Below are 56,651 nucleotides of genomic sequence, written 5' to 3'. Positions count from 1 at the left end.
AGACACCTGAAATTCGATCTTGAGATCCTTTTTTTCGGAAGACACGACGGGCAGGTCCGTGCTCGAAAATCCGAGCGCGGTCAGTTCTCCGTGAAGAAACGTTTTTGTTTTTGTAAAATCCACTTCGGAAAAAATCGGATCTCCGGAAGAAGCGTCGGGTGTAAAAGAGGAACTCAATCGAATAATACCTCGTAAGAATCTGAAAATACTCTTGTAGGAATCTTGGATTCTGTCGATTTCTTTACTATCGGATTCGGTTAGGAGAAGGAAAAATGGGAGAAGGGTCACTCTCGCAGGAAGACATAGACGCGCTTTTAACGGGCGGCGGGGGAGATGCACCGGCCGGAGGCGGCGGCAGCGGGTCCGATTTTAATCTAAGCGGAGAATTGGATTCTCTCTTAGGCGGCGGAGGAAGCGGTGGCGGCGACGCTTTTGGCGGCGGTGGCGGATCGGATTCTCCTTCGTTTGCGGATATTTCGGCGGCTCTTGGACCTTCGGCGGCTCCGACCTCGGCTCCAAGACCATCCAGTCGTCAAACTTCACCCTCTCAATCCACAAATTTAAACTTGCTCATGGACGTAAATCTCGCTCTGACCGTGGAGCTGGGAAGAACCAACATGTATATCAAGGACGTAAACGGACTGAACGAAGGAACCGTCGTGGAACTCGACAAGAACGTCGGAGAGGACTTGGATATTCTTGCAAACGGTCGTTTGGTGGGCCGCGGAAAACTGGTAGCGATGGACGATTTTTACGGGATTCAGATCACCGAGATCGTGGATCAAAGTAGAAGATTATAATTTTAGAATATTCGTAGATTCGAATTTTCTGTTGGAATCAAAAACCCGGCTCGCGTTCGCCGGGTTTTTTTGTTTCCGATTTGTCTTTTTTGGAAACTTCGGAGTTTTGATTGTTTCTACAAAACAAGTCCTATTTAGACTTGTAAGACGCTGAAATCCGAATCCGAGTAGGATTTCGGATTTCAATCCTGCTCTTTTGCGGACGATTTCAAAAATTCTTATCCCTTGGTCGAATCCATCGTTCCTAAGACCGATTTCAGGATGGAACGGAAATTTGTGAGATTCATCGGAAGAACGATTTCGGTTTTTTTACCGGAGATCTTTTCAAATTCTTTGATGAACTTCTGACCGATTCTGAGTTTGACCGCGTCCTTTCCACCTTTGGAGTTGATCGACTGAGCGAGGAGTTCGATTCCTTTTGCGGTCGCGATGGCAATGGCTTCCACTTCTTTTGCAACCCCTTCGGCCTCGTTGATCCGTTTTTGTTTTTCCCCTTCGGACTTGTTGATCGCTTCTTCTTTGAAACCAAGAGATCGATTGATTCTCGCGTCTCTGTCCCCTTCGGAAAGGGAGATCTGGGCTTTTTTTGTGATCTGAGCTTTTTTCTCTTTTTCCATCGCTTCCAAAATCGACTTTGGCGGAGTGATATTTACGATTTCGTAACGGTTGACTTTGATTCCCCAGGATTCGGTCGCTAAGTCCAAAACCTCGAGAATCTTGCTGTTGATCGCGTCCCTTGTTTCAAAGGTTACGTCCAGATCCATCGTTCCGATGATCGCGCGCATCGTAGTCTGCGCAAGTTGAGAAGAAGCAAACTGATAGTCGTTGATTCCGTAACTCGCCTTGTGAGGATCCAAAACCTTCAGATAAAGAATTCCATCCATCTCGACTTTTACGTTGTCCTTTGTGATACAAGTTTGCGGAGGAACGTCGGTCGCCTGTTCTTTGAGAGTGTGGTAGTAGGCGTCTCTTTCGATAAAAGGCCAGAGAAGATGAAGACCCGCGTGTAAGGTTCTGCTGTATTTTCCGAATTTTTCCACGACGATACAATCCTGAGCGGAGACGATCCGGATCGAACGATAGAGTTTATAAGCAAAATAGATTCCGAATAGAGTCCAGAATATGGTTACGAAAGTGGTTTGTGCGGTTTGAAAAAACATCTTACTTCTCCTCCTTTCCCGCTTTGATCTCGGGAAGTTTGCCGGTCACTTTGGAAAGTCCTTCAAAAACGCCCGCAATGTTTGCGAGTTCCGCGGGAAGGATCGTAGTTTTGGATTCGCTCAAAATTGTTCCAAGTCCCGTGAGATAATCTTCGGTGATTTGAAGGTTTACCGCTTCGGAACCGCCTTCTCTCGAAATGGATTCCGCGATCATCTGAATTCCCTTTGCTTTGGCGGCGGCGATGACTTCGATTTCCAAAGCCTTTCCGTCGGCCTCGTTGATCTTTTTCATCTTTTCCCCTTCGGAAACGTTGATCGCTTCCTCTCTTTCTCCGACCGAACGATTGATCCTAGAAAGTTTTTCTCCCTCCGAGATCGTGATCTCGGCCCGTTTTACACGTTCGGCCTTTACCTGTTCTTCCATTTCATGAAGAATTTCCTTTGGAGGAGAAATGTTCTTGATTTCGTAACGAGTGACCTTGATTCCCCAGGGATCGGTGGCTTCGTCCAAAGCGCGCACAACGTGCGAATTGATGTCGTCCCTTTCCGCAAAGGTCTGATCGAGGATGAGTTTTCCGATTTCGGAGCGCAGAGTAGTTTGTGCGAGTTGTTGTGTCGCGAGCATAAAGTTTTCGATCGCATAGGAAGCCTTATACGGATCCACAACTTTTAGGTAGAGAATTCCGTCCACGGCAATGGACACGTTGTCCTTTGTGATACACATTTGGGGAGGAATATCGATCGCTATCTCTTTTAGATTTTGTCTGTATTTTACGATTTCGATGATCGGCCAAAGAAAGTGAAATCCGGCTTCCAAAGCTCCTTTGAAAACTCCGACTCTTTCCACGACGAAACAGTACTGTTGCGGGACGATGATAAACGTCTTCCGAATCAGATAGATCAACGCAATGAAGAGTAACGTGAAAATAAATCCTGCGGACATAAATTCTCCTTTTAATCTTTTGATTTTAAATTTATTCTTCGGGGAGTTCCAAGGGTTCCACGAGAAATGTAAGATTGTCTCTGCTCAAAATCCTGGCTTGGCTTCCTTTCGGAATCCGGGTCTTCTTGGAGACGGCATCCCATTCTACACCTTGGAACATGACCCTTCCTCCTTTTCTTTCCACGAGGACGTCTTTGACAACCGGAACCAGTCTTCCGATCTGATCGTTTGCGGGAACCGCGTGTTCGGACTGAGCCGGAAAGATCTTTCGGATGGTCTGGCTTCCGACATAGATAAGGCCGGTAGAAAGGGAAGCCCAGATTCCCAGTTGCCAACCGAGGCCGAAGTCAAAGAAATACACGAGGATTCCCGTAAGAATTCCCGCAGTACCTAAAAAGGCAACGAAGGTTCCCGGGATAAAAAATTCGGCAAGAATCAAAAAGATTCCGCCGCCGACCCAGAGGGTCACGGGTAGATTGGAAAGAAAATCAGGCATGAAAGACGCATTCTCCCGAGTGGAACAGATTCGTAAATTTTTTTCAGAGTTCAATCCGTTTTTTCTATTTTAAAAAAAAGGGAAGAGATCGAAATGATCCAAGGTAAACCCGTATGAAAAAGAGAATTTTGCTCGTTTTGATAACCGCAGTCGTATTGCTTCAATTTCTCCCTCTGAGCGTTCCAAGTGGAAAGAATGAGAATGAAATTCAAACCGTCGACGAAGTCAAAAAAATATTGAAGAAATCTTGTTACGATTGTCATTCCGATCTTACGGTTTGGCCCTGGTATACAAAAGTATTTCCGATCAACGTCTATCTCTATCACCACGTGGAAGAAGGAAAAGCCGAGTTGAATTTTTCGGAATGGGAAACCCTGAGCAAAAAAGAAAAGGCCAAAAAAGGGGACGAAATCCTGGAAGCGCTCGAAGAAGGAGAAATGCCTCTCGGAGATTACGTTCTTCTTCATCCAAACTCAAAAATATCCAAGGAAGAATTGGAAATCCTCAAAAACTGGATTCAGGGTTTGGAAGAAGACTTCCAGAAAGAACCGTAAAAAATAAACTGACTAAGTTCTTATGACTCAAAAAGAAAAAAAACTCTGGGGCGGAAGGTTCCAAGAAAAAGCCTCTTCTATTTTGGAAAGAATCGGAGAATCCGTTTCCTTCGATCACAAACTCTACAAAGAAGACATCCAGGGAAGTATCGCTCACGCGAGAATGCTCCAAAAGATCGGAATTTTAAATAAAGAAGAATTAACACAAATCGAAACTTCTCTCGCGCAGATCCGTAACGAACTCGAAGAAGGAAAACTTGAATTCAAACCGGAACTCGAAGACATCCACATGCACATCGAGTCCCGTCTTACCGAACTGATCGGTGAAACCGGAAAAAAATTGCACACGGCCCGTTCCAGAAACGATCAGGTCACACAGGACGTAAGACTTTTTATTCTCAATCAAGGGACGGGAATTCTAAAATCGATCGTAAACCTGAGAACTTCCTTGTATGAAAAAGCGAAACTCAGTTTGGACGTGATCATTCCCGGATACACACATCTTCAAGTAGCGCAACCGATTCGTGCGTCTCAGTATTTGCTTTCTTGGTTCTGGGCTTTGGAAAGGGATCAGGAATTCATCCGTTATGCGTTACAGGCTTCGAGTGAATTGGCTCTCGGATCGGGAGCGATGGCCGGGGTCAACTATCCGACCGATCGCGAATTTTTAAAAAACGAATTGGGACTTTCCAAAATTTCCCATAACTCGATGGACGGGGTCGCAAGCCGGGATCATATTCTACAATTCTTATTTGCCGCGACCCAGTTGATGATCCACGCGTCTCGGATCTGCGAGGACATTATTCTTTATTCTTCTCAAGAATTTGGAATTCTAAAATTGCCGGATTCTTTGACGACGGGTTCTTCGATCATGCCTCAGAAAAAAAATCCGGATATCGCCGAACTCATCCGTGGAAAGTCGGGAAGGGTGATCGGAAATCTAAATCATCTTTTGGTGATGTTGAAAGGTCTTCCTTCCACATACAATCGGGATTTGCAGGAGGACAAACTCGCGCTTTTTGATTCGATCGAAACCGTTCAGATCAGTTTGGAGGGAATCCAAGCTATGATCGAAGGTTGGGTCTGGGTTCCGGAACGAGCCGAGGCTTCTTTGAAAAACGGATTCGCGACCGCGACCGATCTCGCGGATTTTTTAGTAAACGAAAAGAAGATTCCGTTTCGCACCGCTCACGAACTCGTAGGAGCTTTGGTGGGAGTTTGTGTGGAACAAAAGAAAACTCTTTTTGATCTTTCCGAATCGGATCGAATTTCCGTTTCGCAACATTTCGCGGGAAAAGAATACGAAGACGCGGTTTCTCTTTCGCTTTCCGCCGATAAAAAGATTTCCTATGGAGGAACTTCCCGGAAAAGACAGGAAGAACAATTAAAAATTGCGCTGGAATCTTTGAAGGAAGCTGAAAAATGGCTGTTATGAGAAAATTTTCCGGGATCTTACTCCTACTTTGTTTTTTTTCCTGCAATCGAAATCCGTTTGCGGAATCGAGATACCAACCGGTTGCTTATTCGCCTTCTTCCGTTGTGGTTCCTAGGCCGGCTAACGCGGTCGTTCCTCTTCCGGAAAAACCCGCGATCTACGCGATCTTTCTAACAAATCAAGGAAATCTTGTGGTGGAACTTTTTGATCAGGACGCGCCAAAGACGGTTCAGAATTTTATCGATCTCGCGCAAGGCGAAAAAGAATTCACGACTCGATTCGGACAAAAGGTGAAAAAACCTTTTTACGACGGACTTACGTTTCACCGAGTGATCAAAGACTTTATGATCCAAGGAGGATGTCCGAGAGGAGACGGAACCGGCGGACCGGGGTATGAGTTCGACGACGAGATCAACGGGAAATCCCTCGGTTTGGACAAACTAAAAGCGGGAGAAGCGCCTTACTATCAATACCAATTGCAAAGAGCCGTTGCTAACGAACTCCAAATCAAAAGCAGAGAAGAAGCCGAATCCAAAAGGGAACAGATCGAAAAAGCCTTTGAGGACGCAAAAAAATTATCGGTCCTAGAAATTCTTTTTAGAACCGGATATAAATACAATGAAACTCTAAATTCTCATAGAGCCGTAAAGGGCGCGCTCGCTATGGCAAACGCAGGACCGAATACAAACGGTTCTCAATTTTTTATCAACCAAGTCGACACTCCGCATTTGGACGGTCTTCATACGGTATTCGGACAATTGATTTCCGGAAGCGAAGTCGTTGACAAGATTGTAAACGCGGGAAATTCAAAAACTACGATCCAAAAAGTTTTGATCGTGGATAAAAGAACGGCAGCGACCCCGACACCATGACGACCGAATCGGATAAGACCGGAATTTTTTTCGAGGTCGTGAAGGAGTTGGGGGCTTATACCTCCGGCTCCAGCACGAATCGTATTCTCGAAAAACTTTCCACCTTCTCGGTTCAAGAGTCCGAATGTAGGGTCGCAATCATGGAAACCAACGAAGGGAAAAATCTTCCGGATCGTTTGGTCGGAATCCTACGACTTTTTCGAATCGTTCATTTCAAAAGACAGGAAGTAAATTCGTATTACGAAACCGCGATGTCGAAATACGGAGTTATCAACTCTCTAACCGCAAAAAGAAGACCGACCGACGACGAGGCGAGGATCAAACAGGTTCTTACCGATTATATTCTAAAAATTGAATCTTATTTTGAAAAAAACGATATTTCCGACGAGGCTCTTATCAAGGAAATCAGCCGATTCTTAACCGAACTCGAATCCTTCCATTTGTTAAACGAAGACAACCTCGGTTCTCTCGTCCTCTCTGCAAAGGCGATTTCGCTCCTACAACCTCCGATGGAAAAGTTGATAGCCTGTTACAAGGACTATGATCAGGTGGAATCGATTCTAAAACGTCTGATTCGCATTGGAGAGATGATCATAGAGGACGCAAAAGCTCCGGGTTGATCTAAAAAGAGGGATTTTTTCGATACTTTTGGGAGAAACTGCCGAAAATAAACCAGAATGATCCGGATTCTCCTCGCCATCCTTTTAACTCCTTGGATCCTCCTGGCTTTTCCCAAAAGGGACGCCCGAGGTTCCGTTTCCGAAAATTATCTCAGACAACAGGGAATCATTTCCTTGGATCTAAAAAAGATTCATTTTCGGGAAACCGACCGGATTCCGGTCAAGATGTCCATCACAAACACAGGAAACGAGGTGGTTCGAATTTTTCCTTCGGGAAGAGATTTGGAATCGTATCGAATCCTGGTTCGCGACGAGGACGGAAATCAAATTCCGGAAAGAGACGAGGAAAGAAGAATCGATCCCGTATTAAAACGCAGAAACACGATCGAATCCCTGGAAGGAAAAGAAATCAAAGAAATTATCCTTCACAAAGACGAGGTTTTTTCCAAAGAAATCGATCTCAATTCCCGTTTTGATCTCGTTCCGGGAAAAAAATACTTTGTAACGGCGTATTTTCATCCGAATATCTCCGAGATGCCCGCTCTTTTTATCCGTTCTCGAAATCAGCCCTATTTCTTTTACGAGGAAAAACACAAGGAACCGGTCCTTTCCGCGATTCCCGAAAAAGATCCTACGGTGGACGGCCTGGAGCCGGAAGAGGTGATTCATCTTTTCCTAGGATCCGAGAAGAAAAAAAATTGGACCCATCATTTCAAGTGGATTTATTTTCCGGAATACATACAAGCTTATGATCAGTATTCGGAAGAATACAATCGATCGGAAGAATCCGAAAGAGACTTTCTTCTTGAGAATTTTAAAAAATATCTCACCGAGTCCAGAGCCGGACTTCTGAATTCTTATAGAATTCAGAGCGTAGAAAACGTTACTCCCAGTTTGGCGAAGGTTACGGTTTTTGTGGAAAGAAGACTGAATCGACTCCGTTCTAAATACGAATACACATACACTCTGAGAAGAGTTCCCGACGAACAGGGAGGCTTTTGGAAAGTGTCTAACTTAGTGGCGAAGGTAAAGAAATGACAGAGATTTTATCGCAGGATGAAATTGACGCGCTGCTCAGCGCCATCAGTTCGGGAGAAGTAAACGAGTCGGACTACGCCTCCGTTTCCGAACAAAAAAAAGTAAAGATCTACGACTTCAAACGTCCGGATAAGTTTTCAAAGGACCAGATTCGTACTCTACAGATGATGCACGAAACCTTTGCCCGTCTTGCGACGACCGGTCTTTCCGCTCAGCTTAGAGCCCTTGTTTCGGTGCACGTTGCATCGGTGGATCAGTTGACTTACGAAGAATTTATCCGTTCGATTCCAAACCCGACCACTCTTGCGGTCATCAACATGGACCCTCTTCGCGGTTCCGCGATCTTAGAGATCGATCCTTCGATTTCGTTTACGATCATCGATCGTCTGTTTGGCGGTAAGGGAGAACAGGCAAAGATTTCCAGAGAACTTTCGGAGATCGAGATGAGCGTTATGGAAGGGATCATCGTAAGAATTCTCGGAAACATGAGAGAATCTTGGTCTACGGTGATCGACTTAAGACCTCGTCTGGGAAACATCGAAACCAATCCTCAGTTTGCTCAGGTGGTTCCTCCCAACGACATGGTGGTTTTGATCACACTCGAAACCAAAATCGGGGAAGTGGAAGGGATGACCAACCTTTGTATCCCCTATATCACGATCGAACCGATCATCAATAAATTATCCGCGCAATACTGGTATTCTTCGATTCGAAAAGGGGAATTGGACGAGAACCGCGCGGTGATCCAGGAACGATTGGATCAAGTGGCGATTCCATTGATTGCGGAAGTCGGATCCGTGGACGTCTCGATCAACGATTTTATGAATCTTTCCGTGGGAGACGTGGTCAAACTCGAGAACACTTCCACAAGATCCGAGATGACGGTAAAGGTCGGGGAAAGAAAAAAATTCAAATGTCTTCCGGGCAGAGTGGGAAGCAGACTTGCGATTCAGATCGGAGATCGGGTCGAAGACATTCCGGACGAACTCTTAGGCTCGACAAGATCGGAACAAGAATACTGATTCCGAGTTTTTCTTTTTTTGAGAAGTCGAATGCCTCAAACGCGGTAGCTTTTCGAGAAGAAAATCCTTCGCGCAGTTCACAAGAGAAGTGAGCGTAGGCCGGAATGCCAAGCCGGTTTCCGATCGAGTTTGGGTGAGGAGAAGAATTTTTTCCAGAAGACGTTTTGTTGAAGAATGGGAAAATTTCAAAAAAATCTGTCCTTTCGCTTCTCAACAAAGGCTTTGGAAACAAAAAAGGCGGCCTTTAAGCCGCCTTTTGCATTTCTTCAAAAAAGAAAGTGTAGAATTACTTCTTCCACTGAATACATTCACCGGGGCATTCGTCCATTTCTTTTTGAACGGTCTTCCAGTCTTCTTCGGGAATCGCAGCGTTGTTGATGGACTCTCCGCCGATATGAGTTTCCGAAGTATCATTGTCATCCATCTGAAAGTATTTCGGAAGATTGTCCGCACATTGATTACAGGAAGTGCAGTTGTCCTTGTCTACATACGCAATTTTAGTCGCCATAGGCTTCGATTCTCCTGAGTTGGTTCTCCCGGTCGCTTAAAAAACAGGTTCCAAGATCAATTTTCTAATCACTACTTAGACGGCAACCCCTTTTCTTTGGTTCTTTTCGCTTTGAAAACGATTAGACTGAGAATTCTTGACAAATCGTATTCCACAAAGAGTTCGAAAAGAGGGAAAACTCTGGACTAGAAATAAATTTCGTGCTACCTTGCCGGGAAAGAATTTATAAATGGGAGAACCAGAATGATTCAAAAGGGTTTATGCCTGGCTTTGATCGTCTTATTCGCAATCGACTGTAGCAAATCCAAAAAAGAGGACCTTCAGGGCGGTGTTTTTACTTTTATCAAAGGAACCGTTAAACTTACGGATAAGGCCGGAAAGGAAAAGAAAGTAGGGGTTTCCGAATTCATTCTTCCGGAGGATAAAATCGAAACCGGAAAGGCTTCTTATGCGGACGTTCAGCTGATGGACGGCGTGATCATCCGTGTAAAGGAAAACACGATTCTTACTCTCAATAAGATTTTTGTGGATTCAAAGAATTCGGAAATTTATGCAGATTTGAGTTTAAACAAAGGAAAGATTTTTTCCAAGGTCGGTACGAAACTGGGTAAATCTTCCGGTTTCAAAGTCAGCACTCCGACCGTGACCGCCGCCGTTCGTGGAACCGATTTCCAAGTAGAAGCCGAAGGGAATCAATCCGAAACACTCGTTTCGGACGGATCCGTAGAAGTCGTGGATAACGATAACCCTGACCAAACCAACGTCGCGGATGCAGGGGAAAAAGTGACCTCGGATGGTAAAAATCAGAAAGAAGAAAAGTTGTCCGAAGATGAACTCAAGGAACTTCAGGAAGACGCCGCTACAGTTCAGTCCGTAACGGAAGAACAAAGAAAACAGATCGAAGAAATTCTCAAAGATTTTAAGGAAAACAAGGAAAGAATTCTCCAAGGTCTGGAAGAACAGAAACAGAGAAACCAGGAACTGATCAATTCTACAAAAGAAGAAAATAAAAGAATGATCGATGAAGTTAAGGAATCCGGAAAGGCCGAAAAAGAAGCCATTAAAAATGCCGCAGACGAAGAAAGAAAAAACATCAAGTCGGGCATCGATAAGGACAAAGAAGCCTTGGAAAATTCCAGAAAATCTCTCAAAGACCAAGTCAAACCTCAATAAGACTTTTTGCCAAACCTCGATTTCGTTTGTTAAGCGAAGTCGAGGTTTCTCATTTTTAGAAAATAACAATTCCCTATTTATAGATAGTTCGTTGTTTATGCGAACTATAAGAAACGATATCTTCTGATACGCTGTGAAACCAAAAACTTCACCGGATTCTATTGATTATTTTCCTCCGAATTTATCATTTCGGGGGAATTTTTTTCTCAGTAGAATTATAATGAGATAGATTTTACGATGAATGGGAAATTATGGACAATCGTTTCTTAACTATATCAGCTCTGCTTTATATACTGATAGGCCTGTTACGTTTCAAAAAGGAATCTTATGAATTGGGATCGTATCGAGCTCTTCTTTTTCTTTCCCTTGGATGTATTCTCTGGTCTTATTCTGCTACCAGTTTTTCGACGGAAGGTGGTTTTTTCTATTCGGTCTTAGAATTCTTTTTTGTTTTCTTTTCTATCTTGGCGGCTCTCGTATTTTACCACTTTCAAAAAAAGTTGAGATCGGAAGTTAGTAAAGAACGGAGCTATGATTCCAAATGGAGGCTCATGGATCCGGTCATAATCGGAATTCAATCGATTTTGACTTCGAGTTTTATTGTTGCAGTTTGGAAATTTTTTCCGAAAAATTCGCTTCCTGATTTGATTTCATCGATTTCCTTTTTTATCTGCATCTATTACATTCTGATTTTTGCAGATATTCTCATTCGTTTTCGGAGAACCGGTGAAGAAACGTTGAACATACTTCCTTTTCTCACGGTGATTTTGGTCGTAAAGGCGATGGAGGCGATCAAACAAACTTATGGATTCTCTTCTCATCCTACGTTGGTTCTACTCGATGAATACTTTATCCTCCTTTCTCCGATCGTTCTTCACGAAATCATTCCAAAGGAGAGATTGAATTTCCTTTCTCAAAACGAAGTTGGAAACGGCAGAGGCTCCGATTCCGAGGAATCGGAAATGGAACGGAATTCTTACCCGGATCGGAAATCCCAGACGAAATACAATCTTCTTGCCAATCTCAATCTTCAAGCCGTCGATAAAAAATTGAAAATTCTTTTTGAGGAGGAAAAGGTCTATTTAGACGAAGACTTGAGACTTCCTTCCTTGGCGGAGGACATAGGAATTTCCGTTCATCACCTTTCAGCGTTCATCAACGAATATTTAGGATTGAGTTTTAATCGTTTCATAAATTCGTATCGAGTGGAAGCTGCGAAACGGATTCTTCTCGATGACCCGGATCGAACCGTTTTGTCAATCGGAGTCGCAGTAGGATTCAATTCCACTTCCGCATTTCATCGTGCTTTTTACATAGAAACTGGATTGACGCCGAAACAATTTAGAGAGAATCACGCGGAAGTTTTTTCTTCCTCGTCCACAAATTTTACTGTGAATTGAGGAGTTTTTTTTTAAGTTATTTTTGAAAGTTTCGATCTGCGAAAGATTTTTTTGTTTCTCTTTAGAGATGGGAAACATTGGAGGATATTATAAGGTTTCTCCCAAACGGGGACAGAACCTTGCAGCTTGATCATTCTGATAAGTAAAATTGAGTTTTGAGGCGCTGTAAGTTCTTTACGATGCACTATCGTCCATTGGAAATGAACTCAGGAGAATTAATTTTTATCTTTCAGAGATCGTAAGATGCTAAATACTATTTATTTATTCGGTTCTCTTCTTTCATTTATGCTCGCGGTCGTGCAGATTTTGAAGGGATTTTCTATCAGAAACTGGATTCTTTTTGGGATTTTTACCTCGATGGGAATCTTTCAGCTCAAAGGGTTTTTTATTCTCAGCCGATTCTGGATGGAATATTCCCATTTTTATGCGGTGGAAATTTTTTTCATTCTTCTCATCGGGCCTTCTCTTTTTATTTATTTTAATATGATAGTCGGAGCCCGGCAATTTTCGGATGGAAAAATGTTTGTCCATCTTCTGCCTGCTCTGATTTTTTTGATTTATTATTTCTGCGATACGATTTTGGTTTTTATCAGAAATCCTTCGTTCCAGGATCTGAGCTCCGATTTTAAAAGTCGATACAACGTCCTTTACTATGTAGTTTCCTTTGTCCCTTGCGGATATTTGGCAGTTCTTGCCAGAAATTTTTTTAGAATTTTTAAAGGAAATTTTTTAAGAATCCGCTGGCCCCTCCATATCGTCGTCATATTTCTGATCGCTTTCATTTCTACTTCGGTTAGTATATTGATCGGAACCAGGTTTTTACTTGAGTTTCAAGATCACTTTTTAGAGCTGTATCAGCTTCTTCTTTTTCTTTTTTTCTGCATTATCATTTATACGTTTTTTGTAAGTCAGATTTACCCCATTACTTTCAATCTTCTTTCCGAGACGATGAGTCGTCTTCAATATGAAAAGAGCACCCTGAGTCGGTTGGATCCGGAAGAAATGAAAAAGAGAGTAGTTTCTTTGATGAAAATGGAAAGAATACATTTGGATTCCGGTCTGAGTTTAAAATCTATGGCGGAGAGGTTGGAGATTTCCCCACATCAGCTCTCGGAACTTTTAAATCAATATTTGAACACGAATTTTAATTCTTTCGTAAACTTCCATCGAATCCAAGAGGCTAAACATTCTCTTCTCAACAAAGACGAAAAAACCATTCTAACAATTGCGTTTGAAAGCGGATTCAATTCGCTTTCCGTTTTCAACGCGACTTTCAAAAAAGAAGTGGGTGTGACGCCGCGATCCTTTCGGAAGCAAAAAGGAAAGATTTAGATATTCTTTCTATAAAACGCCTTTTTGTTCGGATCTAAGGCACCAGAACCGAGTTTTCCTTTTATAAAGAACGAAGAATTTCAACCTCTTTCTGTAAAATAGGAATCTTATAAAGTAGGGATTTGCTCTTTATAAGAGTAATTTATAGATTTTCCGATTTCGAGTATCCTATCCTTTGTTTTCCAATACTAGAATGAATCCAGTTTACTAACGCGGATGACGGAGGCTTGGGGAGCAGCGATTTGGGAGAAATGAATGCAATTCTTTAGATTGTCCAATGTAGCAACGGTCTTATTTTTTATTTTTTTCCAAGGTTGTTTGGGAGATAGAGGCGAGCAGAGCCTTTCATTCAAAGGTATTTTTGGATTTCCAATTACTTCAGTTGTGGGTCCCGGTCCTTTTTCGGTTTCGGGTTCGATTTCAGGTCTGACCGGAACAGGTCTTAGATTACAATTGAACGGGGGAGAAACGTTAGACGTTCTTTTAAGCGGGGATTTTAAATTTCAGACTCTCCTAGAAAACCAGAAAACTTATCTCGTGACGGTCCTTGCAAATCCCACGGGTCCAAACCAGACTTGTTCCGTCGTCAATGGATCCGGTTTGATTGCGGCGAGGGACGTTTCCGATGTCCGTGTGGTTTGTTCTTCCTCCTCTTATACTGTAAGCGGAAGTGTGACCGGTTTATCCGGTTCCGGTTTGACTTTGTTCAATAACGGGACGGATTTGATCGGCGTTTCCGGCGCCTCCTTTATTTTTCCGACTTCGATCGCGAGTGGAGGAGCTTACTCCGTTTCCGTTTCCACACAACCGTCTTCTCCCACTCAGGTTTGTTCGGTTTCCAACGGAACCGGAACTATCGTCTCGGCGAATATTACGAACGTACTCGTGACCTGTTCTACGAGTTCTTTTTCCGTTGGAGGTGGTATTTCCGGGCTTTTAGGAACCGGTTTGAAATTGAGAAATAACGGAGGTGATGAAATTGCCCCTTCCGGGACCTCGTTTGTTTTTCCTACTTCGGTAGCGAGCGGGGCGGCTTATACAGTTTCTGTTTCCGCACAACCTACGGCGCCGGCTCAGACATGTTCGATTTCTAACGGAAGCGGATCGATTTCCTCATCCAATGTCACCAATGTGGCGATCAATTGTTCGACGAATTCTTATACCGTCGGCGGGAGTGTTACGGGTTTGACCGGAAGCGGATTAAAACTTACGAACAATGGAGGAGACGAGATCACGGTGTCCGGTTCTACGTTTGTATTTCCAACCTCCCTTGCGGACGGATCCACCTACGCCGTAGCCGTTTCCAGTCAACCAACCTCGCCGTTACAACTTTGTAGTGTAAGCTCGGGATCGGGAACCATAGGCGGGACTCATGTTTCCTCTCCATCGATCGTTTGTATCAACCAATACAGCGTGGGAGGAAGCGTCACCGGTTTATCCGGAACTTTGACCTTGAGGAATTCGGTAAATTCCGATACGCTGAATATCAATTCGAACGGAACTTTTACGATGCCTCTGGGTCTGGCCGCTTCGGAAACTTTTCATTTGGAGGTCACTTCCAGTCCGGCCGGACAATTTTGTAAGATCGCTATGATGTACGGAACGATCGTAAGTTCCCATATAACGGATGTTAGAATTCATTGCCAGACGGGAACAAGCGGAGTGATCTCAGGAGGAAATTCCGTTTTCAAAGATCTTTCTTTTCTAACGGGAAACATGGAAGTTTTGACCGGAGGAATTATTTTCGCAGGGCAGTTGGCCACAAACGGTCACGCCAATGGAATCGGAAATGCCTCAATTTTTGACGATCCGAGTCATATAACCACGGACGGAAAGAATATCTTTGTTGCGGATTATATGAACGGAAAAGTGAGAGCAATAGAGATCTCCACAAGAAACGTTTCCGATCTTTTTACATTCTCCAAAGTGAGAGGAGTTGCCACCGATGGAGTGTATGTTTACGCATGTGGGGAGAATTCTTCTACGATTGTAAAATACGATTTGGGAACGGGAATACAGACGGCGATCGTTCCCGCCAACGTTTCCGGGTTCCTGGATGGGCCGATCGCGGGTGCAAGGTTTAATAAGCCGAATCATCTTTCGGTGGACGGGGTCAAAGTTTATGTTTCCGATACTACGAATCATCGAATTCGAAGGATCGACCAGAGAACGGGAAGTGTGTCTACGATTGCAGGAACGGGTCTTGCGGGGATCGGAAACGGTTCCGCTACTGCGACCCGATTGAACGCTCCGAAAGGATTGTATCTACAAGGGAATACACTTTTTATTGCGAGCACAAACGCGGACGCGATCGTAAAATTGGATCTTTCACTTTCTACTCTTTCTGTGATCGCTGGAGGTACTACTGGTTCTTATGACGCGCCTACTGGAATCGGAGCCGCGTTTTCGGCGCCGACGGGACTTATCTCGGACGGTCAGAGGCTTTATGTGACGGAAGGAGGAAGCGGATTGATTCGAACGATCGATCTTACGTCTCCGCATCCTACGGAAACGATTTCAGGGTGTATTGGAAAGATAGGAACAACATCGGGGGTGCGCTATTCCGCACCTCCCTGTCCAGGCTCCGCGACGACTGCGGCTTCCTTTGTGACTCCTTATGGAATCACGTCCGATGGAATTAATATTTTTATCTCGGATGATACGGATCATATCATTCGAAAGATGGAATGAGTTAGCTATAAAATTTTAAAAATCTCGTAGCAGGTTTCACGTGCATTCCAAGCTTTTTAGTATAATCTGCAATGTAAAAATTTGGGACGGGAACTTTATGAAAAAGTAATTCAAATCAGGCAATTTAGTTTTTAGAATGGTTAAAGATTTTTATTTGAAAGAAAAGTGCCGCACTAAAAATGTGATAAAAAATTCAAAATATTCTTAAGGAAAACATGAAAAGATTTATTGTGTTCTTAACTTTGATGACGATGGTTGGTTGTGTCTCTTTACCGGAAACTCTCAAGAAAAAAGGTTCTGCTGACCTTTCTATCATAGCTATTTCTTTCGTTTTACAAGCTCCGGTTGCCTTTTTTTCAAAGGATGCATCCGAAGTTCTCTTTGTAAAGTTAGCGGATCCAAAAGAAAAGAAAGCCACTCCAAAAATTTTCCAAAGTAATTTTGCTGCAAACGGTTACGTTTACTTAATAAATGCGGAACCTGGAACCTACACAGTTCTTTTAGCAGGTGCGGCGAAGCAAAATCAAAACGACACGCCTGTGATTCATTATCTAGATAAGGATTCGATTGCGAAAATTACTATCAAAGTGAATAAAAATGAATTCGTTTATGCGGGAAAATTTACGACAAATTCAAGCCAGGATGACCTTGCTTGGTCTCGAGTGGATTCTGGAAATCGTGCTCACACTTTGACTTCCACGGCTGAAAGCACTTATGCTCAAAGTCTGCTATATGCAGGTTCCTTGCAAAAATCAGAATCTTCAGATGCTGACAAGCAAAACTTGCTCGCGAAAGCTAAAGAAATTTTTAATGAATCTGATTGGATTTCAATCATTAAGTAAGTTATACCTCAGTATGCGAATCCTAAATATTGGGTCGCATACTGATTCAAATGTTGGTTTTGATATAATATAAATATAAAATATCCTAAACTAAGGAAGATGAAAAACCAAAAAAGTCGCCCCCGGCTTTCTTAAATTGTCGAAGTGCAACTCCGTGATCCGCTCTAAATTTGCAGAGCCTCACTCATAATTTGTTTGAATTTTAGCAAATATTTATCTTAACAACGACAATCCTCCGTTAAACGAAACTCCGGGAGACTTTGCTCTATCATAAAATTCTACTTTTTGCAAGTAACAAGTTCCAAAAGTAGGAACTCTTACAAAAACAATACAGAAAAAAAAGTTTGAAATTTTCTCATTCTCCCTTCGCGTCGTTTCTCAATTTGAAAAAGAGAATGATCGAAGTGAAAATAAACGTGAATATGTTCGCGAGTATGATCGGAAAGTCCTGTTTGAGACAACCGTAGACAAACCAAAACACGACGCCTATCACAAAGACGAGATACATGTTTCTTGAAATGTCCTTTGTGCTTCCCCCCATAACGATTCGAATGAGTTGAGGAAGAAAGGAAACCGTTGTCAAAAGAGAAGCGATATAACCTAAGAAAGTAACTGAATCCATTTTGAGAAAAGCTCCGTTACGCTTTTTTGTATTCTCTGGTTACGATCGTTTTGATCCCGCCGCGCGGATTGTAATCGCCGATAACTTTGAGATATTTCGGATCGATCGCTTTGACAAGATCGTCAAGGATCTTATTTACAACGAACTCATGAAAGATTCCAACGTTTCTATAGCTCAGAATATATTCTTTGAAAGACTTGAGTTCGATACAACGGTCGGTGGGAACATAGGAAATTTCAATGATTCCAAAATCGGGAAGACCGGTCTTAGGACAAACCGCGGTGAACTCTGGAACCGTAAAATCGATTGTATAATCCTTTCCCTCGTAAACATTGGTGAAAGATTCGATTTCGGGAGTTTTTAGGGCCGGGATATGATCTTGTCTTCCGTCGTAGGTCTCTGGATTGATGGTTTCCATGAATTCTTCCTTTCATGACCAGACTTTTCAATCTTTCACCCAGGAAAATTCTTTTTCCGGAATCTGAGTCTGCATCAAAGTTCTCCGAGGGTGGAATGGAAATCCAAAAAAAAATTGCCGTTGTTGATTTCGGAGGGCAGTATGCTCACCTGATTGCATCCAGGATTCGAAGACTCGGTGCTTATACGGAAATTCTTTCCAACGAGGAACCTCTTTCCAATTATCAAAAATACGCCGGCATCATTCTTTCCGGAGGCCCCGAAAGCGTCTACGAACCGGATTCTCCGACCATCACGACAAAACTTTTTGAACTCGGAATTCCCGTTTTAGGAATCTGTTACGGCCACCAACTCATCATGAAACTTTTGGGCGGAGTTGTAGAACGTTCCGGCACGGGAGAATACGGACCTGCATCGTTAGAGCTCCATTCTTCCAATGGAAATTCTTTATTGAAGAATTTTGTGGGTGGAGAACAGGTTTGGATGAATCACGCGGACGAGGTTGTAAAACTTCCCGACGGTTTTTCAAGAATCGCGTCTTCCAAAGACTGCGGTTATGCGGTCGTAGAAAATTCTTCGAAGAAAATTTTCGGAATTCAATTTCACGCGGAAGTGAGTCATAGCGAAAAAGGTTCAGTTCTTCTGGAGAATTTTATTCAGATCTGCGGAGCTTCCCGCACCTGGGGAATCGATCAATTCCTCAAAGAAAAAATCAAAGAAATCCAAGAGACCGTAAAACCGGCACAAAAGGTTTTTATGCTCGTCTCGGGCGGAGTCGATTCCACCGTTTCCTATCTCCTTCTTTGTAAAGCCCTTGGAACCGAAAGAGTTCTCGGTTTTTTGATCGATACCGGGTTTATGAGAAAGGGAGAAGTTCTTCCTCTTCAGGAAAAACTCAAGTCCCAAAATATTCACCTAACGGTGAGAGACGAATCGAATCTATTTTACGAAAGTCTAAAGGGGAAATCCGATCCGGAAGAAAAAAGAAAGATCGTCGGAAATCTTTTTTTAGAAGCGAGGGATCGCGCCGTCAAAGAACTGGATCTGGAACACGGGGATTGGCTTCTCGGTCAAGGAACGATCTATCCGGACACGATCGAATCCGGAGGAACCAAACATTCTCATACGATCAAAACTCATCACAACAGAGTCGAAGCGATTCAAAAACTCATCGAAGAAGGAAAAGTCATCGAACCGATTCGGGATCTTTATAAGGACGAGGTTCGCGACCTCGGAGTTCTTCTCGGTTTGGAACCGGAGTGGGTGGGGCGCCATCCTTTTCCCGGTCCCGGTCTTGTGGTTCGTATGCTCGCGGTGGAAAAGACGAGTAAGGAGGAAGATCAAAAAGAGATCGATTCCTATCTTTCGACCCAAAGCGGGCTGTCCGGAAAAATTCTTCCGGTGGCGAGTGTGGGTGTAAAAGGCGATCGTAGATCCTATTCCAACTGCGCGGTGTTAAACGATATCGATACGGATTGGAAAACTCTGGATCGAGTCGCGACTCATCTTTCCAATCAGTTTTCCTTTATCAATCGTGTTGTTCTTCTTCCTTTTGAGAAGGACGTGAAAAATCTTACCTTTCGTTTTACCGGAATGCAACTGGATAAGAAGTGTTCCGATCTCCTCCGAGAAGCCGATTTTATCGTAGAGTCTTTGATCTTCAAAGCGGGGCTTTACAATCAGATCTGGCAGATGCCGGTCGTGCTTCTTCCTATCGGAGAAAAAGAAAACGAAAAAAGTATTGTACTTCGTCCCGTGGAATCGCAGGAAGCGATGACGGCGAACTTCTTTCCGATGAAGCGGGAACTCTTAAAGGAAATCAAAACGGAAGTTCTCAAAATTCCCGGGATTCGTTACGTCTTTTTTGATCTTACGAACAAACCGCCGGGAACGATTGAGTGGGAATGATCAATTCTCACTTTCAATTTTGTAAATTTTGACCGCCTGAGATTTTCCCTTTACCGTAACTTCGTCCAGAAATTCATAAGGAAATTGATTCGCGTCTTTTAAAGACGCGATGGTAACTTCGCTCGCAACAATCGGACATCCGAATTGTTTAGTCAGACCTTCGATTCGGGAGGCAAGATTGACACTGTCTCCGATGACCGTACATTCCATCCGATTTTCGTGTCCGATGATTCCCAGCATCAGATGACCGGTATGAATTCCGATTCCGATATCGACGGCCTCTTGGTCCTGGTTTTTTCTGATCTCATTGAATTTCCGTAACGTTTTCCTCATCGCTAAGGCGGCTTCAATCGCGTCTTCGGCACGAGTCGGAAAAATCGCCATGATCGCGTCTCCGATAAACTTATCGATAAAACCGTGGTGTTCTCGGATCACGGGTGCGATCATTCCGAGATAGTCGTTGATAAAACGGAAGTTTTCGCTCGGAGTCATTTTTTCGGAAAGAGTCGTAAACCCTCGAATGTCGGAAAACATCACCGTCATCAGACCTTCCGTTTGGTCGGCGAGTTGGGTTTCTAAGATCGATCGTTTGCTTAAAAGCGCGAGCGTTTCCTTGGGAACAAAACGGCTGTAGGCCTCCGAGAGTTGTTGTTGTGTGTGATAAGCGGCTGCGTTTTCGATCGCGACCGCAATTTGGTTTCCTACGATGCTCAAAATCATTTCGTCTAACAACTTGAAGGCGTTCATCTCGGAACTTTCCACCGCGAATACTCCGAGCAGTCTTTCCTTGACAAGAAGCGGAATTGCGATCTGACTTTTGGCGTCTTTCAAACCGGGGAGTTCGATTTTTTTTTCTTCCATACCCATGGATTGACCGACCTGTCCCGCATAACGCATTTGCGTGGAAATTCCGACCATACGCATGATTTTTTTTCTTTTTGCTACGACGCCGATCACTCCCTGTCCGAATTCCACCTTGGCTCCGATCCCTACTTCTTCGTAACCCCGGCTTGCGACTACTTTCAGAATCTCTAATCCTTCTTGGACCATCAGGATCAGGGCGTGCTTAAAACCGAAAACCTCATCCATCACTTTCATAATTCTTTCGAAAATTTGATCCAGATCGAGCGTGTTCAAAATTTCAGCTGAAATGGATTGGATGATCTCGACCTCTCTCGTTTTACGATGAAGTTTCTGGTTTAATTCTTCGATACCCTTTTGGTTTTCTACGAATTGTTTTTTAAAATTTTCGATCTCCTGATCGTTCGGCACGATTAGATCTCCTTCGCTTCGGCGAGATTGCTTACGGAACGAACTTCGAAGATATCAGCCGCTTTGAGTTTGAATACGTCGCTCATTCCGGACATGGATGCGATGGCTTCCAGTTGCATTTCCATTGCGTCGAATAGATCGCCTTCGGTTTCAGTTCTTTGATAATAAATTTCTAAGATCCACGGCTCTAGATTTTCAGGGTTCAAAACTTGAAGAACTGCGTGTCGATTTTCCACGGCGTTTTTATGAGTTTTCCCGAAGAATTGGTTGGAGATTGCGACGTGAGTCTCGTCCACTTGATAAACCTGACTTACGATCGTTGCGTTCGGAATTCCGTCTTTGGACGAGGTTACCATGATACTCGGAACCACTCCTTGCAAACAAGGTTGAATCTCTTCTAAGGTCATTTTAGTTTTTCTCCTGCCTTGGCTCCGGGCGATTGTTCAAAAAGTTCGGAAAGTTCAAACGTGATTGCCACTGCGGGTTTTAGAATGTATTTTCCCCAACCTTCTCCGGCATTCGGACCAAAGAACATCTTGCTCGTCTCGGATCCGGCCTCTCGGATTTTTTGCATCAACTCGTAATCCGCATCCGAACATTCGTTGATTTGTTGTACCGTTCCTTTGAACTGTCTGGTTTTAAAAGAGGACATGTGAGCTACGGTTGTTGCGATCAGTCCGTTGTCTTGGATATCTTCTAAACAAGTTTGAGCTACAACTTTCGGGACTAATACCGTTATCAGTCTCTGTTCCTCATTCCATCGAATTCCAAAAGCCCTTGCGAAATGCGGTTTGAGATTTGAGTTTCTTGTCGCGATACTGATCGATAAGGGCCCGTTCATTTCGCCTAAATCTTCCTGCGATAACATTCTACCTCCGTTTTTTAGAAAAAAGTGCCTTATCCTTTCTTGTCGGTAGATCTGGGGCAAGAAGAATTCAGAGACGATGGAGCTGAGTTTGATAAATAAATTCTATTAGTTGAATATTCAAATAATTTGAACTTTAGTTTGTTTGAGGAAGAATATAATATTTATTCTTGTAGATTGATAATTAGAAGGGATGGATTTCTACTTTTTGTCTGAGCGGTTTTTTTGATTTGATTTCTCTATTCAATTTTTCCTTTCGATTGAATCGGAAGAGAGCGAGAAAAATTTGCTCTGAGGATGTTATAAGATTACCGGAATCCGAAATTCTCCCGAATTTGTTTGAAAATAGAACTCGTTTTCTCTTTCTATCATTCGATTGGAAATTTCGAGCAAAAGGTCGCTGGAAAAAAAGCCCCATTCTCCAAAAGGATCCGGATGAACCAAAGAATTTCGAAAAATTCTCAACCGATCGGGTTCGAAGCGAAGAGAGTGATTTGGCGAATAGAAAAGTTTTTCCTCTTCCAATTTTTGAAATACGAACACGGACGTCGTGGGTTGGATAAAATTCCATTCTCCGGCGCAAATAGAAAGATAGGGAAATTCCGGATGGATCCCCGTTTCATTTTTCCGGATTCTGGAAATAAAAAAATCCAAGAAATGCGGGTCGTTCAATTCGGTCTCTTCGTGAAAAAGACGGCCTCTCGAGTCCATCCGATAAAAATAGCTTCTTCTTTGCCTCATAAAAAGCCTTTCGGAACGGTACTGAACCTTGTAGCTGATCTCATGGAAAAAGTAAAACTAAGCCCCAGGAAACGCTGAAAAGACTTTTCTATTGACATCATACCTTCCCTTAAAATCATACCTTGTAACGGCGTCGTGGCCAAGTGGTAAGGCATGGCTCTGCAAAAGCTTGATCCCCGGTTCGAATCCGGGCGACGCCTGTCACTTTGTATCTGCCTGGATGGTGGAATGGTAGACACCCAGGACTTAAAATCCTGTGAGAGCAATCTCGTGCGAGTTCGAGTCTCGCTCCAGGTACCATGGTTTTCTTCCCGTAGACATTCTACCTCGTCTGCGGAATTACCGTATCACAAATCTTTCCAAAATACAGTTTTGGAAAATCTGCCCTTCCTTCTTTTTCGAAATCGGAATAGGAAATTCGAAAATCTCTAAAAAAAACTTCGTCCGGAAATTCTTTTGGGAAAGTATTTACTAAAAAATTCGGAATCAGAATTTCATTTTTTCCCGGTTTTAAAAAAACTTCGATCTCGCCCAGATCGGTTTCTCCTTGCGCCCAATAGAGTTGGTCCTGATCGAAAGAATCCCTGGAGACGATCGCGATTTTTGCTTTTCTTGGAACGTTAGTCGCGTTCTCGGCGATGTAGATCGTAAAACTAAAAGGAATCGTTCGCGGAATCGGCGGATTCGGGAATCGATGTGTTAGACAACCCTCGACTTGAAACGGTTTTGAGGCCTCGGAGACGGTCAGATTTGAATCCGAGCTTTCGGATATTACCCGAGAAGATTCCAATTTTATAATATTCTTCTGAACCGTTTTTACAAGATTCAAATCGGAAGCCCTGACTCTTCGATTGTAGACTTCGAGCGGTTTTAGATTCAAACGTGGAATCCAGAAAAGCCAATAGCAAAGGAGTGGAATTCCGATCGCGCCTAAAATTTTGAAAAAAAGTTTCCAATGAAAGTCAAAAGAGTCGATCCATTTTCCCATTTTAGTCGCACTAAAAGAGAATCCAAATTCTGTCTTTCCGTTTGTCTTATCCTTTTCGGGACTAGAAGCATCGCCGACTTTTGGCGAATCGGAATTTTTGAATCCGGCCAGAAAGATTCCGCAAAAGGCAAAAAATGGAAGGAGAACCTCGTCGTCCAAAAGATAACACTGAAAAAAACCCGCCGGAAAAATGCTGAAGATTCCGATCGTCCCGATCGAAAGACTTCCCATTTCTTTGGGATCGATTTTAAAAAATTTCTCAAACAACTTCCACCAAAACCAGAGAAACAGAATTCCGGCAAAAATTCCTCCCACCGCAACAAAGTGGAGAAGATCGTTGTGAGCGTGCCCTCTCGGGGTGATATAGAGTTCGTACCAGAGCTGCTCCTGAGCCTCGATCATTTTGGAAGATTCTTTCCAATGAGAATCCTTGTAGTTTCCTCCTCCGACTCCGAATAGAGGATGATCTTTCAAAAGTGGAATCGTATTCTTATAAATATAGTATCTCTGATTTTCAGTATTATGAACTTCGAATATTTGGGAAACCGATCTCCGGATCAGCCAGTTGTTTCGAAAAAGAAAAGCAGTTGAAAACAAAACGCAGAGAAATAAAATTCCAAAAATCCACTTGGTTTTGACCGAGAATTCGGGAAAATTTTGTTTGAGAGAGAAGGTTCCGTGTAACACGGCTATGGCGAGCAGAACAGATACCCCCAGCCAGATCGAACGACTTTGGTTGAAAAAAAGAACGATCCAGCCAACGGCGAGTAACGCAGTTTTTAGATAGAATACAAAATTCTTCTTTTCCTTCCAGTTTTGAAACCAATCCAAAAGTAGTCCGGGGAGGACGAGTCCCAAAAGTCCTCCAAACGTTAGGTGAGTATTCATCATTCCGATAGGAAGATAGAGTTTGATCGGTCCGAGATTCCCCGAAAAATGCTGGAGTCGATCTCCGGGGGCGTATCGAAATCCGTTGGCGATGAACTTCCCGATTCTTACCTCCGAAAAAAGACTTACGAAACCTAAAAGGACGGCGATTGCAGCCGACGCGTAGAGAAAGTTTCGAAGTGGTCTTCGATTTTTTTCTTGAGAGGCGATTAGGAAAGAGGCCGGGAGAATCAAAAGCATCCAGAAATCTCCAAACTCGGACTGTTTGAGAAACTTTTTAAAAAAGGGAGAATAGGAATCGGCTTGGATCAGCGAGGAGAAAAACGAAAGAAGATAGATTCCAAAAAAGATGAAAAAGAAACTCCGAATTTTTTTCCAATTCTCCCGATATTCGACTTTGAAATAAAGAAGGGGGTAGGTCGTCGCGATCATAAGTCCCGCGAAGATCTGGGAGACGCTCACTGACTGCGGGAAACTCAGCAAAAACAAACAAAGAGAATAGAGGGAAAACCTTTCCGTATTCTTTACAAATCCTTCTTTCAATGTTTGCTCCTCGGAAGTTCTTAAAAAATTCCCTTAAAAAACCAATGACAGAGAAAGAATTCATTCTACCATTAGAAAAAAGAACTGATTCCAGGAATCAATCGAACAGATGGGTAAAACAATTCCAGCCAAGAAAAAGAAAACTGAAAAAAAAACCGATCCTTCCTCGAAAGGAAAAAAAATATCAGTCGCCATCATCACTTATAACGAAGAAAGAAATATCGGAGAATGTATCGAATCCTGTCTTGAGATCGCCGACGAAATCGTGATTCTCGATTCGATCAGCTCCGATCAAACCGAAAAAATCGCTAAGTCGTATCCGAACGTCCGATTCTTCAAACAAAAATTCAAAGGACATATCGAACAAAAAAACGACGCGATTGCGCTTTGTAAGTTCGACTGGATTCTTTCTTTGGACGCGGATGAAAGAGTTTCTCCCGAATTACAAAGTTCGCTTCGCGAATTCAAAGAAAAATCGGAAGACGATCGAAACGGGTTTCAGGTTTCCCGTCTTACCTTTCATATGGGAAGATTTATTCGTTATTCCGGTTGGTATCCTCAGTTTCGTTACCGCGTCTTCAAAAAAGGAAACGCGGTTTGGGTCGGAGAAAATCCCCACGATTATATCAGCATACAAGGAAAAGGCGGAAAACTTTCCGGAGATATCATTCACTATAGTTTTCGCGACCTCACTCACCAGGTGAACACGATCAATCAATTTTCCTCGATTGTAGCGATGACGAGACAAAAAAAAGGAAAACGATTTTCACTTCTTCGAACGATCTACAAACCTTTTTCTAAGTTTATCGAAACCTATTTTTTTAAATTCGGATTTTTGGACGGGTTTCCAGGCTGGGTCATCGCGGTTTCCTCCGCGTATTCCACATTTTTAAAAGACGCAAAACAATACGAGCTTGAGAAAAAGATCATTGAAAGGCCGTCTAACGTAAAAGAGGGTTATGGGAATTAAGTCTTTCTTAAAAAGATTTTTTTCTTTTTTTCGAAGAAGAAAAAAGAAAAAGGGACACGTTGAAGAAGCGCCTCCCGTTAGAGAAAGCTACGGATACAAACGCGAACTTTCCGAACTTAGAGAAAAGGCGGATCGTTTTTTTGTAACCCGGAAAAAGGCGAGCGGCGTCGTTCATGAAACAAAATATTATAAAATTCTAAAGAATGGTCCAAAACTGTTTCGTCTCGAAGGAAAGGAAAAAAACGGAAGAGAATATTCTCTCGTAGTTTCCACCGGTAATTTCCTGAGTTTGCAAGGGGAAAAAATTTCCGGCGTGGTGTTTGTTCCGGAAGCGGAGCTCAATCGAATTCTTTCCTACGAACATAACGATCTAAAAAGCGTATTCTCCCGATTTCAACCCGAGGGAATCGCCGAGGATCTAAAGGTTTTATACGGAGAATCCGGTTCTTCCCCGGAATCCTGGAAGGATTTTTACAACTGGGAACCGATCTGGAAACAACAGGTTCTCATTCGTTTGAAACCGAGCCTTCTTGCAATTCTTCTCGTTTATATGGGACCGGAGTTCGAACAATTCTTCCAGTCTAATTCCACAAAAAGAATGAAGTCGATCGTTTCGGACGAATTGTATTTTTTGAACGTGAGCGGAAATCAAAAAGAGAACTCTCCTTATTCGGAAAATCTTTCGCTCCAGGATTTTGAAAAAGCAAAATTGGAATTCTTCCGAGTATTGGAACAGATACGGATAAAAAGAGGTACTACTTAAGATGGATATCAAAGAAATCGCTCTCGGTCAGATCCGAGATTCTATTTCCACCAAACAGAAATTAATCGATTCGATTTTAGAGGATATCACAAAAGCGGGCGAACTGGTTTCCAAAGTTTTGCAGGCGGGAAATACCGTTTTTCTCTGTGGGAACGGAGGTTCTTCTTGCGACGCGTCTCATATCGCGGCCGAGCTTGTAGTCCGTTATAAATCCGGAAACGAAAGAAAGGCCCTTCCGGCGATGTCTTTTTCTGCGGACTCTGCGGTGTTGACCGCGTGTTCGAACGACTACGGTTATGAAGAAGTATTTTCCAGACAAATCGAAGCCTTCGGTAGAAAAGGGGATTTGCTCATCGGTCTTTCCACGAGCGGAAATTCCAAAAACGTTCTTCTTGCATTGGAGAAGGCGAAGACCAGAGGAGTGAAAACCATATCGTTGTTAGGTGGAGACGGCGGTAAGATGAAAAATCTCGCGGATCTCGACGTGATCGTTCCGAGCAAGGTCACGGCAAGAATTCAAGAATCTCATATTTTGATCGGACATATTCTCTGCAGCATCGTTGAGTTCAGTCTTTTCAATTTAGAATAATTCTTTTTTGTGAATTCTTCCTTAATCGAAATTTCCAATCTGAAGGTTTCCACTCCCGGACACCATATTCTGAAAGGAATCGATTTTTCCCTGCGAGCCGGAGAAGTCCATTGTATCGTGGGCGAATCCGGAAGCGGGAAGTCCACGCTGGCTTCTTGTCTTTTGGGAATGGCCGATAAGGAACTATTTTTGAGATCGGATCGGTTTCAATTTTTAGGAATGGACGCTCGTTACTTTACGGAAAGAGAATGGTTGCCCCTCCGCGGCAAAAAAATCGCCTTGGTTCCGCAAAATCCGGTCTGGGGATTTCATCCGTATCGCAAAACGGGATCTCAGATTCTCGAAGCATTCTCCCTTACCAATCGCGAATACGCAAACAAAGAGAAGATTCTCAAACTTTTAGAATCCATTTACATCCACGATCCCAAACGTGCGTTTGAGGGACTTCCGGGGAATCTTTCGGGCGGGGAAAGACAGAGAATTCTGATCCTTCTGGCCGTGTATTCGGGCGCAGAAATCATCGTAGCCGATGAACCGACCGCTGCCTTGGATTCGATCAGCGAAGCGGAAGCCTTAAAACTTCTGATGAAATTCCGAAAGGAAAAGGGACTTTCTCTCATTTTTATCACCCACGAAATCTCCATCGTCGAGGCGATAGCCGATACTATGAGTATCCTCTATCAAGGAGAATGGGCCGAGGTCGTTTCCCGCGGAAAATCAGGAGAATTGAATCCAAGTTCCGAATATGGAAAAAAACTGTTTGAACAGGGAAGCTGATCTTAGAAACTACTCGAGCGAATGATGGGTTATGCAGTCCTCCTAACACTGGTTTTATTTACCTTCCCGATTTTTGCCCAGAAATCCCCATTTATAATGGAGGAAATCGACGCGTCCTCCTATCCTTCGATTCAACTTTCGATCCGAGATAAAAAACAATTTCCATTGGAAAGAGAAAACTTTCTCATCCGAGAATCTCGCGGTTCGGAAAACCGAACGGTTCTCCGTCCCAAGGTGACTCGCAAAGAAGGATCGAGATCGGTTCATACGGTTTTTCTAGTCCAGTCCGGAACGAGTTTGGAAGAGAATAATTTTAACACCCGTCTTCTGCAAAAGATCGTTCAGGCGAGCGGCGACGAGGATCATTTTAGTTTTATCTTCTTCTCGGACGATCTTCTCGTTGTCGAAAAGGATCTGGATCGACAAGCCGCTCTTCTCAAGGCGCGCGTTCCGGGTTCTCTCAGCAATTCCAACACGGGAGTGAACCTGGATCTTGTATTCCAAAAATTGAATACGATTTTAACCGGAGAATCTTATCTTGCACTTTTGGTTTCGGATTCGGAATACAAACTTCCTCCGGGACTCAGACAAGGTTTGTCCACGTCCGGTCTTCCGATTCAGGTTTTTGGGAAGCGCAACTTTGCAAACCAAGAACTCGTTCGAATTTACGGAGGAGAATTGTATGAGCTGGACGCTCCCGATTCCGTTTCGCGTTTTTTAGCGGACTTGGAATACTTTCACAAACATCCGGCGGTGATTCAGTATGATTCTCCCTTTCAAGAAGACTTTTGGAAAGGTGAAGGCGCTTTTCTTCGAGGAGATTGGGAGTCGAGCCGAGGCGGAAAGTTCACTTATACGTACAAACCCGGAGCAATGAAACAACTTCGTTTTGTTTTCCTAAGTCCCGGCGTTTTTCTCCCCACGATCGGATTCTTACTGATTCTTACTTTGATCGGGCTTTTACTTTTGTTCAAAAGAGAAAAAGATCCGGAAGAATCTTCCAACCCGTCCAATGGAGAAGCCGAACGCAGATTTCACGCGCGAGGTGAAGAAAGAGAAGTCTATCAGAGAATGTATGGGGATCAGTTTCACACTTCTCCGTATGCAAATCCGGAAGGAGTTTATGTGGCTCGTTCTCTTCCCGTGAACGAATCCGAGTTTGAATCTGCGGAAGCCTACGATCTTGCAACCTTGATTCAAAAAGAAGGACGTACTCCCGGAAAACAGGTTCCGATTCGAAAAGCGGAAACGACTCTGGGCGCGGGGGAATTGTCGGACGTTTTGGTCGCAGATCCGAACGTGAGCAAACTTCACGCGAGAATCCGAAAGATCAAAAATCGATTTGTCCTCTACGATCTCATTTCCGACGCAGGCACGTATCTCAACGGGAAGAAGGTTCTAAGGCCTCGGGTTCTCTACGATTTCGACGAGATCAGTCTCGGAAAGACGGTCTTTGTTTTTCGCGCGAGATAGAATTTTCATTCTTCCAAATTCATTCCAAGTCGCTTAGAATAGATCCGGGTAGACGAAAAGACCCATTTTCCCAACGATGGAAATACAGACGGATGAGCTCTTTCTCCTTCCGAGAAATCCATCCAATCCACAAATTCCGAAAGAATTTCTTTCGGGGAGACAGAATCCAAAATGAAGACAATGTTCGAAAAAATCTGGGAAGACCATCTAGTCGGGGAACTGGATGGAGGATCGTATATCATTTATATTGACCGTCATCTCATTCACGAAGTCACGAGTCCCCAGGCTTTTGAAGGAATCAAACTCGCGGGAAGAAAAGTGCGTCGTCCGGAAGCCACCTTCGCAACGATGGATCATAACGTTTCCACAAGAACCAGAGACATGAGTCTCGCCGATCCGATCTCCGCGATCCAAATGCAAACTCTTAAAAAAAATTGCGACGAAAACGGAATCCGTCTCTACGACTTTGAAAATCCGGACCAAGGAATCATTCACGTCATCGCTCCGGAAATGGGTCTGACCCATCCCGGGATGACCATCGTTTGCGGAGATTCTCATACTTCCACACACGGCGCTTTCGGAGCCCTCGCTTTCGGAATCGGAACGAGCGAAGTCGAACACGTTCTCGCGACCCAAACCCTCGTTCAAAAAAGAGCGAAGACAATGGAAATCCGCGTGGATGGAAAACTCTCCGATAAGGTTACGGCTAAGGACATCATCCTTGCGATCATCGGTAAAATCGGAACTGCGGGTGCGACCGGTTATGTAATCGAATACCGCGGTTCTGCGATTTCAGCGCTGAGCATGGAAGCTCGTATGACGATCTGCAATATGTCGATCGAAGCGGGAGCCAGAGCCGGACTGATTGCACCGGACGAAACCACATTCAATTATATCAAAGGAAAAGACTTTGCCCCAAAAGGTGCAGAATGGGATCTCGCCGTAAAAAAATGGAAACACTACGTCACCGACGAAGGCGCCAAGTTTGATACGACCGTGATTTTACACGCGGACGAAATCGCGCCGATGGTGAGTTGGGGAACTTCTCCGAGCCAGGTGATTTCCGTAAAAGGTGTGATTCCCGATCCAAAGGATGCGACCGATCCCGTTGAAAAAATCGGAATCGAATCCGCGTTAAAATATATGGATCTAAAACCGGGACAAAAGATCGAGGATGTAACGATCAACAAAGTGTTTATCGGATCCTGTACCAATTCCAGAATCGAGGACTTAAGAGCGGCGGCGGCGACGATCCAAGGAAAAAAAGTTTCCTCGAAAGTGCAAGCGATCGTTGTTCCCGGATCGGGAAGGGTGAAACGTCAGGCGGAACAGGAAGGTCTGGATAAGATTTTTTCTGCGGCGGGTTTTGAATGGAGAAATCCGGGTTGTTCCATGTGTCTCGCGATGAACGACGACGTTCTCGAACCCGGCGACAGATGCGCTTCCACCTCCAATCGTAACTTCGAAGGTCGTCAAGGAAAGGGCGGTCGAACTCACCTCGTAGGACCGGAAATGGCCGCCGCGGCGGCGATCGAAGGTCACTTCGTGGACATCCGAAACTGGAAATAAGGAATAGAATTTAGAATTATGAAAGCATTTACGACTCTCAGCGGAATCGCGGCCTTACTCGATCGACCCAACGTGGATACGGATCAGATCATTCCAAAACAATTTTTGAGAAAGATCGAACGAACCGGCTTTGGGGTTCATCTTTTTCATGATTGGAGATATTTGGACGACGCAGGAACGAAACTCAATCCTGAATTCTCCTTAAACCAAGATCGTTATAAGGGAGCCATTATCTTAGTAACCAGAGACAACTTCGGTTGTGGATCTTCCCGAGAACACGCGCCTTGGGCTTTGGAAGACTACGGTTTTCGTTGTATCATCGCTCCTTCCTACGCGGATATCTTTTTCAACAATTGTTTTAAGAATGGGATGCTTCCGGTGGTTTTAAAATCCGAACAAGTGGAAGAATTGTTTCAGGCCGTCTCTTCCAACTCCGGAGCAAAGATCACGATCGATCTTGAAAAACAAACCGTGACCGGGCCTACCGGAAAAGTATACGCTTTCGAAGTGGATTCTTTCCGCAAATACTGTCTTTACAACGGACTCGATGATATCGGTCTCACACTCAAACACGAATCCAAAATCGGAGAGTTTGAAAAAAAGCAGAAAGAAGTTGAACCTTGGTTGTACTCTATATAATTCTGCACAAATTATATGTTTGATGAAATCTCCCGTTCAATTGACGAGTTTGGAAACAGTTTCCTTGGCGCTCTGAATAACATTCAGAAATCGTTTGGACGGGAACTCAGCGTAGCAAAACCGGTAAAAGAAACGATCCTTCAGATGATCGGAAACACTCCGCTCATTCGTTTGAATCAGATCGGCTCTCATATCCCCAATGTGGAATTCTATCTCAAGGCGGAGTTCTGCAACCCCACCGGCTCGGTGAAGGATAGAACCGCTCTTTCCATGATTCTTTCTTCCGAAAGAAGAGGAGAATTGAAACCGGGCGGGCAGATCATTCAACCGGGTTACAATTCTACCGGACTCAGTCTCGCCTGGATCAGCACGATCCGTCAGTATAAGTTTCGTTGTTTGGTCGCAGGAGACACAGATCCTCAAAAAATCAAAGATCTTCAGACGTTCGGAGCTCATGTCGAAATTCTTCCGGAAGCAAAAGGGAATTGGGACGAGGCTCTGTTAAAAAAAGCAAGAGAGATCAAAGAGAAAGAAAAGAACACCGTGATCTTAAACGAATACACGGACATGGCCAATACAAACGCACATTATCTTTTTACAGGCCCTGAAATCTGGAGAGACCTTGCAGGAAACGTCGACGCCTTTGTCGCGGGTGGTGGTTCCGGTGGAACTCTTTCGGGAGCGGGTCGTTTTCTAAAATCCAAGAAGTCTTCCATAAGAGTGATCATGGGTGTGAGTCAGAAATCCAGATTCATACGGAAGATGGTGCAAAACGAAACTTCGATTCATCTGCCCGAATCTTTTGATCCAAAGATCGTGGACGAATACGTGGGAGTGGATCGGGAACAAGCGCTTCTCTATCAATCCGATCTCTATCAAAAAGAGGGGATTTTCGCGGGAACTACGACGGGAACAACTCTTGCGAGCGCAATTCGATTTGCGGAAAGCCTTCCTACTAGAGACGATCAAAAATCCCAGGTCTACAGAATCGTAGTCCTTTCTCCGGACCGGTTTTGAAGGAAGGGAAATTTTCCGGTTCTTTAGAGGAACTGGAAGCCGTTCGCAAAGAACTGGAGCGGGAAAAAAAAGAAGAAGACAATCTTTTTTCCAAGGACTGGCTTTCGAGGTCCTTACAAGAACGAGTCCAACTCGGAATCACGTTATACCCTCTTGTCTACGAAGAACAATCCATCGGCCGAGACGGAAGTTGGATTCTTACGTTTCGATTTCCAGAACAAGAAGAATATCCTTCTAAGTTTCAATCGGGAGCTCCGATTCAGATCGGAAAAGAGGAGGAGAATGTTCGTGCGATTCTTGTATCTCTTCATAAAGAAAAAATTCGAATCGCGATCGACGAGGTTCCGGAATGGTCCGAGGACGGAAAGTGTTATCTGGATCTTTTGCCGGATGAAACTTCCTACAGAGAAATGTTTCGGGCTCTTGATGTCGTTTCCGATGCTAAAAAGGGAAGCCGATTGTATGTGAATCGGGAACTTCTTTTGGGATATGGAAAACCGGACAAAATTTCCCTTCGTGCAGCCGATCGGAGTCGTGTTTTAGGAAGAATGAATTCCCGTTTAAACGATTCCCAGAGGAATGCGGTTTTACACTCGGTTCTTTCGGAGGACGTTACGATCATTCACGGTCCGCCCGGAACCGGAAAAACCACTACGTTAACCGAAATCGTGAGTCAACTCGTCGACGAAGAAAGAAAGGTTCTTGTTTCGGCTCCGACTCATTCCGCTTGCGATCTTTTGGTGGAATCCATTTCCGAACGAGGAATTCCGATTTTGCGGCTCGGACATCCCGCAAGAGTTTCGGAAACCGCGCTTCATTCAACATTGGATTATAAATTGTTTCATCATCCCGACGGAAAATTGTTAAGCGAATACAGAAGGGACGTATTAGAAATTTCTAAACAAGCAAAGAAATACAAAAGAAACTTCGGCGAGAAGGAAAGGGAAGAAAGAAAATCTCTGTTTCAAGAAGTTAAAGAACTCAAAAAAACGATTCGAACGATAGAAGCCGGTTTGATAGACAGTTTGATTTCTTCGCATCCTGTGATCGTTTCGACGCCCGTTGCGTCCGCAAAAGGAGTTTTGGAGGGAAGAATTTTCGACTATTGTGTGTTAGACGAATGCTCTCAGGCGCTGGAACCTGCGTCTTGGATTCCCATTCTAAAATCGGATCGTGTGATTCTCGCGGGAGATCACAAACAATTGCCGCCGACCTTATTCTCCGAAAAAAATAAGTTAGAAGTTACCTTGTTTGAAAAGGCCGCTGAAAGACTAACAACTTCGGAGAGAGTTTTTCTTCTTGATACACAGTATCGAATGAAAGATGAAATTGCTGAATTTTCTTCCAAGGAATTTTATTCAGGTCTTTTGAAATCGGGTCGCCCGTCTGAAGAAAGAACCGCAAATTTTCCGGAAGAATTTCCATTTCCCCATTCATTTCAATGGATCGATACTGCGGGAACCGATAGCGAGGAAATTTCCGCAGACGACAGTTTGACAAATCTTTTTGAAGCCGATTTACAAATTCGGATCTGCGTTTTGTTAAACGAACAAGGTTGGAAAGAAGAGGAGATCACAATTCTTTCTCCGTATCGGGCCCAGGTAAGAGTAATTTCCGAAAAATTGAAAGAAGCAAATCTTGCAAAGATCCGAGTTTCTACGATCGATTCATTTCAGGGAAGAGAGAATCGTTGTATTATTTTGGGATTTGTTCGCTCTAACGAGGAAGGAAAGTCCGGATTCTTAAAAGAATCCAGAAGGATCAATGTCGGGATGACTAGAGCGAAGGATTTGCTGCTTTGTATCGGCGATAGTTCCACCCTTTCGACGGATCCATTTTTATCGAAGCTAATTCAGTTTGCGGAAGAGAAAGAAGTCTTTCGGACCGCTTGGGAGTTTTTGTGATTTTCCAGGCGACGTTTTATTGTTCCGTAGATCATTCATTGGGATCTTCTTCTTGTCCGGGCAAAGTCGGTGATTGACTTTTTTTCGAAACCTTCTGTCACAAGAAAGTTCGGTCCGATTGCAAGTAAATTTTTTCAGAGATACTTTGTCGGAACAAACAAATACGAAGGAGATGCGATTCTGAAATCGACTTTTAATTCTTCCGACAAATCTTTTTCGACAGAATTCTCTTTGCAAATATGCAATTTCTGTGATATAGAGCAACTGCGAATTTTTCCCGCCACCGCTCCCCTCCACCCAAAATCAGGGCGGGGCGCGCGGCTTTCACGGAGGATCGTCGGAACTCCGACCGATTTTTAATTCTCTGTTCAAACGTTTGCGGCTGATTCTAATTCCTTGGTCAAAAAAGAGAGCCTTTCGATTGTTTTTTGTTTTAAAAAATCACCACTTTAGAATATTCTTAAATACTAAAAAGCCGCCTAAGAAGAGGATCGAGCTCGGGAGTCCGTGCGAAAAGAAGATATGAAACGCGGACTGATCCCCGCAGACAAATTTAAGACAGAGGTTTGCGAGGGCCAGGCTAAAAACCGAAAGAACCGCCGCGCTTAAAAACGGATTTCCGGGTTTCCCTTTTCGAAATAGATAGATCCCGCTTCCAAAAAAGACGAGGCTGGAAAAAAAGATAGTCGAGGCGCAGCGACCGATATGATGTCTATATTCATGACCTCTGATTAAATCCCAGGCAAACAAAACCGCGAAAAAAAGAACCCAGACAAATCCAAGAAGGATCGGAAGTTTTGAAAATTTCGAAAACGATTCTTCCGGAAATCGTAACTTCGATAGAACCCAATAAGAGATCATTCCGACGATCAAGATCCAAAGGAAATCAGGAAACAAGGTCGGTATATGAATAAGCGGAGCAGTGATCGGATAAACGGACAGGACGAGTAAAATAAAAGCGATTGCAAAGAGCGGAACTAAAAAAACAAGAGTATCCCAAACGTTTCCCTTGGAAGGAGTTTCCGCCGCTAATTTTTGGATCAAGGATTCGGTTTTCTCTTCTTTACTCAACATTGCTCTTAGGTTATAAAATGGGAAATTTTCCAAAATTAAAGAATGGTTGGACAATAATTTCTTCCCGCTTCAGTCTGGAAGTAAATCGGGTCCAACTGTTTCTATATTCGAAGGTTGAAAGCAGTTAGTTACATGTCAGCTAAAAAAGAAATCTGGGAAGAATGCACAATTCTTATCGCCAAGGCTCGAGAAGGCGACCAGGCTTCTTATGAAAAATTCCTCAGACTCGTAACCGGAGTCCTTCGTTCTTATCTGATTCCTCGTATTAACAATGCAGAAGACCGTGAAGACCTCGTTCAAGAAATTTTGATCGGTCTTCACAAGGCACGGGATTCTTATCGCGCGGAACGTCATCCTGCGCCTTGGGTTTTTGCCATTGCGAGATACAAAACCATAGATTATCTCCGAAAAAAAAAGGTTGGGGATCGTTCTTTTGCAACGGAGAATCTGGATCTTTTCGCTTCTCCCGAACCGGTCGAAGAAGAGGAACCCGAAAAGGCTCGGGAAATCCTGAAGCAGTGGCTGACCGTTTTGGATGAAAGACAAAAGCAGATTCTCACGCATCTCAAACTCGAAGGAATGAGCGTCCGAGAAGTTTCTGAAAAAACCGGACTTTCCGAATCCAATATCAAAGTAATCACACACCGCGCCGTTCAAAAGATTCGAAAGCATTTTTCACTTGATATCTGACAAAACTGCAATCAAACAAGTCCAAGGAATAGCATGTCTTCCCAAATGCCCAACGGAATAAGAGTAGAATTCTTGGATTCTATCTCTTCGATTTCCAAGGAAGAATGGAACTCAATCTCCGATCACCAAAGTCCGTTTTTAGAATACGATTTTTTACATTCTCTGGAAGTCTCCCGTTGTATCGGTTCGAGTACTTCTTGGATTCAGAAATATTGCATTCTTAAAAAGGACGGACGTTTCTCCGCAGTCATTCCACTCTTTCTCAAGTTCGATTCTTATGGCGAATACATCTTTGATTTTCAGTGGGCTCAGTTTTTTTCCAAAGCGGGTTTGAACTATTATCCCAAGGGTCTTGTTGCGATTCCGTTTACTCCGGCTAACGGAAAACGAATCCTTCATAAGAATGAAATGAGTCTGGAAGAAGTTTGTTCTTATCTGATTCCGGAGCTCCTTCGTTTTTGTGAAAAAGAAGGTCTTTCCGGAGTTCATTTTTTATTTTTGGAAAAGAAAGAATCGGAGGTTCTCGAGAAGTTTGGATTTACGACCCGGCTTTCTCATCAGTATCACTGGAATAATCCGGGTTACGAAAATTTCGACGATTATCTCGGCGCGATGAAATCCAAAAAAAGAATGCAGATCAAACGGGAACGGGAGATCGTCCGGAACTACGGTCTCGAGATTCGAATCCTCGAAGGAAATCAAATCTCCAAATCGGATATGAATTCCATCTGGCGGTTTTACGAAGACACTCATTCTAGAAAATGGGGTTCGGCCTATCTCAATCGGAAATTTTTTGACGAGGCATTTGAAACGTTTCGAGATCGGATCGTTTTGGTTCTTGCTTCGCGGGACGGAAAACCGATCGCGGGAACTTTCAATCTCCGCAAAGGCGAATTTTTATACGGAAGATATTGGGGTTGTCTCGAATATCATTCTCATCTTCATTTCGAATGTTGTTTTTATCAATTGATCGACTACGCGATTCGTGAGAAAATCAAAGTCTTCGAAGCGGGCGCTCAAGGGGAACATAAATTTCTGCGAGGATTTCCGGCCGTTCCGACCTACAGTTCTCATAGGATTTTTCATCCGGGAGCGAGAAATGCGATTGAACGTTTTTTAAAAGAGGAAAGACTGCACATGCAGGAAATGATTCAGGAAACCAACGAGCACTCTCCGCTCAAGGAATTTTCGAGCGAAACATTTTTCCGAGAAGACACGATCGCAGATAAGGGGAGTCGAGATCCATGAGCGAGATCTTTCGATTTGATACGGAAGAACAGACTTTGACCAAGGAGAAGGTCAAACTCAAACGTCCTTCCAAATACAGAGTCATCATACTCAACGACGATTTTACTCCTATGGAATTCGTAGTTTGGATTTTACAGGTAGTCTTTCACAGAACAAGAGCCGAAAGCGAACAGATCATGTTAAAAGCCCATATCACGGGGAAAGCGTTATGCGGCGTTTATTCGCACGACGTTGCGAGAACCAAGGTCATACAGGTTCAACAACTGGCAGAACAACACGGATACCCGCTTCATTGTACGATGGAAGTGGAGGAAGGAGAAGAAGAATCATGATTCTTACGGAAGAAATGGAAAGGACCTTGAGAAAGGCTTGGGAAGAAGCCAAACAAAGAAGAAACGAATTTATCACACTCGAACACATTCTTCTCGCCCTCACGTATGACACGGTCGGGAAGGAAGTTTTGGAAGCCTGTGGAGCCGATATTGAAAAGTTGAGAAAGGACCTGGCTCATTATCTTGACAGCGAACTCGAATCCTTTCCGGAAACTTCAGGAGAAGTCGATCCGATTTATACGATCGGGGTGCAGCACGTTCTTCAACTCGCGGAATTTCACGTTCAATCTACCCGCAATAAGAAGATGGACGGAGGCGACGTCCTGGCTGCGTTATTCCGAGAAGATCAATCTAACGCGGTTTATTTTTTAGGATCGCAAGATATTTCCAGGCTCGATATCGTTCGTTACATCTCTCACGGAATTCGTAAAGACAATCAAAACCGGGAAAAAGAAACTCTGGGCGAAGAGGGCGAAAAAGTTTCCGATCCTCTCAAAACGTTTTGTGTGGATCTCACCGCGAAAGCTCGGGAAGGAAAACTCGATCCTATGATCGGACGCGCGGACGAACTAGACCGAACGATTCACATTCTTTGCAGAAGAAGAAAAAATAATCCTATCTTTGTGGGAGAAGCCGGAGTCGGTAAAACTTCGATCGTAGAAGGTCTTGCACAAATGGTCGTGGACGGAAAAGTTCCGGAGCCTTTGAAGAATCTGAAAGTCTATTCTCTGGACATGGGGCTTTTGCTTGCGGGAACCAAGTTTCGAGGAGAATTCGAGGAAAGACTCAAAAACGTAGTAACTCAGATCACGGCTCAGGACGACCACGTTCTTTTTATCGACGAGATCCATACGATCATCGGAGCCGGCGCGGTTTCAGGTGGATCTCTCGATGCTTCCAATTTACTCAAACCCGCGCTTTCCAGCGGAGAACTCCGTTGTATCGGAACCACCACTTATAAAGAATACAAAACTATATTCGAAAAAGATCATGCACTTTCGAGGAGATTCCAAAAGGTGGAAGTCGGGGAACCTTCGATTCCCGAAACCGTCGAGATCTTAAAAGGACTTTTGGGAAAATACGAATCCTTTCACAAGGTGAAATATTCCGCATCGGCGGTGGAACAAGCCGCCGAGTTATCGGCGCGTTATATTCTGGATCGAAAACTTCCGGACAAAGCGATCGACCTTTTGGACGAGGCGGGCGCTCGTGTTCGTCTCCGAGAAAGCGGTAAAAAAACGGTAACCGTGAGGGAAATCGAAGAGCTCGTTTCCAAGATCGCCAAAGTTCCTTCCGTTACCGTAAAAGCGGACGATCGTGAAAAACTCAAGAACTTAGACGAACAACTGAAAGCCAAAATCTACGGGCAAAATTCCGCGATCGATCAACTCGTCCAGTCGATCCGACTTTCCCGAAGCGGACTTTCCGAACCGGGAAAACCGGTGGGAAGTTTCCTTTTTGCGGGTCCGACCGGAGTCGGTAAGACCGAACTGACTCGTAAACTCGCTGAGATTCTCGGTGTGGAACTCATTCGTTTTGATATGAGCGAATACATGGAAAAACATACCGTTTCCAGATTGATCGGTTCCCCTCCGGGTTATGTAGGATTTGAACAGGGCGGACAACTCACGGACGCGGTTCATCGAAATCCTCACTGTGTTCTTTTGCTCGACGAGATCGAAAAAGCTCACGAAGACATTTATAATATTCTTCTTCAGATTATGGATCACGCAACTCTTACGGACAACAACGGAAGAAAATCGGATTTTCGTCAGGTGATTCTTGTGATGACCACAAATACGGGTGCGCGGGAACGTTCCACAAATCCCGTCGGTTTTGGGAATGATCTTTTGGAGGACAGAAGTCTCAAAGCGATCGAAAAACAATTTTCTCCGGAGTTTAGAAACCGTCTCACTGCGGTGATTGAGTTTACTTCCTTAAACCGGGAAAATGTAACCAAAGTAGTTGCAAAACAGCTTGCCCTTTTACAAGACCGTCTGAATTCTAAACAAATTGAATTAGAGTTTCAAGACGATGTACTGGAATACATCGCGGAAAAAGCTTATACTCCCGAGTTTGGCGCAAGACCGGTGCAGAGATGGATCGATACTCATATCTCAAAAAGAATTTCGGAAGAGATCCTTTTTGGAGAATTGAAATCGGGTGGAAAAGCGAAGCTCATTGCCGGTAAGGACGGAATCGAGATGGAATTCTCTCACGGCAAAAAGTCTTAAACTAAAAAACGATCCGGGAGCCGATGAAACAAAAATACGCACGTATCCTACTGATACTTATCCTTTTTTCGTGTAAGGAAGTTCCTCTTTCGATCGAAGGAAAGACGGTCTCAACCGATTTACTCGTAACTCCCTCCAATACAAAAACACACACCGATTATTTTAGCGAGAGTAAGAATCTGATGATCGCATCCGATTCACCCGAGGCAACCGCAGCCGGAATTGAAGTCGGAAAGTTAGGCGGGAACGTCGTCGACGTAGCGGTCGCGACCTCCTTTGCCATTTCAGTTACGAGACCTCACTCCACAGGATTGGGGGGCGGCGGATTTTTAGTTCTTTATCTAAAAGGTTTTTCAGAACCGATCGCATTCGATTTTCGAGAAAGGGCTCCGAGCGCGGCGTCCCGCAATATGTATAAACGAAAGCCGAAAGAAGATTCTCTTTTTGGATTTCGCGCCGTTGGTGTTCCGGGTAACGTGGCGGGGCTGATTCAGATTCAAAAACGGTTTGGAAAACTTTCTCTCAAGGAGGTCCTTTCGCCGGCGATTCGTTTGGCGGAGAATGGATTTCCGGTTTATTCGGATTTATTTTCCGCGATTCAAAAATCATCCAAGGATATGGACGAGGAGATGAAGGGGATTTTTCTCCCAAATGGAAAGCCGCCGGAAGTCGGCTCCATGCTCGTTCAAAAAGATCTCGCGAACACTCTAAAGATGATTTCCGAAACGGGGGAAAGGGAATTCTATCAGGGCAAAATTGCGGATTCTATCGTAAGTGCCATGAAAAAAAACGGGGGGTTGATCACTCCTCAGGATCTCAAAAGTTTCCGAGTCATCGAAAAAAAAACCTTAAAAGCATCTTACAGAGATTATACGATCTATACGATGCCTCCTCCTTCCTCCGGAGTTCACCTTCTTACGATGTTGTCGATGATAGAAACCAAACCTCTGAAAGAATTGTATGATAAGGACGCAGCCGCTTATTATCATTTTATCGCCGAGGCCATGCGTCGCGGTTACGCAGATCGGGCGATTTTAGGAGGAGATCCGCAGTTTACAAAAATTCCGATCGATCGTCTTTTATCTAAAAAATACGCGGGGGAAAAAATGGAGGACTTTGATCCGAAGGTCGCTTCGAGCAGTTCTTCTTTTTTGAAAGAACTAAATTTCGGAGTGGAATCCCCTCAAACCACTCATATCTCGGTGATGGATAAGGATGGAAACGCGGTCTCCACAACCCAATCCATTAACTTTCGTTTTGGCGCATCCGTCGTGGTTCCCGGATATGGAATCGTCCTAAACGATACGATGGACGATTTCAGTCGAGCTCCGGGAGAACCGAACGTCTACGGTTTGATCGGTGCGGAAGCAAATTCGATTCTTCCCAAAAAAACCCCGCTGAGTAGTATGTCTCCGACCCTTGTATTCAAAGAAAACGAAACGTTTTTGGCAACTGGCGCTCCGGGCGGTTCCTATATTGTGAATGCGGTTTTACAATCTTTGATCTATAATTTGGATTTTAAGCTGACCTTGTATGAATCCGTGGCGCGTGGAAGAATACATCATCAATTTTTTCCCGATGCGGTCTTTATCGAAAAGCCCGTGAACGAAAGAAACGTCTTTGACGGACTTTCGGCGAGAAAACACGACATTCGAATCGCACCGAACTTTGCAAAATTGTTCTCGGTAAAAAGGGAGAATGGAAAGCTCTACGGAGCTTCCGATCCACGTGGAGAAGGGGCCACAGGCGGACTTTGAAAACTAAAGAATTTGCTCAATCCAAGATCGACGAGGTTTCACTGGAGATTCTTCTACGCCACGCCGTAAAAGCAAAACACGGATTGGAAAAAGAAAGTATGAGGGTCAATCCGGACGGAAGCATAGCAAGAACTCCGCATCCCGAACACCTCGGCTCCAGTCTTACGAATCATTATATCAAGACTGATTTTGCCGAACCTCAGCTCGAATACGCCACTCATCCGCGTCCTCGAATCGAAGCCAATATCAGAGAATTACAAGATCTGCATATATACACGATTCGTAAACTGAACAACGAATTGATCTGGCCGTTTAGTATGCCTCCGATTCTGCCCGAAGACGAGAACGAGATTCCACTCGGACAATACGGAAGTTCCGCTTCCGGAAAGTGGAAGACGATCTATCGTCACGGACTTGGTCTTCGTTACGGAAGAAGAATGCAGACGATCTCCGGAGTTCATTACAATTTTTCTTTTTCCAATATTTTTTTGAGACAATTTTTAGGAAAGGACGTCTCCAATTTTACAAAGGAAGAAATCTCCTCTTTGTATTTGCACGTGATTCGAAACTTTATGAGAAGGGTTCACTATTTGACCTATCTCACCGGATCCTCTTCCGTCTTTGATTCCACCTTTCTCCCGAATCCCGGCGATCTCAAATTCGAAAAACATAAGGACTTTACGATGTATTCTCCTTACGCGACTTCGCTTCGGATGAGCGAGATCGGTTATACGAGTAAAGTACAGGATACATTAGGAATTCATTATAATTCTTTGGCTGAATACGTGGATCGGATGTGTTACGCGGTTCATACTCCGTATGACAAATACGTCGGTTTTTCCGAATCTCCGGACTCGCAGCTCAATCCGAATTATCTTCAGATCGAAAACGAATTCTATTCCCCCGTTCGTCCAAAACAAGTTCCAAAAGGAGACGAAAGACCTCTTGACGCGCTTTTAAGAAGAGGAATCGAATACATCGAAATTCGCTCCTTGGATATCGATCCTTATTCTCCTTTGGGCGTTTGCAGACACAATCTTGCATTCACACAATTGATCCTTCTGGATTCTCTTTTGAGTCCGTCTCCTTCGATCGACTCGGAAGAACACGAAATCCAAAAGGAAAATCTAAACAAAGTGATCTGGGAAGGAAGAAATCGGGAACTCAAAATACGAGTCAGAAATTCTGAAAAAAATTTCCAACAGACCGGTTCCGAATATTCGGAATCGCTGAGACGCTACGCTAAAATTTTGGATCGGCATACCGGAAAAAAGAACTACGAAGAATCGATCGACTTTCAGATCAAAAAATGGAAAAATCCGGATAAAACCCCTTCCGGAAAATTGTTATGCGAAATTCTAAAACGTGGAATCGAATTTAGGGACAAAGGAATGGAACTCGCCAGGGAAAATCGTAGAGCCCTTTCCTATATGGAATATTCTCCGGGAACTTTGATGAAGATCGAAAAAGAATCACAACGATCCTTTCAAGAGAAGGAACAGTTGGAAAAAGAAGAATCCCAGACCCACTATCCCACAGTCAAACTATGCAATCACTAAAATTGAAATCGGGCGAGTTTATTTCTCCCGAAATTTTCACGTTGAAAGATTTCGAAGACCTTGAAATTTCCACGCAGATCGTCATTCGCGACGCTCTCAACCGAGGGCTTGAGGTTGAAATTTTGGATCGGAAGAATCACTTTCTTCGTTTGAAAAATTCTTCCGGACACGTTCAGTATGTAAAGGAAGCCTCTAAAACCGGACTCGATTCTTATATGACCTTTCTTGTGATGGAAAATAAGACGATTTCAAAAATTGTAATGGACGAGGCGGGTCTTCAAGTTCCGGCGGGGGAAAGTTTTGGAGATCCGGAGCCGGCTCTTTCCTTTTTGGAAACGCATAACGATAAGAAGATGGTTGTAAAACCGGTCACTACCAATTTCGGAATCGGTATTACGATCCTTCCTCCGAAAGCGTCGATGGAAGACGCAAAAAAGGCGGTCAAAATCGCGTTCAATCATTCCGAATCCGTAATCGTGGAAGAATTCGCCGAGGGAAACGAATATCGTTTTTTAGTGATCGGCGAGGAGACCGTTGCCGTTTGTAATCGGATTCCGGCTAACGTGACCGGAGACGGAAAACATACGATCGAAGAACTCGTGTCTCTAAAAAACGAAGATCCGAGAAGAGGAGTCGGGCATGTGACCCCGCTTGAAAAAATACAACTAGGAGATACGGAATTGGATGTTCTCGAACAATCCCATCTTACAAAAGATTCGATTCCGAAGAACGGAGAAAAAGTATTTCTTCGAAAAAATTCCAACATCAGCACAGGCGGAGATTCGATCGACGTAACCGATCTCGCACATTCTTACTATAAAGAATTGGCCGTGAAGGCGGCGAAATCGGTGGGAGCTAAAATTTGCGGAGTCGATATTATTTTGAAGGATTTGGAAACGAAGGGAGATTATAAAATCTTAGAATTGAACTTCAACCCTGTTTTATACATTCATAACTATCCTTACGAAGGTAAAAACAGGGACGTCGGAAATAAAATTTTGACTTTGTTGGGTTTTTAAGAAACCTTTTTTTGTTTTACGTAGGCCACTATATCTCGGGATTCATACATCTGTGTGGCGCCGTCGTCGACTAAAAAAGGAACCTGACTTTTTCCGCCGAGACGAACCACTTCGTCGCGACCGGGGGTTCCCCGGCTCGCTTCCACAAGTTCATAATCCTTTCCGGGAACGAGTCCCATTTTCGAAAATTCATCTCTAACATAGGCGCAATAAGGGCAGCCAAAAAAGTGATAGAGTTTCATCACGCGGGAATGGTTCCCACTTTTTTCTGTAGATCTCCCGACTTTGCCATTTCGACTACGATGTCGTGACCTCCTACAAATTCTCCATTTACATAAAGTTGAGGAATGGTAGGCCAGTTTGCAAAGTCCTTGATTCCTTGACGAACGACCTCGTCCGACAAAACGTTAAAGGAACCGTATTGAATTCCTAAACTTCTAAGAACGTTTGCAACTCCCGCCGAAAAGCCGCACATAGGAGCTTCGGGGGTTCCTTTCATAAAAAGGAAAACCTTATCGGATCCGATCAATTCTTCAATCTTTTGTTTTACAGCGTCGTTCATTCTTGTGTCCTCGTTTCCAGTGCAAGCGCGTGCACTTCTTGTTTTAGTTCTTCTTTTAGAGTTTCATAGACCATTCTATGTTGTTCTAAAACGGATTTACCTTCAAATCCTTCGTAAATCACAACTGCCTTGATATGTACTCCGTCCCTATAGGGATCGAGTATCGTTACCTTAGAATTCGGAAGACCGGATTCTATTTTATTTTTTATTTCATCGATTGTCATCGTTCTTTCTTTAGACCGGATCTCGTTACCGGTTCGATTTCTGAGATCTTAGATTTAGCATTTTTGATCCCGTTTTTGTTACAATCCGAATTTATTAGTTTTCTCCGGTTTCGAGCACGATCGCGTGGAGTCCGCGATCGATCCAGGGTTTAAGAATGGAATAGACAATTCTATGTTGTTCCAATTTCGATTTGCCTGAAAACGCCGAAGAATACAAAACGATTCTGATATGGGTTCCTTCCTTTTTGTTAACCGGATTTCCTGCATGACCCGAGTGTTCTTCACTGAAGTCTACTACTTCCAATTTGGCGGGTTGCAGTTCTTGAAAAAGCCGGGCCTTTATCTCTTCTTGTAAGCTCATAATCTTTTCGAAATCAGCTTCTGATTCCGGTCCCTCTCTTGAGTAAGAATACTGAAAGCAAATAAAGAGTCAGGGTCGCGATCGAGATCATGGCGAGCGCAAATCCCGGGTGAATATCGCTGACTCCGAGAAATCCGAATCGAAAGGCGTTCACCATATAAAGAATCGGGTTGAGCTTCGAAACATTTTGCCAAAACGGAGGAAGCATTTGGATCGAATAAAAAACTCCTCCTAAATAGGTAAGCGGCGTAAGAATAAACGTGGGAATGATCGTTACGTCGTCGAATTTTTTTGCAAAAAGCGCGTTTAAAAAACCGCCTAATGAAAAAAGAAGGGAACTCAAAATCACGGTCGTAATCAACATTGGAAAATTATAAACTTCTAATTCCGTAAAGAAGAGTGAAATCGCGATCACTAAAATTCCCACAAGAATTCCGCGAATGACTCCGCCGACCGTATAACCGAGTACGATCAGAGAGGCCGGGGTCGGGGAAACTAGTAGTTCTTCGATATTTTTCTGAAATTTCGCTCCGAAAAAGGAAGAGACGACGTTGTTATACGAATTGATGATCACCGACATCATTACGAGGCCCGGAACGATGAATTGGATATAAGTGTGATCTCCGATGTTTCCGATCTGAGAGCCGACTAACTTCCCAAAGATGATGAAATAAAGTGTGATCGTGATTCCGGGAGGAATGAGAGTTTGGACCCAGATTCTCAGGATACGAACTGTTTCTTTGATGACGATCGTTTTGAATGCGTTGTATTTTTCGCGTAAGGTCATAGTTTTTTCTCCACCAGTTTTAGGAAAAGTTCCTCCAGACGGTTGGATTTGTTTCTCATACTGCTGATCTTAATTCCGTTTTGATCCAGAAGTTGAAAGAGGTCGTTTAAGGAGGCTTCTCCAAAGATGGAAACTTCCAGAGTGGAACTGTCGATCTGTTTGATTTCGACTCCGGGAGCGTTTCGATGAGAATTCAGATGGCCCGTAAAATCCAGGATAAAGGTTTCCTGATCCAGTTTTTGGAGGAGGTCTTTCATCGAAGTGTTTTCCACGATCTTTCCTTGATCGATGATCGCGATGTTTCTACAAAGACTTTCGGCTTCTTCCAAATAATGAGTCGTTAAAATTACCGTGATCCCGGAAGCATTTAGTTTTTGGAGATATTCCCAGAGAGAACGTCTGAGTTCTATGTCCACTCCTGCGGTCGGCTCGTCCAAGATGAGAATTTTAGGATTGTGGATAAGGGCCCTCGCGATCATCAGCCTTCGTTTCATACCGCCGGAAAGTCTGCCGGCGGTTTCCTTACGTTTTTCATAAAGTCCGAGTTGCGCTAAATAACCTTCCGCGCGTTCGGCGGCCAATGCACGGTCCATTCCGTAGTAACCGCCTTGGTTGATTACGATCTGATCGACTCTTTCGAAGATATTAAAATTGAATTCCTGAGGAACGACTCCGATATAGGATTTTGCTTTTGCCAAATCGGCGTCGATGTCCGCGTCAAAGATCCGAACCTTTCCGGAAGTCTTGTTCACCAAGGAACTCAGAATTCCAATCGTCGTCGATTTGCCGGCGCCGTTTGGGCCGAGGAGCGCGAAAAAATCTCCGCTTTCGACGTTTAAGCTGATTCCTTTGAGCGCAGTGACGTCGCCGGAATAGGTTTTGACTAAGTTCTCAATTTGCAGAGCAAATTTCATATTTTTTTGATTCCCATCGTTTATGCTGTTTGAAGAATTTCGTTAGCCTTTCTCGCCGCGTTGCGCGCAATTTCGGGTAACGCAGGATGAATATAGATCATTTTTAGAAGATCATCCACGGTCCCGTTCATCGTCATCAATAGGATGAATAGATGAATCACGTTTGAGGCTTCGTCTCCGATCGCGTGTGCACCCAAAACTTTCCTAGTTTTTTTCTCGACGAGAATTTTGATAAAACCGGAATCGGAAAGTCTCGCCATCCCCATCGCGCTGGAACTGTAAGGATTTTTCGCGGCAACATAATCGATTCCTGATTTTTTGAGCTCCTCTTCGGTTTTGCCAACTTTGGCAACTTGCGGATGTGTGAAAACCGCGTGTGGAACCGGAGGATATTCGATCGGAGTTCTTTTTTTTTCTTGGTAGAGGGTTCGAAATAAAAATTCTCCCTCGAAGTTGACCGAATGTCTGTAAAAGTATTTGCCGATGATATCTCCGAGCGCATAAACGCCCTGAGCGGTAGTCTCGAGATATTCGTTGACTTGAATATAACCGTTTTCGTCGGTCCGAATATTTGTGTTGGATAGTCCGAGTAAATCCGTATTCGGTTGGATTCCGGTTGCAACCAGAAGAGCTTCCGATTCCAGACGGGTCTGTTTTCCGTCGACGAGAACGTCTAAGTAGAATCGATTCTCCTTATATTCTACTTTTTGAATGTTAGAATGGAGTAATACATTGTGTTCCTTTGTAAAAACTCTTTCAAATTCGTCCACGATCTCAGCGTCCTCGTTTTTGAGCATTCTGTTCCGGACTAAAAACGTGACCTCGGAGCCGAACGCAGAATATGCGAAACCCAATTCTAAAGCGATAAAACCGCCTCCGATCACGACGAGCGATTTGGGAAGTTCGGTTCTTCGTAGGGCTTCCCGGCTGGTCATATAAGGAGTTCCTTCCAAACCGGGTATATTTGGAATCGAAGGTCTGGCTCCGGCGGCGATAAAAATTCTCTCCGCAGTCAATTCCTCTCCGTTAACTAGGATTACACGGTCGGAAACGAATTGGGCTGTTCCTTGGGTATAGTCTATGTTCGGATTCTTCTCATAAACCGGAGGGATGGAAGCGGATTCTTCATCCACGGTTTTGGAAACTCTTTTCACAAGGGTTTTGAAGTCCACGATCGGTTTTCCGGGAAACGTAATCTGAAATTTTTCAGAATGTTTTGCAAGTGTTAGAATTTCCGCTGGATAGATCAGCATCTTGGAAGGAATACATCCCCGGTTGAGACAGGTTCCTCCCGGAGATTCTTTTTCGATCACTGCAACTTTGTAACCGAGTTTGGATGGAGGGGTGACCAGTTTTGTCCCTCCGCCGGTTCCGATTACGATGATATCATATTGTTTCATAAAACCTACCGACTCAAAAAGAGCACGAACACGGCGAAAGGTAAAATATCGAATTCTTTTTTTTGAATTCTTGTATCTCCGATTCGATCCGAGTTTTGAGAGAAAAAATTTTTAGATCAAAAAAGAACCGTCCTGGTTACAGATTCTGAGACTACGGTTTTCCGGCAAACGATTTCCGGCTCTTTTTACCAATGATCTCTGAGAGAACGCAGGGAAACAAAAAGGGATTTTGGATCGCCGTTTTCGAGTTTGATACCGGATTTCTTTTGTACATTTTTTCTCAAATCCTCGGAAGGACGATCACACTGAAGGAACGTATTGATCTTCTTCTCCTTACCCAGATCGGTGGTTAAAAATTCCACGTCCTTTTGCAAACGGGAGGATTCTTCCAGAGTATCGATTGCGTCCCGGTTGGACGGATCCAAGGAAAGAGTGAATTTTAAATTGGATTCTAAATAGTCGTGACCCGGATAGAGAAGAATCTCATTTTCCAAAGGATAGATTTGTTCCAGAACCGTTTGGGCGAGAATGTCGGGATCTCCTCCTCTATAACAGTTTCCCACTCCCGCATTGAAGAGAGTATCTCCCGTGAAGATCGCTTTCGACGTTCCGTGTTCCACAAGCAAAAGGCAGACGTGACAGAAGGTATGACCCGGTGTATCCAAGATTTCCAGATAACGATCGGCGGATGCAAGAATTCGATCTCCTTTTTTGATAGGATGAGTCGCGTGTGGAATCTTTCCGATTCCTCCGGGATGACAGTAGACGATCGGTTTGTATTTTTGAAAAAGGCCGTCGTTTCCGGAAGTATGATCCGCGTGTTCGTGTGTGTTTAGGATAAAGTCGAGATTCCATCCTTTTTTTTCCAAAAAAGATTCGATCTGTTTTGGATCGTAAGGATCGATCGAAAGAGTTTGGGAGGTGTCAGGATTTCTGAGAATGTAAGTAAAATTTCGAAGCGGTGAGAGTGTATAGATCCGAAAGACTTCCAGAGGGGAGAACCTAACGGATGATATCCAAATGTTTGTCGAGATTGGCGATCTTTAAGATCGTCATGACGTCTCGGCTGATATTTTTGAGTTTGAGAGAACCGTTTCTTTCGGTTACGTATTTCTGAGAATTGAAAATCGCTCCGATTCCGGAAGAATCCAAATACGCGTCGCCGGCAAAGTCGAGAACGATATCGGTAAAACCTTCTCCGTGTTTTTTGATGATCAACTCTTTGAGAGCGAATGCGTTTTTGAGGCTGATACTCCCTTGAATACGGATCGTGCAGGTAGTTCCTTCTGTGAGGATTTCTGTGTTGAAGTTTTCCACGTTTGCTTTGCTCGGAACCTATTTGAATCCTAATCGATCCGTGTGCTCGGTAAACAAAATTTTTTTCCTAACGTTCGCTACCAAGAAGAAATTTTTCATAAATAAAAAAGAATTAGCTGGAAATCCTGAAGGAATTGATAATTTTAGACAACATTTTCCTGAAAAATCCTCTTCTTTTCAGGTCAGTTTTTTAAATTATGCGCATAAAATTTTGGGGTGTACGCGGTTCCATTTCTTCCTCGGTTCGAGGAGAGTCCATACGGGGCAAAGTACAAAAAATTCTAAGCTTAGCGACCCCTGCCGATATCCAGAGTCCGGATGCGATCGATACCTTTTTGGATTCTCTATCTCTTTCCAATTGGAGCACGTACGGAGGGAATACTACTTGTATCGAAATCCGCGATAAAAAAGACAACCTCGTAATTATCGACGGAGGGACGGGTTTGAGAGAGCTCGGGAACTCGATCTTACACGAAGGTTTTTTGGAAGGAAAGGGAAAAGCAAAGTGGATCTTTACTCACACACACTGGGATCATATCCAGGGAATTCCTTTTTTTGTTCCTCTCTACTCTCCCGGTAACGTGTTTGAGATTTTGAGTTCTGTTGACAATCTGGAGGAAAGACTCAAATACCAACACAGCTTTACTCATTTTCCGGTTCCTTACGACGGGTTTCGGGCCACGAAGAATTTTAAGTTCATCCCGGAAGGAAAGGCGTTTCCCGTGACCGAATCGATTTCTGCGATTTCAAAATCTGTCCGTCATCCGGGAGGAAGTTTTTCCTATCGTTTTGAAGAAGACGGAAAGTCTCTGATCTTCGCTTCCGACGCGGAGTTCAATCTTGATGAGATGGAAAACATCCAAGACTATCTGAATTATTTTCGAGGCGCCGATATTCTGGTTTTTGATACTCAATATACGTTTGAAGAATCGCTTCAGAAGATCGATTGGGGACACAGTTCCGCTTCGATGGCGACCGATATCGCGCTTCGTGCGAACGTCAAGAAACTCGTGATGTTTCACCACGATCCATCGTATGACGACGAAAAATTGGACGCGGTTTATCTGAGGGCCTTAAAATACAAAGAGATGTTCGATCCGGACAACCAATTGCAGATCATCATGGCGTATGAAGGTCTGGAACTCGAAGTTTAAGAACGGATCTTCTGTTGCCGAAATTGAATTCCATCTTTCATTTTTAAATCTTTGGGAGAATCGTCAATGAGCGAGTATATCATCGGAATCGACGCCGGAACCACCGGTATTCGGACTTTCTGTTTTAACAAATCGGGCAACGTAATTTCCAGCGCCTATTCGGAATTCGCACAACACTATCCAAAAGCCGGATGGGTCGAACACGACGCGGAAGAGATTTGGGTAAAAACTGAAAAACTCATTCTCAAGGCGATCCGAAACGGAAAACTCAAACCCGCCGACGCGGTCGCGATCGGAATCACAAACCAAAGAGAAACCACGGTTCTTTTTGACAAAGATACCGGTAAACCGGTCTACAACGCGATCGTATGGCAGTGTAGAAGAACTTCCGAAATCTGTATGGACCTGAAAGAAAAAGGTCTGGAACCCTTGTTTCGTAGAAAGACCGGACTCGTGATGGATGCCTACTTCAGCGGAACCAAAATCAAATGGATTTTGGACAACGTAAAGGGAGTCAGGGCAAAAGCCGAAAAAGGAAAAGTATTATTCGGAACCATCGATACGTATTTACTCTATCGGCTGACAAACGGAAAATCGCATAAGACCGATCATACGAACGCAAGTAGGACCTTGATTTACAATATCGAGAAGAAGGAATGGGATCGGGAACTCACTCAAGTTTTAGGAATCCCGGAAGCGATTCTTCCCGAAGCTCATAACTCGAGTTCTTTGTTCGGGAGAACCGAAAAGGTCCAGGGAATACCGGATGGAATTCCGATTTCCTCTCTCGTAGGAGATCAACAGGGCGCGCTCTTTGGACAACTCTGCACCGAACCGGGAGAGGCGAAGAACACCTATGGAACCGGATGTTTTCTTCTCTTTAACACGGGAAATAATTTTCAAATCTCAAAAAACAATCTTCTCACAACTCTCGGTTGTGGACCCGAAGGAAAGACCGTGTATTGTCTGGAAGGATCCGTTTTTATCGGAGGAGCAGTCGTCCAATTCTTACGCGACAATTTGAAGTTTTTTAAAGAATCCAAAGTCTCCGAAAAGTTAGCCGCATCCGTAAAAAAAGAAGACGAGGTCGTCTTTGTGCCCGCCTTTTCCGGGTTAGGCGCGCCGTACTGGGATATGAATGCAAGAGGGGCGATTCTCGGACTTACGCGGGATACGAGCGCGGAGCAGATTACAAGAGCCGCGCTCAAGTCGATCGCGCTTCAATCTTATGAACTCGTGGAAGCGATGGAGAACGATACCGGGTCGAAGTTAAAAGTCCTCAAAGTGGACGGAGGAGCGACCGGGAATTCTTGGCTGATGCAATACCAAGCGGACATTCTGGGAAAAAAAGTCATTCGTCCCGCAAATGTCGACACAACCGTATTAGGCGCCGCCTTTCTGGCCGGACTGGAAAGGGGATTTTTTCCTTCGGTCGCGGAGCTCAAAAAAAAGCTGAAAACTAACAAAGAGTTTTCGCCTCAGATGAAATCGGCGCAGAGAGAAAAAGAAATTCAGATCTGGAAGGATTCCGTAAGAAGAATCCGCACCAATCAATAATCAAAACCTAATAAACAAAATTCGAATGTCTTTCTTTCCGACGTGATTCCGGCTCCACAGAGAAGTCTGAATTCCGGAAAGAAAGGGATTTCTAAAATTCTTCCGGGAGGAATTTTGAGAAAGAATTGTTCGTCCCGTTCCCGTTTCGAAATCAGAGTGTCCATTCTTACGATCTCGATCCACTGAAGAACTTGAAAAAGGATCGTCTTTTCCGTTACCGCGTAGAGACGAATCGCGGAAACTCCTGAAATCTGAAGATTAAATCTTTCGGTTCTGGAAACGCTCTGAAACTCCGTATCGATCGCCTGCGTCGGATCCGTTTTTGAATCTTCCTGACTTTCCCGATAGATCGGAAATATTCCAGCTTCGTAATATACCTTTCTTGAAAAGTTTCTAAAAATTTCCCTTTCTATCGTTTCTTCCAGAGATTCTCCCGATTCCGGTTTTTTTGCAGAAGAATCGAGAATACTTTTTAGTTTATTTTTGGAGATATTTCTTTCGATCATCGTTTTGACGGGAGGAGAAAGTTTCGAATAAGAGAATCGAATGATTCTTTCATCCATGGAAACGAGGATCCGATTTAGAAACGGACCGTGGATGAGCGGAAGAATTTCGATTTTGAAAATCTGATCTCTCAGAAAGAGTGCAAATTCCGGCTCGTGACTAAAAAGGTTGGAAACGATCGTCTGTTCCTCTGCGGGAGTTCCCGCATAAAGAATTTTTACGAGTCGAAATAGGTAGTTTTTACTCTTTTGATCGAAATAGAGAGATTCTATTTTTTTTTCCACTTCAACTTCGGTCAAATCCGGATTTACGATATCCTTCAATGACAGATAACGTGTCGAAATCATCTTGTTCCTTCTTTGGCGAAACAATCTGAATTCTCCGGAAACAACGGTTCCGATCGTAGTGATCTCCTCCGCCGTTCTGGAGATTCGAAAAGGAATTTTTCCAACGGGGAGATACGGATTTTGTTTTATCGGGAAAGAACCGTTCTCCGTGATTTCGATCGAAGTTTCCGAAAAACGTTCCGAGTTGGAATGAATTTTTCCGTCTTCAAAACTCAAATAGGCTTTGGTTTCGATCGTTTTGCTAGGATAGAAAATGCGGTTCCATTCTATGGAATATAAAAATCGGGGGACGACTCCCGGCGAAACGTAGAGGAAGGGAAGTTCTTCGATATCCTTTGTTCTAAAATCATAAAAGGGCGCAATCTTGGATGTAAAACGGACGATGGAGTCGGGATTTGCGAGTATAAAGAAGTAATTCTTTCCTTCGTGTAAGGGCATCTTTTGTTTCGAAAAAAAGAAGTTAGATTCTTCCTATAGGATCGATTCTGAATTCCGGACGTTAGAGATTTTTTAGAAAGAAGGTCGTATGGTTTCCGGTATCGGAGCCGAAAGTCCTGGAGAGGGATAATTGCGTTTTGTCAGTTTTGAGATCAGAGATTTTTTGAACTTTGTAAAGTTGTATTCGGCTTTCAAAAGAACAATTTCTTCCTCGAGACCAAACGGTATAAATTCCAAAAGTTCGTCTTCGTTCAAACCAGTGACTAAACAAACGTCTTGGAGAATTCTACCTAATTTGCGTGCGTCCCTGTCTTCGAGGGCAAGATTGGCGAGAATTTTGGTTTCGAGCGGCGTCAGTTCTAACATTTATTTTTTACGAATCATCAGGATCGTCATATCATCCTGAATTCTTCCTCCTGTATGAATCAGAATTTCCTCAAAAAGATTGTCGGCGATTTTTTTGAGATCGTTTTTGGGCACTTCTTCTAAAAACCGGAATAGGCTTTCCCCGAAATACAGGTTTCCCTTATTTTTCTGTTCGTAAAGTCCGTCTGTAAAGCAAAATACGATATCTCCGGATTTCATTTGAAATTGATTTTGACCTTTGACGTTTTTCAAACTCGAGTTCATCGTAGTAGAGATAAATTTCCCGTCGGTTTCCACGATCTCGTTCTCTTTTGTTTTATTCTTATAATGAACAAAACTCGGGTGTAAACCTGAATGCTGAACGTTTCCTTCCTTGTCGGCTTTGACGAGCAAAAAGGTAGCGTATAAACTCGGATTGATCCCGGGATAGGTTTGTGTTCGTTCTAAAAGACTTTCGTTGATTTGTTCTATAACTTCGTGGGGATCGTCGTAAAGGTGTACGAGTAATGACATCTTCTGAAAGATCATCATGCTGAATATTCCGGAAAGATATCCGTGTCCGACCGAATCTCCGATTCCGATCCAATAATTTCCCTTAAAGTCGGTCAAAAAATTGTAAAAATCTCCACCGATCGGATTGTAGGTGAGGGTTCGTCCGTAAATTTCATAGTGATCATCGTCGATCGAAAGCGGAAATAGGTAGGTCTGCATCCGATCGTCCCCTTTTCGGAAACGTTTCATCATCTTTCCACGGACTTCCTCGGCGGGTAGAAACTTCTTAGTAAGAAACAATATAAAGGAAATGTAATTGATTAGATAGAGAAGGGCGATGGAAATCAGATAGATTATAATTCTTACCTTTGCGTTCAAATCGGAATTTTCGAGAAAAACCGCGATCAAAATCAAAAATAGAACGTTTAGGCTCGGGAGCAACCAACCGACTCTTTGAAAGTATTTTTTTATATAATCCGAAAGATTCATGGTTTGTAAAAATAGGCGTGAAACTGAAATTCTTTTCTCAAAAAATTATTTCGCGCTATTTGGAAATACTTATCCTCTAAATAGGGTCGACTGACTCCGTCCATAAGTCCGAAAGTTTTTTCTTTATATCCCGACTCGTATAACAATGGGACGAGAGTTTTTGTGGAAGAATCATAGTGATATAACAATTTATGAATAAAAGGCGAATATACGATTTCAAACGCCTCTGCGTTTCCTTGAAATTCGACCTCACCCTTTTCCAGAGTCTCCAAAAGAACCCAGTTTCCGGAAACCGAATATTTACCTTTTCCGATTACGATATAAGTCGTGTATTCGTTTTTGTCCTTAATTTCTCTTCTCATCGATTTTTCAAAGGTGCGATCGGCGGAGTTTAGGAAAATTCTTTCCTGGACTGTGTTTTTGTAAAAGAGGGTATTTCTATGGGAACGTTCCGGACGATTTCGGACATACATTCCGCCAGGAATCGATTTGATATTTTTTTCCGTAAAAGCCTCGGAAGGAAGTTCGCGGATCCAGCGGGGGGTACAAGCGGCAAAAAGAAAGAAAAGACTTAGGCTGGAAAAAAAAAGGGGAAGCCGTTTTTGTAGTCCTCGATTCAAGATCGCCCCCTTTCTTCCGTTGGAAGAAGTCCCTCCGTATTAAGGAAAGGACTTAGAACTGAAAGTAAATAAATTCTCCGCCGCCGTCTCCAAAAACGCCCAAAAGAAGCAAAAGAATCACGCTCAGAACCGGAATCAGGATCAGAGAACGTTTTTCGATTTTAGACATGAGCTGTGGATAATACTGGAAAGCGTTTAGGCCGACCGTTAACAGGATAAAAAGAAAAAGTTCTTCCCAACGAGGAAGAATTTTCCCGACGAATAAATTCTTATATCCGCTGAGGAGATCCAGCATAAGGGGAACCGCGTTTTTGCCTGCGGATCCGCCTCGAAAGAAAATTCCGGAAAAGATAAAAAGATTGAGAGTAAATACGT

General features: G+C 43.7%; 58 protein-coding genes and 2 tRNA genes (2 of these 60 cut by a window edge). 33 read left to right on the top strand and 27 right to left on the bottom strand.

What is annotated here, in order from left to right; genetic code table 11:
* Nucleotides 1-177: the 5' portion of an AAA family ATPase gene (locus JWG44_RS16580; protein WP_205276109.1), read on the bottom strand. It extends 1,122 nt beyond the left edge of the window; 177 of the gene's 1,299 nt are visible here — the first part of the coding sequence; the start codon lies at nucleotides 175-177; the stop codon falls past the left edge of the window.
* A gap of 95 nt (nucleotides 178-272) precedes the next feature.
* On the opposite strand from JWG44_RS16580, the gene fliN reads away from it, so the two are divergent.
* Nucleotides 273-800, top strand: a complete 528-nt coding sequence (fliN, locus tag JWG44_RS16575; RefSeq protein ID WP_205276108.1) for a flagellar motor switch protein FliN — start codon at nucleotides 273-275, stop codon at nucleotides 798-800.
* 218 nt (nucleotides 801-1,018) lie between these two features.
* Here fliN and JWG44_RS16570 read toward each other — a convergent pair whose 3' ends face one another.
* From JWG44_RS16570 to JWG44_RS16560, 3 genes are read right to left on the bottom strand one after another with little or no spacing between them, the layout of a single operon-like run.
* On the bottom strand, nucleotides 1,019-1,960 hold the full coding sequence (locus JWG44_RS16570; RefSeq protein WP_205276107.1) for an SPFH domain-containing protein: 942 nt from the start codon (nucleotides 1,958-1,960) through the stop codon (nucleotides 1,019-1,021).
* 1 nt (nucleotide 1,961) lies between these two features.
* Complete coding sequence (locus tag JWG44_RS16565) at nucleotides 1,962-2,903, bottom strand: SPFH domain-containing protein (RefSeq protein ID WP_205276106.1); 942 nt, start codon at nucleotides 2,901-2,903, stop codon at nucleotides 1,962-1,964.
* Nucleotides 2,904-2,934: 31 nt separating this feature from the next.
* Nucleotides 2,935-3,399 carry an NfeD family protein gene (locus JWG44_RS16560; protein WP_205276105.1) on the bottom strand — a complete coding sequence of 155 codons (465 nt, stop codon included), beginning with the start codon at nucleotides 3,397-3,399 and terminating at the stop codon, nucleotides 2,935-2,937.
* A 113-nt stretch (nucleotides 3,400-3,512) separates the two neighbouring features.
* Here JWG44_RS16560 and JWG44_RS16555 point away from each other — a divergent pair, with 113 nt between their 5' ends.
* Genes JWG44_RS16555 through fliM form a run of 6 tightly spaced genes read left to right on the top strand, consistent with a single transcriptional unit; the run spans nucleotide 3,513 to nucleotide 8,940 of the window.
* The gene (locus JWG44_RS16555) at nucleotides 3,513-3,953 is read left to right on the top strand and encodes a heme-binding domain-containing protein (RefSeq protein ID WP_205276104.1); all 441 of its coding nucleotides are present in this window, start codon (nucleotides 3,513-3,515) and stop codon (nucleotides 3,951-3,953) included.
* 22 nt (nucleotides 3,954-3,975) lie between these two features.
* On the top strand, nucleotides 3,976-5,388 hold the full coding sequence (argH, locus tag JWG44_RS16550; RefSeq protein ID WP_205276103.1) for an argininosuccinate lyase: 1,413 nt from the start codon (nucleotides 3,976-3,978) through the stop codon (nucleotides 5,386-5,388).
* A complete protein-coding gene (locus JWG44_RS16545) occupies nucleotides 5,385-6,260 on the top strand; it encodes a peptidylprolyl isomerase (protein ID WP_205276102.1) in 876 nt (291 codons plus the stop codon). The genes argH and JWG44_RS16545 overlap by 4 nt, the downstream gene beginning before the upstream one ends.
* Nucleotides 6,257-6,880, top strand: coding sequence for a hypothetical protein (locus tag JWG44_RS16540; protein ID WP_205276101.1), 624 nt, complete (start codon nucleotides 6,257-6,259; stop codon nucleotides 6,878-6,880). The genes JWG44_RS16545 and JWG44_RS16540 overlap by 4 nt, the downstream gene beginning before the upstream one ends.
* Before the next feature lie 57 nt (nucleotides 6,881-6,937).
* On the top strand, nucleotides 6,938-7,918 hold the full coding sequence (locus tag JWG44_RS16535) for a hypothetical protein (RefSeq protein WP_205276100.1): 981 nt from the start codon (nucleotides 6,938-6,940) through the stop codon (nucleotides 7,916-7,918).
* Nucleotides 7,915-8,940, top strand: coding sequence for a flagellar motor switch protein FliM (fliM, locus tag JWG44_RS16530; protein ID WP_069607178.1), 1,026 nt, complete (start codon nucleotides 7,915-7,917; stop codon nucleotides 8,938-8,940). The genes JWG44_RS16535 and fliM overlap by 4 nt, the downstream gene beginning before the upstream one ends.
* A 286-nt stretch (nucleotides 8,941-9,226) precedes the next feature.
* Here fliM and JWG44_RS16525 read toward each other — a convergent pair whose 3' ends face one another.
* On the bottom strand, nucleotides 9,227-9,448 hold the full coding sequence (locus JWG44_RS16525; protein WP_205276099.1) for a ferredoxin: 222 nt from the start codon (nucleotides 9,446-9,448) through the stop codon (nucleotides 9,227-9,229).
* A 243-nt stretch (nucleotides 9,449-9,691) separates the two neighbouring features.
* Here JWG44_RS16525 and lsa33 point away from each other — a divergent pair, with 243 nt between their 5' ends.
* The 5 genes from lsa33 to JWG44_RS16500 all read left to right on the top strand — a co-directional run bounded on the left by lsa33 (nucleotide 9,692) and on the right by JWG44_RS16500 (nucleotide 16,886).
* A complete protein-coding gene (gene lsa33 / locus JWG44_RS16520; RefSeq protein ID WP_205276098.1) occupies nucleotides 9,692-10,621 on the top strand; it encodes a surface adhesin Lsa33 in 930 nt (309 codons plus the stop codon).
* A gap of 332 nt (nucleotides 10,622-10,953) precedes the next feature.
* Nucleotides 10,954-12,021: a helix-turn-helix domain-containing protein gene (locus tag JWG44_RS16515; protein ID WP_205276097.1), complete on the top strand. Its 1,068-nt coding sequence runs from the start codon at nucleotides 10,954-10,956 to the stop codon at nucleotides 12,019-12,021.
* 243 nt (nucleotides 12,022-12,264) lie between these two features.
* Complete coding sequence (locus JWG44_RS16510; protein ID WP_205276096.1) at nucleotides 12,265-13,353, top strand: AraC family transcriptional regulator; 1,089 nt, start codon at nucleotides 12,265-12,267, stop codon at nucleotides 13,351-13,353.
* 255 nt (nucleotides 13,354-13,608) lie between these two features.
* The gene (locus JWG44_RS16505) at nucleotides 13,609-16,044 is read left to right on the top strand and encodes an NHL repeat-containing protein (protein ID WP_205276095.1); all 2,436 of its coding nucleotides are present in this window, start codon (nucleotides 13,609-13,611) and stop codon (nucleotides 16,042-16,044) included.
* Between the two features lie 215 nt (nucleotides 16,045-16,259).
* Nucleotides 16,260-16,886 (top strand): hypothetical protein, encoded by a 627-nt coding sequence (locus tag JWG44_RS16500; RefSeq protein ID WP_205276094.1) that lies wholly within the window; start codon nucleotides 16,260-16,262, stop codon nucleotides 16,884-16,886.
* Nucleotides 16,887-17,241: 355 nt separating this feature from the next.
* Here the strand turns inward: JWG44_RS16500 and JWG44_RS16495 are convergent, their stop codons facing one another.
* Together JWG44_RS16495 and queF are read right to left on the bottom strand one after the other, a co-directional pair.
* On the bottom strand, nucleotides 17,242-17,508 hold the full coding sequence (locus JWG44_RS16495; protein ID WP_205276093.1) for a SemiSWEET transporter: 267 nt from the start codon (nucleotides 17,506-17,508) through the stop codon (nucleotides 17,242-17,244).
* Between the two features lie 16 nt (nucleotides 17,509-17,524).
* Nucleotides 17,525-17,926: a preQ(1) synthase gene (gene queF / locus JWG44_RS16490; RefSeq protein WP_205276092.1), complete on the bottom strand. Its 402-nt coding sequence runs from the start codon at nucleotides 17,924-17,926 to the stop codon at nucleotides 17,525-17,527.
* 95 nt (nucleotides 17,927-18,021) lie between these two features.
* On the opposite strand from queF, the gene guaA reads away from it, so the two are divergent.
* Nucleotides 18,022-19,833, top strand: a complete 1,812-nt coding sequence (guaA, locus tag JWG44_RS16485) for a glutamine-hydrolyzing GMP synthase (protein ID WP_205276091.1) — start codon at nucleotides 18,022-18,024, stop codon at nucleotides 19,831-19,833.
* On the opposite strand, the gene JWG44_RS16480 is transcribed toward guaA, so the two are convergent.
* From JWG44_RS16480 to JWG44_RS16465, 4 genes are all read right to left on the bottom strand, one after another.
* Nucleotides 19,834-21,105 (bottom strand): adenylate/guanylate cyclase domain-containing protein, encoded by a 1,272-nt coding sequence (locus JWG44_RS16480; RefSeq protein WP_205276090.1) that lies wholly within the window; start codon nucleotides 21,103-21,105, stop codon nucleotides 19,834-19,836.
* A gap of 2 nt (nucleotides 21,106-21,107) precedes the next feature.
* Entirely contained in the window at nucleotides 21,108-21,512 is a 405-nt protein-coding gene (locus tag JWG44_RS16475) for a pyridoxamine 5'-phosphate oxidase family protein (protein WP_205276089.1), read from the bottom strand.
* Nucleotides 21,509-21,973, bottom strand: a complete 465-nt coding sequence (locus tag JWG44_RS16470; RefSeq protein ID WP_205276088.1) for a hypothetical protein — start codon at nucleotides 21,971-21,973, stop codon at nucleotides 21,509-21,511. The genes JWG44_RS16475 and JWG44_RS16470 overlap by 4 nt, the downstream gene beginning before the upstream one ends.
* 297 nt (nucleotides 21,974-22,270) lie before the next feature.
* Complete coding sequence (locus JWG44_RS16465; protein WP_205276087.1) at nucleotides 22,271-22,711, bottom strand: DUF4505 family protein; 441 nt, start codon at nucleotides 22,709-22,711, stop codon at nucleotides 22,271-22,273.
* Nucleotides 22,712-22,840: 129 nt separating this feature from the next.
* Between JWG44_RS16465 and JWG44_RS16460 the strand changes: the two genes are divergently transcribed.
* Together JWG44_RS16460 and JWG44_RS16455 are read left to right on the top strand one after the other, a co-directional pair.
* Nucleotides 22,841-22,911, top strand: a tRNA-Cys gene (locus JWG44_RS16460).
* 14 nt (nucleotides 22,912-22,925) lie between these two features.
* A tRNA-Leu gene (locus tag JWG44_RS16455) sits at nucleotides 22,926-23,011 on the top strand.
* A gap of 22 nt (nucleotides 23,012-23,033) precedes the next feature.
* Here JWG44_RS16455 and JWG44_RS16450 read toward each other — a convergent pair.
* Complete coding sequence (locus JWG44_RS16450) at nucleotides 23,034-25,130, bottom strand: O-antigen ligase family protein (RefSeq protein WP_232371691.1); 2,097 nt, start codon at nucleotides 25,128-25,130, stop codon at nucleotides 23,034-23,036.
* A 109-nt stretch (nucleotides 25,131-25,239) separates the two neighbouring features.
* On the opposite strand from JWG44_RS16450, the gene JWG44_RS16445 reads away from it, so the two are divergent.
* From JWG44_RS16445 to JWG44_RS16405, 9 genes are all read left to right on the top strand, one after another.
* Nucleotides 25,240-26,100: a glycosyltransferase family 2 protein gene (locus JWG44_RS16445; protein WP_205276086.1), complete on the top strand. Its 861-nt coding sequence runs from the start codon at nucleotides 25,240-25,242 to the stop codon at nucleotides 26,098-26,100.
* Nucleotides 26,090-26,863: an LBBP_01157 family protein gene (locus tag JWG44_RS16440; RefSeq protein WP_205276085.1), complete on the top strand. Its 774-nt coding sequence runs from the start codon at nucleotides 26,090-26,092 to the stop codon at nucleotides 26,861-26,863. The genes JWG44_RS16445 and JWG44_RS16440 overlap by 11 nt, the downstream gene beginning before the upstream one ends.
* 1 nt (nucleotide 26,864) lies before the next feature.
* Nucleotides 26,865-27,452 (top strand): D-sedoheptulose 7-phosphate isomerase, encoded by a 588-nt coding sequence (gene gmhA / locus JWG44_RS16435; protein WP_205276084.1) that lies wholly within the window; start codon nucleotides 26,865-26,867, stop codon nucleotides 27,450-27,452.
* 9 nt (nucleotides 27,453-27,461) lie between these two features.
* Nucleotides 27,462-28,229 (top strand): ATP-binding cassette domain-containing protein, encoded by a 768-nt coding sequence (locus JWG44_RS16430; protein WP_205276083.1) that lies wholly within the window; start codon nucleotides 27,462-27,464, stop codon nucleotides 28,227-28,229.
* Nucleotides 28,230-28,250: 21 nt separating this feature from the next.
* A complete protein-coding gene (locus JWG44_RS16425) occupies nucleotides 28,251-29,702 on the top strand; it encodes an FHA domain-containing protein (protein ID WP_205276082.1) in 1,452 nt (483 codons plus the stop codon).
* A 171-nt stretch (nucleotides 29,703-29,873) separates the two neighbouring features.
* Nucleotides 29,874-31,271, top strand: coding sequence for a 3-isopropylmalate dehydratase large subunit (gene leuC, locus JWG44_RS16420; protein WP_205276081.1), 1,398 nt, complete (start codon nucleotides 29,874-29,876; stop codon nucleotides 31,269-31,271).
* Between the two features lie 18 nt (nucleotides 31,272-31,289).
* Nucleotides 31,290-31,910 carry a 3-isopropylmalate dehydratase small subunit gene (gene leuD, locus JWG44_RS16415; RefSeq protein ID WP_205276080.1) on the top strand — a complete coding sequence of 207 codons (621 nt, stop codon included), beginning with the start codon at nucleotides 31,290-31,292 and terminating at the stop codon, nucleotides 31,908-31,910.
* Nucleotides 31,911-31,925: 15 nt separating this feature from the next.
* On the top strand, nucleotides 31,926-32,927 hold the full coding sequence (locus JWG44_RS16410; RefSeq protein ID WP_100783833.1) for a PLP-dependent cysteine synthase family protein: 1,002 nt from the start codon (nucleotides 31,926-31,928) through the stop codon (nucleotides 32,925-32,927).
* On the top strand, nucleotides 32,924-34,831 hold the full coding sequence (locus tag JWG44_RS16405; RefSeq protein WP_205276079.1) for an AAA domain-containing protein: 1,908 nt from the start codon (nucleotides 32,924-32,926) through the stop codon (nucleotides 34,829-34,831). Before JWG44_RS16410 ends, JWG44_RS16405 begins: the two co-directional genes overlap by 4 nt.
* A gap of 441 nt (nucleotides 34,832-35,272) precedes the next feature.
* Here JWG44_RS16405 and JWG44_RS16400 read toward each other — a convergent pair whose 3' ends face one another.
* Nucleotides 35,273-35,905 carry an NrsF family protein gene (locus tag JWG44_RS16400; protein ID WP_205276078.1) on the bottom strand — a complete coding sequence of 211 codons (633 nt, stop codon included), beginning with the start codon at nucleotides 35,903-35,905 and terminating at the stop codon, nucleotides 35,273-35,275.
* Between the two features lie 132 nt (nucleotides 35,906-36,037).
* On the opposite strand from JWG44_RS16400, the gene JWG44_RS16395 reads away from it, so the two are divergent.
* Genes JWG44_RS16395 through gshAB form a run of 7 tightly spaced genes read left to right on the top strand, consistent with a single transcriptional unit; the run spans nucleotide 36,038 to nucleotide 44,744 of the window.
* On the top strand, nucleotides 36,038-36,595 hold the full coding sequence (locus JWG44_RS16395) for a sigma-70 family RNA polymerase sigma factor (protein WP_205276077.1): 558 nt from the start codon (nucleotides 36,038-36,040) through the stop codon (nucleotides 36,593-36,595).
* Between the two features lie 33 nt (nucleotides 36,596-36,628).
* A complete protein-coding gene (locus JWG44_RS16390; protein WP_205276076.1) occupies nucleotides 36,629-37,843 on the top strand; it encodes a GNAT family N-acetyltransferase in 1,215 nt (404 codons plus the stop codon).
* Entirely contained in the window at nucleotides 37,840-38,175 is a 336-nt protein-coding gene (clpS, locus tag JWG44_RS16385; protein WP_100783827.1) for an ATP-dependent Clp protease adapter ClpS, read from the top strand. The genes JWG44_RS16390 and clpS overlap by 4 nt, the downstream gene beginning before the upstream one ends.
* Entirely contained in the window at nucleotides 38,172-40,409 is a 2,238-nt protein-coding gene (gene clpA, locus JWG44_RS16380) for an ATP-dependent Clp protease ATP-binding subunit ClpA (protein ID WP_205276075.1), read from the top strand. Before clpS ends, clpA begins: the two co-directional genes overlap by 4 nt.
* A 23-nt stretch (nucleotides 40,410-40,432) precedes the next feature.
* Entirely contained in the window at nucleotides 40,433-42,166 is a 1,734-nt protein-coding gene (ggt, locus tag JWG44_RS16375; protein ID WP_205276074.1) for a gamma-glutamyltransferase, read from the top strand.
* A complete protein-coding gene (gene gshA, locus JWG44_RS16370) occupies nucleotides 42,163-43,725 on the top strand; it encodes a glutamate--cysteine ligase (RefSeq protein WP_205276073.1) in 1,563 nt (520 codons plus the stop codon). The genes ggt and gshA overlap by 4 nt, the downstream gene beginning before the upstream one ends.
* Nucleotides 43,713-44,744 (top strand): bifunctional glutamate--cysteine ligase GshA/glutathione synthetase GshB, encoded by a 1,032-nt coding sequence (gshAB, locus tag JWG44_RS16365; RefSeq protein ID WP_205276072.1) that lies wholly within the window; start codon nucleotides 43,713-43,715, stop codon nucleotides 44,742-44,744. Before gshA ends, gshAB begins: the two co-directional genes overlap by 13 nt.
* Here the strand turns inward: gshAB and JWG44_RS16360 are convergent.
* The 9 genes from JWG44_RS16360 to JWG44_RS16320 form a co-directional block, all read right to left on the bottom strand.
* Nucleotides 44,741-44,986, bottom strand: a complete 246-nt coding sequence (locus tag JWG44_RS16360) for a glutathione S-transferase N-terminal domain-containing protein (RefSeq protein ID WP_205276071.1) — start codon at nucleotides 44,984-44,986, stop codon at nucleotides 44,741-44,743. The genes gshAB and JWG44_RS16360 overlap by 4 nt on opposite strands.
* Nucleotides 44,986-45,306, bottom strand: a complete 321-nt coding sequence (gene grxD, locus JWG44_RS16355; RefSeq protein WP_205276070.1) for a Grx4 family monothiol glutaredoxin — start codon at nucleotides 45,304-45,306, stop codon at nucleotides 44,986-44,988. Before grxD ends, JWG44_RS16360 begins: the two co-directional genes overlap by 1 nt.
* Nucleotides 45,303-45,530 carry a BolA/IbaG family iron-sulfur metabolism protein gene (locus tag JWG44_RS16350; protein WP_205276069.1) on the bottom strand — a complete coding sequence of 76 codons (228 nt, stop codon included), beginning with the start codon at nucleotides 45,528-45,530 and terminating at the stop codon, nucleotides 45,303-45,305. The genes grxD and JWG44_RS16350 overlap by 4 nt, the downstream gene beginning before the upstream one ends.
* Nucleotides 45,531-45,624: 94 nt before the next feature.
* Nucleotides 45,625-45,891 carry a BolA family protein gene (locus JWG44_RS16345; protein ID WP_205276068.1) on the bottom strand — a complete coding sequence of 89 codons (267 nt, stop codon included), beginning with the start codon at nucleotides 45,889-45,891 and terminating at the stop codon, nucleotides 45,625-45,627.
* A gap of 13 nt (nucleotides 45,892-45,904) precedes the next feature.
* Nucleotides 45,905-46,678, bottom strand: a complete 774-nt coding sequence (locus tag JWG44_RS16340; protein WP_205276067.1) for an ABC transporter permease — start codon at nucleotides 46,676-46,678, stop codon at nucleotides 45,905-45,907.
* Nucleotides 46,675-47,592: an ABC transporter ATP-binding protein gene (locus JWG44_RS16335; RefSeq protein ID WP_205276066.1), complete on the bottom strand. Its 918-nt coding sequence runs from the start codon at nucleotides 47,590-47,592 to the stop codon at nucleotides 46,675-46,677. The genes JWG44_RS16340 and JWG44_RS16335 overlap by 4 nt, the downstream gene beginning before the upstream one ends.
* A 20-nt stretch (nucleotides 47,593-47,612) precedes the next feature.
* Nucleotides 47,613-48,992 carry a dihydrolipoyl dehydrogenase gene (locus JWG44_RS16330; RefSeq protein ID WP_205276065.1) on the bottom strand — a complete coding sequence of 460 codons (1,380 nt, stop codon included), beginning with the start codon at nucleotides 48,990-48,992 and terminating at the stop codon, nucleotides 47,613-47,615.
* Nucleotides 48,993-49,177: 185 nt separating this feature from the next.
* Complete coding sequence (locus JWG44_RS16325; protein WP_232371690.1) at nucleotides 49,178-49,861, bottom strand: hydroxyacylglutathione hydrolase C-terminal domain-containing protein; 684 nt, start codon at nucleotides 49,859-49,861, stop codon at nucleotides 49,178-49,180.
* 133 nt (nucleotides 49,862-49,994) lie between these two features.
* Nucleotides 49,995-50,309, bottom strand: coding sequence for an STAS domain-containing protein (locus JWG44_RS16320; RefSeq protein ID WP_205276064.1), 315 nt, complete (start codon nucleotides 50,307-50,309; stop codon nucleotides 49,995-49,997).
* Between the two features lie 197 nt (nucleotides 50,310-50,506).
* Between JWG44_RS16320 and JWG44_RS16315 the strand changes: the two genes are divergently transcribed.
* Complete coding sequence (locus JWG44_RS16315; RefSeq protein ID WP_205276063.1) at nucleotides 50,507-51,463, top strand: MBL fold metallo-hydrolase; 957 nt, start codon at nucleotides 50,507-50,509, stop codon at nucleotides 51,461-51,463.
* Between the two features lie 66 nt (nucleotides 51,464-51,529).
* Nucleotides 51,530-53,020 carry a glycerol kinase GlpK gene (gene glpK, locus JWG44_RS16310; protein WP_205276062.1) on the top strand — a complete coding sequence of 497 codons (1,491 nt, stop codon included), beginning with the start codon at nucleotides 51,530-51,532 and terminating at the stop codon, nucleotides 53,018-53,020.
* On the opposite strand, the gene JWG44_RS16305 is transcribed toward glpK, so the two are convergent.
* From JWG44_RS16305 to JWG44_RS16285, 5 genes are all read right to left on the bottom strand, one after another.
* Nucleotides 53,014-54,309, bottom strand: a complete 1,296-nt coding sequence (locus JWG44_RS16305) for a hypothetical protein (protein ID WP_205276061.1) — start codon at nucleotides 54,307-54,309, stop codon at nucleotides 53,014-53,016. The genes glpK and JWG44_RS16305 overlap by 7 nt on opposite strands.
* 72 nt (nucleotides 54,310-54,381) lie before the next feature.
* Nucleotides 54,382-54,675 (bottom strand): hypothetical protein, encoded by a 294-nt coding sequence (locus tag JWG44_RS16300; RefSeq protein ID WP_205276060.1) that lies wholly within the window; start codon nucleotides 54,673-54,675, stop codon nucleotides 54,382-54,384.
* Nucleotides 54,676-55,656 carry a PP2C family protein-serine/threonine phosphatase gene (locus tag JWG44_RS16295; RefSeq protein ID WP_205276059.1) on the bottom strand — a complete coding sequence of 327 codons (981 nt, stop codon included), beginning with the start codon at nucleotides 55,654-55,656 and terminating at the stop codon, nucleotides 54,676-54,678.
* Nucleotides 55,653-56,189, bottom strand: a complete 537-nt coding sequence (locus JWG44_RS16290; RefSeq protein WP_332460800.1) for a hypothetical protein — start codon at nucleotides 56,187-56,189, stop codon at nucleotides 55,653-55,655. The genes JWG44_RS16295 and JWG44_RS16290 overlap by 4 nt, the downstream gene beginning before the upstream one ends.
* Nucleotides 56,190-56,328: 139 nt before the next feature.
* Nucleotides 56,329-56,651, bottom strand: the end of a protein-coding gene (locus JWG44_RS16285; RefSeq protein WP_205276057.1) for an MBOAT family O-acyltransferase. 1,099 nt of this gene lie beyond the right edge of the window; only the last 323 of its 1,422 coding nucleotides appear in the window; its start codon lies beyond the right edge, outside the window; the stop codon is at nucleotides 56,329-56,331.

It is taken from the genome of Leptospira ainazelensis (genome assembly GCF_016918785.1).
Lineage (GTDB): Bacteria > Spirochaetota > Leptospiria > Leptospirales > Leptospiraceae > Leptospira > Leptospira ainazelensis.
The sequence above is the reverse complement of the archived record's forward strand: the minus strand, read 5'-3'. Positions and strand labels throughout refer to the sequence as shown.

Bases quoted from the DNA above. Each gene is read 5' to 3' on its own strand.
- JWG44_RS16400 (WP_205276078.1), bottom strand. From the start codon at position 35,905: ATGTTGAGTAAAGAAGAGAAAACCGAATCCTTGATCCAAAAATTAGCG.
- JWG44_RS16445 (WP_205276086.1), top strand. From the start codon at position 25,240: ATGGGTAAAACAATTCCAGCCAAGAAAAAGAAAACTGAAAAAAAAACC.
- JWG44_RS16535 (WP_205276100.1), top strand. From the start codon at position 6,938: ATGATCCGGATTCTCCTCGCCATCCTTTTAACTCCTTGGATCCTCCTG.
- JWG44_RS16345 (WP_205276068.1), bottom strand. From the start codon at position 45,891: ATGAGCTTACAAGAAGAGATAAAGGCCCGGCTTTTTCAAGAACTGCAA.
- grxD (WP_205276070.1), bottom strand. From the start codon at position 45,306: ATGAACGACGCTGTAAAACAAAAGATTGAAGAATTGATCGGATCCGAT.
- JWG44_RS16425 (WP_205276082.1), top strand. From the start codon at position 28,251: ATGATGGGTTATGCAGTCCTCCTAACACTGGTTTTATTTACCTTCCCG.
- JWG44_RS16390 (WP_205276076.1), top strand. From the start codon at position 36,629: ATGTCTTCCCAAATGCCCAACGGAATAAGAGTAGAATTCTTGGATTCT.
- fliN (WP_205276108.1), top strand. From the start codon at position 273: ATGGGAGAAGGGTCACTCTCGCAGGAAGACATAGACGCGCTTTTAACG.
- JWG44_RS16475 (WP_205276089.1), bottom strand. From the start codon at position 21,512: ATGACCTTAGAAGAGATTCAACCTTGTTTGCAAGGAGTGGTTCCGAGT.
- lsa33 (WP_205276098.1), top strand. From the start codon at position 9,692: ATGATTCAAAAGGGTTTATGCCTGGCTTTGATCGTCTTATTCGCAATC.
- JWG44_RS16470 (WP_205276088.1), bottom strand. From the start codon at position 21,973: ATGTTATCGCAGGAAGATTTAGGCGAAATGAACGGGCCCTTATCGATC.
- guaA (WP_205276091.1), top strand. From the start codon at position 18,022: ATGGAAATCCAAAAAAAAATTGCCGTTGTTGATTTCGGAGGGCAGTAT.
- JWG44_RS16500 (WP_205276094.1), top strand. From the start codon at position 16,260: ATGAAAAGATTTATTGTGTTCTTAACTTTGATGACGATGGTTGGTTGT.
- JWG44_RS16560 (WP_205276105.1), bottom strand. From the start codon at position 3,399: ATGCCTGATTTTCTTTCCAATCTACCCGTGACCCTCTGGGTCGGCGGC.
- JWG44_RS16495 (WP_205276093.1), bottom strand. From the start codon at position 17,508: ATGGATTCAGTTACTTTCTTAGGTTATATCGCTTCTCTTTTGACAACG.
- fliM (WP_069607178.1), top strand. From the start codon at position 7,915: ATGACAGAGATTTTATCGCAGGATGAAATTGACGCGCTGCTCAGCGCC.
- JWG44_RS16510 (WP_205276096.1), top strand. From the start codon at position 12,265: ATGCTAAATACTATTTATTTATTCGGTTCTCTTCTTTCATTTATGCTC.
- queF (WP_205276092.1), bottom strand. From the start codon at position 17,926: ATGGAAACCATCAATCCAGAGACCTACGACGGAAGACAAGATCATATC.
- glpK (WP_205276062.1), top strand. From the start codon at position 51,530: ATGAGCGAGTATATCATCGGAATCGACGCCGGAACCACCGGTATTCGG.
- gmhA (WP_205276084.1), top strand. From the start codon at position 26,865: ATGGATATCAAAGAAATCGCTCTCGGTCAGATCCGAGATTCTATTTCC.
- clpS (WP_100783827.1), top strand. From the start codon at position 37,840: ATGAGCGAGATCTTTCGATTTGATACGGAAGAACAGACTTTGACCAAG.
- JWG44_RS16540 (WP_205276101.1), top strand. From the start codon at position 6,257: ATGACGACCGAATCGGATAAGACCGGAATTTTTTTCGAGGTCGTGAAG.
- JWG44_RS16330 (WP_205276065.1), bottom strand. From the start codon at position 48,992: ATGAAACAATATGATATCATCGTAATCGGAACCGGCGGAGGGACAAAA.
- JWG44_RS16305 (WP_205276061.1), bottom strand. From the start codon at position 54,309: ATGCCCTTACACGAAGGAAAGAATTACTTCTTTATACTCGCAAATCCC.
- JWG44_RS16395 (WP_205276077.1), top strand. From the start codon at position 36,038: ATGTCAGCTAAAAAAGAAATCTGGGAAGAATGCACAATTCTTATCGCC.
- JWG44_RS16505 (WP_205276095.1), top strand. From the start codon at position 13,609: ATGCAATTCTTTAGATTGTCCAATGTAGCAACGGTCTTATTTTTTATT.
- JWG44_RS16565 (WP_205276106.1), bottom strand. From the start codon at position 2,903: ATGTCCGCAGGATTTATTTTCACGTTACTCTTCATTGCGTTGATCTAT.
- JWG44_RS16555 (WP_205276104.1), top strand. From the start codon at position 3,513: ATGAAAAAGAGAATTTTGCTCGTTTTGATAACCGCAGTCGTATTGCTT.
- JWG44_RS16350 (WP_205276069.1), bottom strand. From the start codon at position 45,530: ATGACAATCGATGAAATAAAAAATAAAATAGAATCCGGTCTTCCGAAT.
- JWG44_RS16295 (WP_205276059.1), bottom strand. From the start codon at position 55,656: ATGAATCTTTCGGATTATATAAAAAAATACTTTCAAAGAGTCGGTTGG.
- JWG44_RS16335 (WP_205276066.1), bottom strand. From the start codon at position 47,592: ATGAAATTTGCTCTGCAAATTGAGAACTTAGTCAAAACCTATTCCGGC.
- JWG44_RS16360 (WP_205276071.1), bottom strand. From the start codon at position 44,986: ATGAAACTCTATCACTTTTTTGGCTGCCCTTATTGCGCCTATGTTAGA.
- argH (WP_205276103.1), top strand. From the start codon at position 3,976: ATGACTCAAAAAGAAAAAAAACTCTGGGGCGGAAGGTTCCAAGAAAAA.
- gshAB (WP_205276072.1), top strand. From the start codon at position 43,713: ATGCAATCACTAAAATTGAAATCGGGCGAGTTTATTTCTCCCGAAATT.
- JWG44_RS16525 (WP_205276099.1), bottom strand. From the start codon at position 9,448: ATGGCGACTAAAATTGCGTATGTAGACAAGGACAACTGCACTTCCTGT.
- JWG44_RS16465 (WP_205276087.1), bottom strand. From the start codon at position 22,711: ATGAGGCAAAGAAGAAGCTATTTTTATCGGATGGACTCGAGAGGCCGT.
- JWG44_RS16300 (WP_205276060.1), bottom strand. From the start codon at position 54,675: ATGTTAGAACTGACGCCGCTCGAAACCAAAATTCTCGCCAATCTTGCC.
- leuC (WP_205276081.1), top strand. From the start codon at position 29,874: ATGAAGACAATGTTCGAAAAAATCTGGGAAGACCATCTAGTCGGGGAA.
- JWG44_RS16545 (WP_205276102.1), top strand. From the start codon at position 5,385: ATGAGAAAATTTTCCGGGATCTTACTCCTACTTTGTTTTTTTTCCTGC.
- JWG44_RS16340 (WP_205276067.1), bottom strand. From the start codon at position 46,678: ATGACCTTACGCGAAAAATACAACGCATTCAAAACGATCGTCATCAAA.
- JWG44_RS16315 (WP_205276063.1), top strand. From the start codon at position 50,507: ATGCGCATAAAATTTTGGGGTGTACGCGGTTCCATTTCTTCCTCGGTT.
- JWG44_RS16410 (WP_100783833.1), top strand. From the start codon at position 31,926: ATGTTTGATGAAATCTCCCGTTCAATTGACGAGTTTGGAAACAGTTTC.
- JWG44_RS16570 (WP_205276107.1), bottom strand. From the start codon at position 1,960: ATGTTTTTTCAAACCGCACAAACCACTTTCGTAACCATATTCTGGACT.
- ggt (WP_205276074.1), top strand. From the start codon at position 40,433: ATGAAACAAAAATACGCACGTATCCTACTGATACTTATCCTTTTTTCG.
- leuD (WP_205276080.1), top strand. From the start codon at position 31,290: ATGAAAGCATTTACGACTCTCAGCGGAATCGCGGCCTTACTCGATCGA.
- clpA (WP_205276075.1), top strand. From the start codon at position 38,172: ATGATTCTTACGGAAGAAATGGAAAGGACCTTGAGAAAGGCTTGGGAA.
- JWG44_RS16440 (WP_205276085.1), top strand. From the start codon at position 26,090: ATGGGAATTAAGTCTTTCTTAAAAAGATTTTTTTCTTTTTTTCGAAGA.